The organism is Mesorhizobium sp. M1050, assembly GCF_040318715.1.
In the GTDB taxonomy this organism is placed as follows: Bacteria; Pseudomonadota; Alphaproteobacteria; order Rhizobiales; family Rhizobiaceae; genus Mesorhizobium.
The window spans coordinates 1-55,160 of sequence record NZ_JAMYMV010000023.1 but is presented as its reverse complement, the minus strand read 5'-3'; the positions used below and the strand labels follow the sequence as shown (position 1 = coordinate 55,160).

The 55,160-nt window shown below is 62.5% G+C and carries 54 protein-coding genes; 25 read left to right on the top strand and 29 right to left on the bottom strand.

Features of this window, described 5'->3' with window-relative positions; translation table 11 throughout:
- Positions 1-426 precede the first annotated feature (426 nt).
- From NKH57_RS15215 to NKH57_RS15205, 3 genes are all read left to right on the top strand, one after another.
- A complete protein-coding gene (locus NKH57_RS15215; RefSeq protein ID WP_352945153.1) occupies positions 427-624 on the top strand; it encodes a DUF680 domain-containing protein in 198 nt (65 codons plus the stop codon).
- Positions 625-694: 70 nt separating this feature from the next.
- On the top strand, positions 695-904 hold the full coding sequence (locus tag NKH57_RS15210) for a DUF680 domain-containing protein (protein ID WP_352945151.1): 210 nt from the start codon (positions 695-697) through the stop codon (positions 902-904).
- A gap of 80 nt (positions 905-984) precedes the next feature.
- A complete protein-coding gene (locus NKH57_RS15205) occupies positions 985-1,221 on the top strand; it encodes a DUF680 domain-containing protein (RefSeq protein ID WP_352945149.1) in 237 nt (78 codons plus the stop codon).
- A gap of 83 nt (positions 1,222-1,304) precedes the next feature.
- Here NKH57_RS15205 and NKH57_RS15200 read toward each other — a convergent pair whose 3' ends face one another.
- From NKH57_RS15200 to NKH57_RS15180, 5 genes are all read right to left on the bottom strand, one after another.
- Complete coding sequence (locus NKH57_RS15200; RefSeq protein ID WP_352831401.1) at positions 1,305-2,417, bottom strand: ABC transporter ATP-binding protein; 1,113 nt, start codon at positions 2,415-2,417, stop codon at positions 1,305-1,307.
- A 24-nt stretch (positions 2,418-2,441) separates the two neighbouring features.
- Complete coding sequence (gene bglA / locus NKH57_RS15195; RefSeq protein ID WP_352945147.1) at positions 2,442-4,106, bottom strand: beta-galactosidase BglA; 1,665 nt, start codon at positions 4,104-4,106, stop codon at positions 2,442-2,444.
- A 4-nt stretch (positions 4,107-4,110) separates the two neighbouring features.
- Positions 4,111-5,265 (bottom strand): carbohydrate ABC transporter permease, encoded by a 1,155-nt coding sequence (locus NKH57_RS15190; protein WP_352603226.1) that lies wholly within the window; start codon positions 5,263-5,265, stop codon positions 4,111-4,113.
- A gap of 1 nt (position 5,266) precedes the next feature.
- Complete coding sequence (locus NKH57_RS15185) at positions 5,267-6,280, bottom strand: carbohydrate ABC transporter permease (RefSeq protein ID WP_023761197.1); 1,014 nt, start codon at positions 6,278-6,280, stop codon at positions 5,267-5,269.
- Positions 6,281-6,530: 250 nt separating this feature from the next.
- Positions 6,531-7,886: an ABC transporter substrate-binding protein gene (locus NKH57_RS15180; protein ID WP_352485817.1), complete on the bottom strand. Its 1,356-nt coding sequence runs from the start codon at positions 7,884-7,886 to the stop codon at positions 6,531-6,533.
- Positions 7,887-8,250: 364 nt separating this feature from the next.
- Between NKH57_RS15180 and NKH57_RS15175 the strand changes: the two genes are divergently transcribed.
- The 3 genes from NKH57_RS15175 (at position 8,251) to NKH57_RS15165 (ending at position 11,107) form a co-directional block, all read left to right on the top strand.
- On the top strand, positions 8,251-9,273 hold the full coding sequence (locus tag NKH57_RS15175; protein ID WP_023761199.1) for a LacI family DNA-binding transcriptional regulator: 1,023 nt from the start codon (positions 8,251-8,253) through the stop codon (positions 9,271-9,273).
- A gap of 297 nt (positions 9,274-9,570) precedes the next feature.
- A complete protein-coding gene (locus NKH57_RS15170) occupies positions 9,571-10,140 on the top strand; it encodes a TetR/AcrR family transcriptional regulator (protein WP_352945144.1) in 570 nt (189 codons plus the stop codon).
- Positions 10,141-10,189: 49 nt separating this feature from the next.
- The gene (locus NKH57_RS15165; protein WP_352945142.1) at positions 10,190-11,107 is read left to right on the top strand and encodes an oxidoreductase; all 918 of its coding nucleotides are present in this window, start codon (positions 10,190-10,192) and stop codon (positions 11,105-11,107) included.
- A 168-nt stretch (positions 11,108-11,275) separates the two neighbouring features.
- Here NKH57_RS15165 and NKH57_RS15160 read toward each other — a convergent pair whose 3' ends face one another.
- The 9 genes from NKH57_RS15160 to NKH57_RS15120 all read right to left on the bottom strand — a co-directional run bounded on the left by NKH57_RS15160 (position 11,276) and on the right by NKH57_RS15120 (position 22,251).
- Positions 11,276-12,697, bottom strand: coding sequence for a S8 family serine peptidase (locus tag NKH57_RS15160; RefSeq protein ID WP_352945140.1), 1,422 nt, complete (start codon positions 12,695-12,697; stop codon positions 11,276-11,278).
- A complete protein-coding gene (locus NKH57_RS15155; RefSeq protein ID WP_352485814.1) occupies positions 12,687-13,355 on the bottom strand; it encodes an anti-sigma factor in 669 nt (222 codons plus the stop codon). Before NKH57_RS15155 ends, NKH57_RS15160 begins: the two co-directional genes overlap by 11 nt.
- Positions 13,352-13,918, bottom strand: coding sequence for a sigma-70 family RNA polymerase sigma factor (locus tag NKH57_RS15150; RefSeq protein WP_023761412.1), 567 nt, complete (start codon positions 13,916-13,918; stop codon positions 13,352-13,354). Before NKH57_RS15150 ends, NKH57_RS15155 begins: the two co-directional genes overlap by 4 nt.
- A gap of 241 nt (positions 13,919-14,159) precedes the next feature.
- Positions 14,160-14,999, bottom strand: coding sequence for an alkaline phosphatase family protein (locus NKH57_RS15145; protein ID WP_352945138.1), 840 nt, complete (start codon positions 14,997-14,999; stop codon positions 14,160-14,162).
- A gap of 60 nt (positions 15,000-15,059) precedes the next feature.
- A complete protein-coding gene (locus tag NKH57_RS15140; protein WP_023761414.1) occupies positions 15,060-16,715 on the bottom strand; it encodes an ABC transporter ATP-binding protein in 1,656 nt (551 codons plus the stop codon).
- Positions 16,715-17,539, bottom strand: a complete 825-nt coding sequence (locus NKH57_RS15135) for an ABC transporter permease (RefSeq protein WP_352487669.1) — start codon at positions 17,537-17,539, stop codon at positions 16,715-16,717. Before NKH57_RS15135 ends, NKH57_RS15140 begins: the two co-directional genes overlap by 1 nt.
- A gap of 9 nt (positions 17,540-17,548) precedes the next feature.
- On the bottom strand, positions 17,549-18,508 hold the full coding sequence (locus NKH57_RS15130; RefSeq protein WP_023761416.1) for an ABC transporter permease: 960 nt from the start codon (positions 18,506-18,508) through the stop codon (positions 17,549-17,551).
- 16 nt (positions 18,509-18,524) lie between these two features.
- Positions 18,525-20,111, bottom strand: a complete 1,587-nt coding sequence (locus NKH57_RS15125; RefSeq protein ID WP_023761417.1) for an ABC transporter substrate-binding protein — start codon at positions 20,109-20,111, stop codon at positions 18,525-18,527.
- Between the two features lie 154 nt (positions 20,112-20,265).
- Positions 20,266-22,251: a CocE/NonD family hydrolase gene (locus NKH57_RS15120; protein ID WP_352945136.1), complete on the bottom strand. Its 1,986-nt coding sequence runs from the start codon at positions 22,249-22,251 to the stop codon at positions 20,266-20,268.
- A gap of 180 nt (positions 22,252-22,431) precedes the next feature.
- Here NKH57_RS15120 and NKH57_RS15115 point away from each other — a divergent pair, with 180 nt between their 5' ends.
- Positions 22,432-22,686 carry a BrnT family toxin gene (locus NKH57_RS15115; RefSeq protein WP_023761419.1) on the top strand — a complete coding sequence of 85 codons (255 nt, stop codon included), beginning with the start codon at positions 22,432-22,434 and terminating at the stop codon, positions 22,684-22,686.
- Positions 22,673-22,984, top strand: a complete 312-nt coding sequence (locus tag NKH57_RS15110; protein WP_352945134.1) for a BrnA antitoxin family protein — start codon at positions 22,673-22,675, stop codon at positions 22,982-22,984. The genes NKH57_RS15115 and NKH57_RS15110 overlap by 14 nt, the downstream gene beginning before the upstream one ends.
- A gap of 9 nt (positions 22,985-22,993) precedes the next feature.
- On the opposite strand, the gene NKH57_RS15105 is transcribed toward NKH57_RS15110, so the two are convergent.
- From NKH57_RS15105 to puuE, 4 genes are all read right to left on the bottom strand, one after another.
- A complete protein-coding gene (locus NKH57_RS15105; RefSeq protein WP_352945132.1) occupies positions 22,994-23,587 on the bottom strand; it encodes a nucleoside deaminase in 594 nt (197 codons plus the stop codon).
- A 67-nt stretch (positions 23,588-23,654) separates the two neighbouring features.
- Positions 23,655-24,146, bottom strand: coding sequence for an ureidoglycolate lyase (locus NKH57_RS15100; protein WP_352945130.1), 492 nt, complete (start codon positions 24,144-24,146; stop codon positions 23,655-23,657).
- Positions 24,143-25,006 carry a bifunctional allantoicase/(S)-ureidoglycine aminohydrolase gene (locus tag NKH57_RS15095; RefSeq protein ID WP_352945128.1) on the bottom strand — a complete coding sequence of 288 codons (864 nt, stop codon included), beginning with the start codon at positions 25,004-25,006 and terminating at the stop codon, positions 24,143-24,145. Before NKH57_RS15095 ends, NKH57_RS15100 begins: the two co-directional genes overlap by 4 nt.
- 10 nt (positions 25,007-25,016) lie before the next feature.
- Positions 25,017-26,435, bottom strand: a complete 1,419-nt coding sequence (gene puuE, locus NKH57_RS15090) for an allantoinase PuuE (protein ID WP_352945126.1) — start codon at positions 26,433-26,435, stop codon at positions 25,017-25,019.
- A gap of 204 nt (positions 26,436-26,639) precedes the next feature.
- On the opposite strand from puuE, the gene uraH reads away from it, so the two are divergent.
- The 4 genes from uraH (at position 26,640) to xdhC (ending at position 31,791) form a co-directional block, all read left to right on the top strand.
- Complete coding sequence (gene uraH / locus NKH57_RS15085) at positions 26,640-27,014, top strand: hydroxyisourate hydrolase (RefSeq protein ID WP_352727217.1); 375 nt, start codon at positions 26,640-26,642, stop codon at positions 27,012-27,014.
- Between the two features lie 3 nt (positions 27,015-27,017).
- Positions 27,018-28,493, top strand: a complete 1,476-nt coding sequence (gene xdhA / locus NKH57_RS15080) for a xanthine dehydrogenase small subunit (protein ID WP_352945124.1) — start codon at positions 27,018-27,020, stop codon at positions 28,491-28,493.
- The gene (gene xdhB, locus NKH57_RS15075; protein WP_352945122.1) at positions 28,493-30,838 is read left to right on the top strand and encodes a xanthine dehydrogenase molybdopterin binding subunit; all 2,346 of its coding nucleotides are present in this window, start codon (positions 28,493-28,495) and stop codon (positions 30,836-30,838) included. The genes xdhA and xdhB overlap by 1 nt, the downstream gene beginning before the upstream one ends.
- Before the next feature lie 74 nt (positions 30,839-30,912).
- Entirely contained in the window at positions 30,913-31,791 is an 879-nt protein-coding gene (gene xdhC / locus NKH57_RS15070; RefSeq protein ID WP_352727351.1) for a xanthine dehydrogenase accessory protein XdhC, read from the top strand.
- Between the two features lie 58 nt (positions 31,792-31,849).
- On the opposite strand, the gene NKH57_RS15065 is transcribed toward xdhC, so the two are convergent.
- From NKH57_RS15065 to NKH57_RS15055, 3 genes are all read right to left on the bottom strand, one after another.
- Positions 31,850-33,109, bottom strand: a complete 1,260-nt coding sequence (locus NKH57_RS15065) for an LLM class flavin-dependent oxidoreductase (protein ID WP_352603268.1) — start codon at positions 33,107-33,109, stop codon at positions 31,850-31,852.
- The gene (locus tag NKH57_RS15060) at positions 33,106-34,089 is read right to left on the bottom strand and encodes an LLM class flavin-dependent oxidoreductase (RefSeq protein WP_352945120.1); all 984 of its coding nucleotides are present in this window, start codon (positions 34,087-34,089) and stop codon (positions 33,106-33,108) included. Before NKH57_RS15060 ends, NKH57_RS15065 begins: the two co-directional genes overlap by 4 nt.
- A 102-nt stretch (positions 34,090-34,191) precedes the next feature.
- Positions 34,192-35,112 (bottom strand): LysR family transcriptional regulator, encoded by a 921-nt coding sequence (locus NKH57_RS15055; protein ID WP_023761430.1) that lies wholly within the window; start codon positions 35,110-35,112, stop codon positions 34,192-34,194.
- A gap of 132 nt (positions 35,113-35,244) precedes the next feature.
- Here NKH57_RS15055 and NKH57_RS15050 point away from each other — a divergent pair, with 132 nt between their 5' ends.
- The 4 genes from NKH57_RS15050 to NKH57_RS15035 all read left to right on the top strand — a co-directional run bounded on the left by NKH57_RS15050 (position 35,245) and on the right by NKH57_RS15035 (position 39,621).
- A complete protein-coding gene (locus NKH57_RS15050) occupies positions 35,245-36,462 on the top strand; it encodes a urate hydroxylase PuuD (protein WP_023761431.1) in 1,218 nt (405 codons plus the stop codon).
- A gap of 1 nt (position 36,463) precedes the next feature.
- A complete protein-coding gene (guaD, locus tag NKH57_RS15045) occupies positions 36,464-37,777 on the top strand; it encodes a guanine deaminase (RefSeq protein ID WP_352945117.1) in 1,314 nt (437 codons plus the stop codon).
- Between the two features lie 78 nt (positions 37,778-37,855).
- Entirely contained in the window at positions 37,856-38,359 is a 504-nt protein-coding gene (locus NKH57_RS15040) for a heme-degrading domain-containing protein (RefSeq protein ID WP_023761432.1), read from the top strand.
- Complete coding sequence (locus NKH57_RS15035) at positions 38,356-39,621, top strand: glycerate kinase type-2 family protein (protein ID WP_352945115.1); 1,266 nt, start codon at positions 38,356-38,358, stop codon at positions 39,619-39,621. Before NKH57_RS15040 ends, NKH57_RS15035 begins: the two co-directional genes overlap by 4 nt.
- An 18-nt stretch (positions 39,622-39,639) precedes the next feature.
- On the opposite strand, the gene NKH57_RS15030 is transcribed toward NKH57_RS15035, so the two are convergent.
- From NKH57_RS15030 to NKH57_RS15020, 3 genes are read right to left on the bottom strand one after another with little or no spacing between them, the layout of a single operon-like run.
- Positions 39,640-40,320, bottom strand: coding sequence for a UdgX family uracil-DNA binding protein (locus NKH57_RS15030; RefSeq protein WP_352945113.1), 681 nt, complete (start codon positions 40,318-40,320; stop codon positions 39,640-39,642).
- Between the two features lie 59 nt (positions 40,321-40,379).
- On the bottom strand, positions 40,380-41,765 hold the full coding sequence (locus NKH57_RS15025; RefSeq protein ID WP_502907298.1) for a glutamine synthetase family protein: 1,386 nt from the start codon (positions 41,763-41,765) through the stop codon (positions 40,380-40,382).
- Between the two features lie 32 nt (positions 41,766-41,797).
- A complete protein-coding gene (locus NKH57_RS15020) occupies positions 41,798-43,171 on the bottom strand; it encodes an aspartate aminotransferase family protein (RefSeq protein ID WP_352945109.1) in 1,374 nt (457 codons plus the stop codon).
- A gap of 234 nt (positions 43,172-43,405) precedes the next feature.
- Between NKH57_RS15020 and NKH57_RS15015 the strand changes: the two genes are divergently transcribed.
- Positions 43,406-43,774, top strand: a complete 369-nt coding sequence (locus NKH57_RS15015) for a hypothetical protein (RefSeq protein ID WP_352945107.1) — start codon at positions 43,406-43,408, stop codon at positions 43,772-43,774.
- An 8-nt stretch (positions 43,775-43,782) separates the two neighbouring features.
- Here NKH57_RS15015 and NKH57_RS15010 read toward each other — a convergent pair whose 3' ends face one another.
- Genes NKH57_RS15010 through NKH57_RS15000 form a run of 3 tightly spaced genes read right to left on the bottom strand, consistent with a single transcriptional unit; the run spans position 43,783 to position 46,165 of the window.
- Entirely contained in the window at positions 43,783-44,757 is a 975-nt protein-coding gene (locus NKH57_RS15010) for a WD40 repeat domain-containing protein (protein ID WP_023761438.1), read from the bottom strand.
- Positions 44,735-45,100 carry an Imm45 family immunity protein gene (gene imm45 / locus NKH57_RS15005; RefSeq protein ID WP_352945105.1) on the bottom strand — a complete coding sequence of 122 codons (366 nt, stop codon included), beginning with the start codon at positions 45,098-45,100 and terminating at the stop codon, positions 44,735-44,737. The genes NKH57_RS15010 and imm45 overlap by 23 nt, the downstream gene beginning before the upstream one ends.
- Before the next feature lie 18 nt (positions 45,101-45,118).
- A complete protein-coding gene (locus tag NKH57_RS15000; RefSeq protein ID WP_352945103.1) occupies positions 45,119-46,165 on the bottom strand; it encodes a CobW family GTP-binding protein in 1,047 nt (348 codons plus the stop codon).
- A gap of 199 nt (positions 46,166-46,364) precedes the next feature.
- Between NKH57_RS15000 and NKH57_RS14995 the strand changes: the two genes are divergently transcribed.
- Positions 46,365-47,111, top strand: coding sequence for an intradiol ring-cleavage dioxygenase (locus NKH57_RS14995; RefSeq protein WP_352945101.1), 747 nt, complete (start codon positions 46,365-46,367; stop codon positions 47,109-47,111).
- A gap of 218 nt (positions 47,112-47,329) precedes the next feature.
- Entirely contained in the window at positions 47,330-47,800 is a 471-nt protein-coding gene (locus NKH57_RS14990) for a MarR family winged helix-turn-helix transcriptional regulator (RefSeq protein WP_023761443.1), read from the top strand.
- Positions 47,801-47,925: 125 nt separating this feature from the next.
- On the opposite strand, the gene NKH57_RS14985 is transcribed toward NKH57_RS14990, so the two are convergent.
- Positions 47,926-48,795 carry an AraC family transcriptional regulator gene (locus NKH57_RS14985; protein WP_023761444.1) on the bottom strand — a complete coding sequence of 290 codons (870 nt, stop codon included), beginning with the start codon at positions 48,793-48,795 and terminating at the stop codon, positions 47,926-47,928.
- A gap of 52 nt (positions 48,796-48,847) precedes the next feature.
- On the opposite strand from NKH57_RS14985, the gene NKH57_RS14980 reads away from it, so the two are divergent.
- The 5 genes from NKH57_RS14980 to NKH57_RS14960 all read left to right on the top strand — a co-directional run bounded on the left by NKH57_RS14980 (position 48,848) and on the right by NKH57_RS14960 (position 52,904).
- Complete coding sequence (locus NKH57_RS14980) at positions 48,848-49,255, top strand: DUF2000 family protein (RefSeq protein ID WP_023761445.1); 408 nt, start codon at positions 48,848-48,850, stop codon at positions 49,253-49,255.
- A 194-nt stretch (positions 49,256-49,449) separates the two neighbouring features.
- Positions 49,450-50,334: a DMT family transporter gene (locus NKH57_RS14975; RefSeq protein ID WP_352727244.1), complete on the top strand. Its 885-nt coding sequence runs from the start codon at positions 49,450-49,452 to the stop codon at positions 50,332-50,334.
- Between the two features lie 79 nt (positions 50,335-50,413).
- Positions 50,414-51,436 (top strand): LacI family DNA-binding transcriptional regulator, encoded by a 1,023-nt coding sequence (locus tag NKH57_RS14970; RefSeq protein WP_352603352.1) that lies wholly within the window; start codon positions 50,414-50,416, stop codon positions 51,434-51,436.
- On the top strand, positions 51,433-52,416 hold the full coding sequence (locus NKH57_RS14965; RefSeq protein ID WP_352603293.1) for a 2-hydroxyacid dehydrogenase: 984 nt from the start codon (positions 51,433-51,435) through the stop codon (positions 52,414-52,416). The genes NKH57_RS14970 and NKH57_RS14965 overlap by 4 nt, the downstream gene beginning before the upstream one ends.
- 83 nt (positions 52,417-52,499) lie before the next feature.
- Positions 52,500-52,904: a hypothetical protein gene (locus NKH57_RS14960; RefSeq protein WP_352603354.1), complete on the top strand. Its 405-nt coding sequence runs from the start codon at positions 52,500-52,502 to the stop codon at positions 52,902-52,904.
- Here the strand turns inward: NKH57_RS14960 and NKH57_RS14955 are convergent, their stop codons facing one another.
- Positions 52,905-53,678 (bottom strand): gamma-glutamyl-gamma-aminobutyrate hydrolase family protein, encoded by a 774-nt coding sequence (locus NKH57_RS14955; protein ID WP_023761450.1) that lies wholly within the window; start codon positions 53,676-53,678, stop codon positions 52,905-52,907.
- A 265-nt stretch (positions 53,679-53,943) separates the two neighbouring features.
- Between NKH57_RS14955 and NKH57_RS14950 the strand changes: the two genes are divergently transcribed.
- On the top strand, positions 53,944-55,053 hold the full coding sequence (locus tag NKH57_RS14950; protein ID WP_023761451.1) for a TRAP transporter substrate-binding protein: 1,110 nt from the start codon (positions 53,944-53,946) through the stop codon (positions 55,051-55,053).
- The last annotated feature ends 107 nt before the right edge of the window (positions 55,054-55,160 follow it).

The following is a 55,160-nucleotide window of genomic DNA, read 5'->3' as shown; positions in this document are numbered from 1 at the left end:
ATTGCCGGGCTGAAATCCTATCTCTTCGGCAGCCATCGCCACTTGCAATCTCCTCGAAAGCCGACCCCTTGCCGGCGGCCAAAAAGGCTAACGGTTTCGAAAAGTGACTATTAGCTGATTCTAAAATCGAACCGAACGGTTCGTTTCTGTTGACGGTGCGTGCAGGACATTGTGAACGCCGGGCCTTGGCAACAGTTGGTGATCCAGCGGACGGTTTTGCTTAAACCATTGAAAAAGATAAATAATAAGTAGCGTGTAGAAGCCCTTGGCACAATTTCAAGTAGCGGAATCATGGTCCACACGAAACAACTTCGTGATTGGAAAAGGCGAGGATGCCCTCCCACATCGGGGCTGTCCGAACGACGCGATTTCATTTCCAAGACACGCCGCTAGACGGACGAAAAAGAAGATACTGGAGTACAAAAAATGAAAAAGATCATTCTCACTGCCGCCGCCGTTCTGGCCATTTCCGGCAGCGCCTTCGCTAATGGCAGCGACCACTATGGTTCGAACGCCCCGACAGCCACTGCCGTCGACAGCTCGTACACCGCTTCGGTCAAGAAGTCCGAACCGGCTGCTCAGACACCTGCCCAGGGCAGCGACCGTAACCTCTTCGGCCACTAACAACCAATTCCCAGTTGACGGCGGGTTCGCCCGCCATCCTGGCGAAATCCAGAAATTCAGGAGAGTTGAGATGAAGAAGATCATTCTTGCTACCGCCGCCGTTCTGGCCGTCACTGGCAGTGTCTTCGCCGGCAGCGACAACTTTGGCTCCAACGGCGCCAACCAGCCTGCCACCACCGCCGTCGACAGCTCGTACACGGCTTCCGTCAAGAAGTCGGAGCCGGCCACGCAGGCGCCTGTCAACCATGGCAGCGACCGCAACCTGTTCGGCAACAACTAACATCCGATCAAAACCAACATCCGACAGCGATGCTGCGGGTTAATCGGCAGCATCGAATTCGAGAATACGGAGTGTCAAAAATGAAAAAGATTGTTCTTACTGCCGCCGCTCTTCTGATTGCCGCCGGCAGCGCCTATGCCCGCAACGACAACGTTGGTGGCACCGATATCAACAAGCTGGCGACCTCCAAGGTCGACACCACGCCGACGTCTTCGGTGCGCGACACCGGTTCGCCGGTCTACAAGCTGCTCAATTCGTCGGGCGACGTACCGAAGTCCGCCCCTCAGGGCAGCGACCGGAATCTCTTCGGCCGCTAACAGCCGAAGCTGATCTCCAAACAAGAGCGGCGGGCTGGGCCCGCCGCTCTTGTTTTTGCAACGTGCAGTCTCATCATGGAACCTCAGGCCGCCTTAGCCTCTGCTTCGTGAAGCGCGAAGGACCGCCCATCCGTGTCGAAGATATGCAGGTCTTCGCCATTGGCGCTCAGCCGCAATGTCGAGCCGCGCTTGACCTCGACATTGCCGGGCAGCTTGGTCACCAGCGGCAGATCGGCGCGGCCGATGTCGACATAGACAAGCTGGACCTCGCCGAGCTGCTCGACATAGTCGACCGTCCCTTCGAACAGATAGTCCGCACCGCTGGCAATGATCAGGTCCTCCGGCCGCACGCCAAAGCTCACCGCGGCGCCCTTTGCCGAAGCAGGGGTCGTGATCGGCACGGTTGCCTTGCGCCCGCCGACATGGCTGACGACAGTCGGGTTTCCGGTCCTTTCGATGGTCGCCGGCAGGATGTTCATGGCCGGCGAGCCGATGAACTGGGCAACGAACAGATTGCCGGGCTTCTTGTAGAGATCCATAGGCGTGCCGACCTGTTCGATATGGCCTTCCTTGAGCACAACGATGCGGTCGGCCAGCGTCATCGCCTCGACCTGGTCATGGGTGACGTAGATCATGGTCGTGGCGGGCATCGATTCCTTGAGCTTGGCGATTTCGATGCGGGTGGCGACGCGAAGTGCGGCGTCAAGGTTCGACAGCGGCTCGTCGAACAGGAACACCTTCGGATTGCGCACGATGGCGCGGCCGATGGCGACGCGCTGGCGTTGTCCGCCCGACATCGCCTTGGGCAAGCGGTCGAGATATTTCGTCAACTGCAGGATTTCCGCCGCCTGGCGTACGCGCCGGTCGATCTCGGCCTTGTTCTCCTTCCCGATCTTCATCGAGAACGCCATGTTGTCGTAAACGGTCATGTGCGGGTACAGCGCGTAGGACTGGAACACCATGGCGATGCCCCGCTTCGACGGCGGCACGTCGTTCACGACCTCGCCGGCTATTCTGAGCTCGCCAGAGGTGATTTCCTCGAGCCCGGCGATCGACCTCAGCAATGTCGACTTGCCGCAGCCCGACGGACCGACGAAGACGATGAATTCGCCCGACTTGATATCGAGGTCGATGCCGTGGAGAATGTTCAGATTGCCGTAGGACTTCTTCACTTGTCTTAGCGTGACATCGGCCATTGGGTTCCTCCAGTGATTTGAAATTCAGTCGACGCGCCCGAACCAGGCGCCGTAGCCGCCAAGCTCGATGGAACCGCTGCTTACCTGCCCCGAAAATCCGTGCCCGGGCAAAGGTTGCAGCGATCGGCTGCCAAGGTCAACGTTGGTTGGCCCGGCTCCCAGATTGAAGACGCAGACGATCTGCTCGTTGCCTGCGCGGCGGGTGAAGGCGACGGTGTCGCCCTCGCTTTCGATGAAGGTGATGTCACCCTTGACAAGCGCCGGATGGGCACGCCGGAACGTGAGAAAGCGACGATAGTGCTCAAGCAGCGAATTCTCGTCGCCCTGCTGGACATTGACCGCTTGCGACAGATGCTTGGTCGGCACCGGCAGCCAGGGCTTTGCCGGGGAGAATCCGCCATTCTTGGCGCTGCCGTCCCACACCATCGGCGTGCGGCAGCCATCGCGGCCTTTGAATTCCGGCCAGAAGCGGATGCCGTAGGGGTCCTGCAAGTCCTCGAAGCGCAGTTCCGCTTCGGCGAGCCCAAGCTCTTCGCCCTGGTAGATGCAGACCGAACCGCGCAATGACATCAAGAGCGCCGAGATGACCTTGAGGTAGGCGGTCGGATCGGCTTCGCCAGCCGCCCAGCGCGAGGCCGGGCGCATCACGTCGTGGTTGGAGAAGGCCCAGCACGACCAGCCGTCGCTGGCGACCTTGCCGAAGGATTCCAGCACCGAGCGGACCTTGGCCGCACTGATCTTTTCCGGCGCCAGGAAGTCGAACGAGTAGCACATGTGCACGCGCTTGCCGCCGGCCGTGTAGGCAGCCACAACGTCCAGTCCCCGCTGCGAATCGCCGACCTCGCCGACCGCGGCGGTTGCCGGGTATTCGTCGAGCAGCGCGCGGAAGCGCTCGAGGAAGCCGAGGTTCTCAGGGCGGCTCTTGTCGTAGAGATGGTCCTGATAATTGTAGGGGTTGACCGCGGGTGCGGTCTGGTCGTTGCGCTCTTCCGGCGGCAGCGGCGGATTGTTTTCCAGGCCCTGGCTGTGGAAATAGAAATTGATGGTGTCGAGCCGAAAACCGTCGACGCCACGCTCCAGCCAGAAGCGGGTGACGTCCAGCAACGCATCCTGGACCTGGTGGTTGTGGAAGTTGAGGTCGGGCTGCTCGGCCAGGAAATTATGCAGGTAATATTGCTGGCGGCTGGTGTCCCATTGCCAGGCCGAGCCGCCGAAGATCGATAGCCAGTTGTTGGGTGGCGTGCCGTCCGGGCTGGCGTCCGCCCAGACGTACCAGTCGGCCTTCGGGTTGGTGCGGTTCGACCGGCTTTCCTTGAACCATGGGTGGTTGTCGGCGGTGTGCGACAGCACCTCGTCGATCATCACCTTCAAGCCTAGCCTGTGTGCCTCGGCGGTCAGCGCGTCGAAGTCGGCCAGCGTACCGAACATCGGATCGACGTCGCAATAATCGGTGACATCGTAGCCGAAATCCTTCATCGGCGATTTGAAGAACGGCGAAATCCAGATGGCGTCCGCACCGAGTGCCGCAATGTAGGGGAGGCGGCCGATGATCCCCTTGAGGTCGCCGATACCGTCGCCGTTCGAGTCCTGATAGCTGCGCGGGTAGATCTGGTAGATCACAGCACCCCGCCACCAGTCGCGATCGATGGCGAGGTCAGGTTTCGAGCTGGCCTTCAAAGCGGATCGCATCGTTTCAGCCTCCTTTCACCGAGCCGGCAAGCAGCCCGCGGACAAAATAGCGCTGCAGCGAGAAGAAGACGATCAGCGGCACGATTATGGTCACGAAAGCCGATGTCGTCAGAATCTCCCAGTCGCCACCGCGTGAGCCCAACAACGCATTGAGCTTGGCGGTCAGCACGATCTGGTCTGCCTCTGTACCCAGGAAAACCATCGCCACCAGCAGATCGTTCCATACCCATAGGAACTGGAAGATGGCAAACGAAGCCAGCACTGGGAAGGACAGCGGCAAGACGATCTTGACGAAGATCTCGAAATCGCTGGCGCCATCGATACGCGCCGATTCCATGATTTCGCGCGGCAGGCCGGCAATGTAGCTGCGCAGCAGGTAGATGGCGAAGGGCAAGCCGAAGCCGGTATGCGCCAGCCAGATACCGAGATAGGTTTTCGACGGCATGCCGAAGAAAGCGCCGACGCCGTTGTAGAGTTTCAGGAGCGGGATCAGCGACATCTGCAGCGGCACCACCAGCAGGCCGATGATGACGGCGATCAGCAGCGCCCGGCCGGGAAACCGCATCCAGGCCAGAGCGTAGGCGGCAAAGGCAGCGATCAGGATCGGGATGACGGTCGCCGGGATGGTGACGGTCAGCGAATTCATGAACGACCGTCCGATGCCCTCGGAAAACAAGACTGTCTTGTAGTTCTCGGTGGTGAATTTCGGCGGCGCCGACGAGGCATAGTAGACGCGCTGGCCGCGATCGCCTTCGAATGCCTTGGGCGACTGCATGACGAAGCTGCCGTCTTCATTCAGCTGCAAGATTTCGCCATCGCCGAGATCGGCCGAAGTGCCAGCGGGATATTGCGTTGGCGCCGCCGATTTAACACCGAAGGCGCTGATGTTGCGCTTGGCACCGTCGCCGAAGATGTTGCCCTCGAGAACGAACTTGCCGTCCTTTTCGACTTGCGTCGAGGCGGCCGGCAGTCGGCCGGCTTCGGTCTGAGTGGAACTGGCGAACGAATTCCACCAGCCAGAGGCGATGATCTGGTTCTTGTCGCGCAGCGACGAGACCAGGATGCCGAGCGTCGGTATGGTCCAGATCGCGACGAAGACAAGCACGGCGATATGGACGCCGAAGCGGCTGGCGAAGGAATTTCCGGTCGCAACGGCCATCTCAATGTCCTCCCGTCTCTTTGTTCGCCTGGCGGATGTTCCAGACCATGATCGGAATGACCGCGATCATGATGATGATGGCGATGGTGGCGCCGCGGCCGAAATCGCCGCCGCCACGGAACATCCAGTCGAACATCAAATTGGCCAGGACCTGGCTGTTCCACTGGCCGTTGGTCATGGTCAGCACGATGTCGAACACTTTGAGCACCAGGATGGTGATGGTGGTCCAGACGACGGCGATGGTGCCCCATATCTGCGGCACCATGATCTTCCAGAAGATCTGGAATGGATTGGCGCCGTCGATGACGGCGGCTTCCAGTGTTTCTTCGGGAATGCCGCGCAGGGCGGAAGACAGGATCACCATGGCAAAGCCGGTCTGGATCCAGATCAGGATCACCATCAGGAAGAAATTGTTCCAGAACGGCAGTGATATCCAGACCTGCGGCTGACCGCCGAAATGCTGGATGACGGCGTTGAGGATGCCGATCTGGGTCTGACCCTCGCCGCGATACTCGTAGATGAATTTCCAGATCACGCTGGCGCCGACGAAGGAGATCGCCAGCGGCAGGAAGATCAGGCTCTTGGCGATCGTGCCCCACCAGATCTTGTCGGTGAGCACGGCGATGATCAGCCCGAGGAAGGTGCAGGCGGCCGGTACCACCGCCAGCCAGACGATGTTGTTGAGGATCGAGTTGCGGAACTCGCGATCTCCGAAGGCCCATTCATAATTGGCCAGGCCGACGAAATTGACGCCGCCGCGATCGAGGAACGACAGCCGCAGCGTCTCGACTACCGGATAGATCAGATAGATGGTCAAGATGATCATCGCCGGACCGACGAACAGCCACGGCCGGACCAGCCCTTGCCGGCGCAGATTGTCGATAGCCGCGGCGCCAGCGACGCCACGCGATGGAAATATCAGGTCGACCAGTTTGTTGGCGCCCCAGAAATAGGCGACGCAACCGCCGACCCCGACGATGATGACGAATATGGCCGAGAAAATCTGAGCCGCCATGGGTCCCTCCCCCTGCGCATCACTAGCCAAGGCCGAACGGTCAGGGCGATGAGATGCGCCGATTCAGTTGTTCAGAGCGCTATCGCCAGGCAGACAGGTCTTCCTCTTTGCCGGTCGCGCTTCATGCCGGATGTCCGTGTGCTCATGATAGTCGCCGCGGCACGGGCCGCCGGTTGGATTCGGGCCTCCAGGGCCCGGATCCAGTCAGGATCGATAGGTCAAACGTCCAGCCGAACAATCGGCGCCTTGCCTACTTTATGGCGTCCCAGCTTTTCTGAATGTCGGTGGCGACATCCTGAGCGGACTTGCCGCCGACCAGGTCGATCATGCCGGTCCAGAAGGCGCCGGCGCCGATCTTGCCGGGCATCAGGTCGGAACCGTCGAAGCGGAAGGTCGAGGCGTTGGCGAGGATGTCGCCCTGCTTCCTCAGCGCGTCGCTGGCATAGGCCTCCTTGTTGACCGACTTGAGCGGCGTCACGAAACCGCCTTCGGCCATCCAGATCTCATGGGCGAGTGGCATCTTCAGGAATTCGATGAAAGCGCGGGCGCTCTTGCTGTCTTTCGTGATCATCGCCAGCGTACCGGCACCGAGCACGGGCGTGCCCAGCTCAGGCTTGGAGGCATAGGGCGGGAAGTAGAAGAAGTCCGCGTCCTGGCCAATCTTGGTGCCTTCCGGGAAGAAGGTCGGGATGAACGACGCCTGGTGGTGCAGGTAGCATTTCGGCGGCACTGAGAAGAGGCCCTTCGGGCTGTCGCGGAAATCGGTCGCCGCAACTGCCTTGGCACCGCCATCGACCATCTTGTCGTCGGTCGCGATCTTGCCGAAGATGTCGATGGCGCTGACCACTGCCGGGTCGTTGAACGGGATCTCGTTCTTCACCCATTTGTCGTAGACTTCCGGAGGCTGGGTGCGCAGCATCAGGTCTTCGACCCAGTCGGTCGCCGGCCAGCCGGTGGCGCCGCCGGAGCCGAGGCCGATGCACCACGGCTTGCCGCCGTCGGCGATGATCTTCTTTTCGAGATCGGCGAGCTCTTCCTGCGTCTTCGGCACCTTGTAGCCGGCTTCCTCGAAATTGTCCGGCGAGTACCAGACCAGCGATTTCACGTCGGCCTTGTAGGGGAAGGCGAAGAAGCCCGGCTTGCCGTCCTTGTCCTTGAACGTGCCGAGATCGACCCATGACTGGCCGGCGCCGTAATTGTCCTTGACCCATTTGGCGGTGTCGTCGCCGAGCGGCGTCAACAGGCCCTTCGATGCGAGATCCTGGATCAGGCCCGGCTGCGGCAGCACGGCGATGTTCGGCGGGCTGCCGGCCTGCGTATCGATGACGATTTGCTGTTCGTAATTCTCCGAGGAGGAGTATTTGATCTCGACGCCGGTGGCTTCCGAGAAATAATCGAGAACGCCGCGCACCAGGCCTTCGTCCTCACCGCGCCACGGTCCGAAGATCGACAGCGTCTCACCCTTGAGGTCGACTTTCTTGAGCTCTTCGTAGTTCGCCCAGTTGAAGCGCTTGTCCTCACCCGGCTTGAATTTCAGTTCGGCATGCGCGGGCGCGTTCAGGGCGAGCGTGGCAAACGCGGCACCCAGCAAAAGCATTTTCTTCATCGGTATTCCTCCCAGTGGATCATACACACCGGACGGAACCTCCATTCCGCCCGCCGACGCCGCAGGACTGTGACTCAGTCAGAAAGGAACCGCAACCTTTCGAAGAGTCTTCCAAAGCGCTTTGGCCTTTTTGATCTCGCCATTGAATCGGCCGGAAGTCAAGAGGCAGCTGGGCTAATCGATTTAATCTGACGCGTTTGCGGCCTGAAAAGTGCGCTGCAACATGCTTTTATGGCAGTGCAGCAGCAATTTTTGTTTCAAACACCTCTGAACCACGCTTATGGTCCGTTGTTGAACGGCCCAACCCCGGCGGCACTTGGGTCGATTCAATTTAAAAGCGCTTTGAGGGAGATGGAGAGTTTTCGTGAACCTCAAGCAGCTTGCCCATATGCTGGCATTGTCGCAGACTACGGTAAGCCGCGCGCTGAATGGCTATCCTGAGGTCAACGAGGAAACGCGAAGGCGTGTCATGGACGCCGCCAAGCGCCACGGCTACCGCCCCAATCCCAGCGCGCGCCGGCTGGCGACCGGCAAGACCGGGATGATCGGCTATGTCCTGCCGACCGGTGCATCCGTCGACATCGATCCGCATTTCGTCGAGTTCCTGTCCGGCCTTGGCGATTATGCCCGTTCGCACGAGCTCGATCTGGTGCTGTCGCCGGCCGACGCCGACGATCAGGAGACGACCTACCGGCGCATCGTCGCCAACCGCCAGGTCGACGCTGTCTACATCTCCTCGCCGAGGCCCGCCGACCGGCGCGTGGCGCTGGTCAACACGCTCGGCATACCCTTCATCGTCCATGGCCGCAGTGAAGGCTTCGATTTCGACTATGCCTTTACCGACATCGACAACGAGGGCGCCTTCCGCGAGGCGGCGAGGCTGCTGATCCAGCTCGGCCACCGGCGGTTGGCGCTGATCAATGGCGACAACCGCGAGACCTTTGCCATCCATCGCGAACGCGGCGTGCGCCGGGCGCTGGCCGCGAGCGGACTGGAACTGGACGAACGCCATGTCTGCTCGGTGGTCATGACCGAAGAGAACGGCTATCGCGCCACCAGGCGTTTGCTGGAAGAGGGCGATGCGCCGACGGCGATCGCCTGCTCCAGCCTGATCATGGCGCTGGGCGTCGTGCGTGCGGTGCGCGACCTCGGCTTGAGCATTCCGGGCGACGTGTCACTGATCGCCCATGACGACGTCTTCCCCTGGCTGCGGCCGGAGAATTTTTCGGTGCCGCTGTCGACGACGCGTTCATCCATTCGTCTCGCTGGCGCCCGCGTCGCCGAGCGGCTGGCAGCCCGGATTTCGGGGCTGGAAGAGGGCGCCCGCGGCGAAGTCTGGCCCGTCGACCTGGTGGTCAGGGGATCGGTCGCCGGCGCGCCTGGCTAGAGGTCGAAACGCACACTCCGCGCGACCGAGTTCGCCCCACTCCGGTCGTTCGGTCGAATTTGATGCTTTCGCAAAAGCTGCCGATGAGCTCTGACCGCTCGAGGAAGGCAAGCCATTGCCTGCGACCTTCGCGAAGTACCAAAGCTACCTAATTGATCATCCGCCGTTTCAATATTTCTAGTCTGGCATCGGTACTTCGAAATTTTCAGATGGCTTTAAGATTGCATCCCTTGACCAATCTCACGTCATCCCCTATATAATTGAGTATCCACTTACTCAATATCGTTGGACAGAAATATGGCGCGTCCCCTCAGTGAAGAAAAGCGACAGGCGCTGCTGGATGCAGCGGCCGAGTTCGTCGCGCACCTTGGCACGGGCGCGTCCACGGCCAAGATCGCAAAGGCTGCTGGCGTTTCCGAGGGGACGCTGTTCACCTACTTTCCAACCAAGGACGATCTGCTCAACCAGCTCTTTCTCGAGATCGAGGCCGACCTCACAGAGACGATGCTGGCGCCATATCCGGCGGACGCCTCCGCTAAAGACCTGCTATTCGCGGTTTGGAACTGTCTGATTGACTGGGGGCTGGCTCACGCCACAGCGCGCAAGGCCCTTCGCCAGTTGAAGGTGTCGGATCGCGTCACAGCGGAAAGCCGGAACCGGTGCCACGCCATGCAGCGGGATGCGCGGACGATGGTGGAGGAGTGTCTCGCCGGCCATGCGGCGCCTGACAGGATCGCCTTCTACATCGATACCATTCTTTTCGATCTGGCAGACATCAGCATCAACGCGGTCACGGCCAAACCTTGGGAAAGTGACGCCATCCGGCAGGCCGGGTTCGACCTGTTCTGGAAGGGGTCTGCCGCCTGAATTTTAACCCATAAATGAGTATGTAATTACTCACCTATAAGGAACGAAAATGTCTAATAGCAAGGGTTTCACCGAAGCCGACGTCCCCAAGCAGACGGGAAAGAGCTTCATCGTTACAGGCGCCAACGCGGGCGTCGGGTTCGAAATCGTGCGGGTGCTTGCCGCCAGGGGCGCGCGCGTCCTGCTTGGCTGCCGCGAGCAGACCCGGGCGCAGGATGCCATCGCACGGATCAAGCGGATCACGCCCAACGCCGATCTCGTCTGGTTGCCGCTCGACCTCGGTGACCTGGACAGCGTTCGCACCGCAGCCGAGATCGCCGCGAAGGAGCCACGGATCGATGCGCTCATCAACAATGCCGGGATCATGAACCCGCCGCTGACGCGCACGAAGCAGGGGTTCGAATCGCAGTTCGGCGTCAATCATCTCGGCGTGTTCGCGCTCACCTCGCTGCTCCTGCCTAAGCTGGCGGAGACGCCGGGAGCGCGGGTGGTCGTAACCTCGAGCGTCGCGCATCTGAAGGCCAAGATCGACTGGGACGACCTCAATGCCGACAAGAGCTACATCAAGAACGAACGCTACGGCGCCAGCAAACTGGCGAACGCGCTGTTCTTCTTCGAACTGGATCGTCGCCTGCGCGCCGCGAAGTCGCCCGTCACGGCAATCGGCGTTCACCCTGGCATCGCCGCAACGAGCCTTGGTCGTCACATGGGACTTGCCCAGATCGCAAGCCCGATCGTCGGCCTGCTGCTCAACAGCGCCGACAAGGGCGCCTGGCCGGCGCTTCTGGCCGCGACCGGCAAGGTGAAGCCGGGAGGCTATTACGGTCCCACCGGCTTTGGCGGAACCCGCGGTGCAGCCGGCGAAGCAAAGCGCGCGCCCCATGCCGAAGATCCCGCGCTCGGGAGGCGACTCTGGGACGTCTCGATCGCCATGACCGGCATCGACCCAGGCTTGCCGGCCGCCTGATCTCATCACGACGTGGCAAGAGCGGTTTATCGACCCACGCTGGCGCCCGAGACTGCTTGTGGAAACGCCGAAAAGCAGACCTTCGGCTTTCCACCCATCTCAGCCATTGGGGCAACCATCTGATTGAGTTTCGACATGCATAAAAGCAGAAGCTTTTAAGCGTTAGACCTATTCCTTTGCCGCCGCCGCCTTGATGTCCAGCAGCCCGTAGCCGAAATCATTGTCGCGCCCCTTGGGGCCGAGATCTCTTGCCGTAGCCCCGAGCGCCTTTTCGATGTCGTCGGCCGAGCGATCGGGTGCGGCGTGGATGAGATTGGCGATGGCGCCGCTGACGATCGCCGCCGCGAACGAGGTGCCGGTGACCACATCCGAGCCGGCGCCGCTCGGCGCCACCATCTCGACGCCGGGCGCCGAGATGAAGACGTACGCGCCGCGATTGGCCTGCGGCATCAGCCCGTCCTTGGCGTCGGTGGCGGTCACGGCGATGACGCCGTCGAAAGCGGCCGGATAGCCATAGGGCGCCTTCGGCCCGTTATTGCCGGCGGCGGCGACCAGCACCATGCCGAGCGCGCGGGCATTGCGGCAGGCAACGCCGAGCAGATCGTTCTTCGGCCCGACGAAGCTCATGTTGATGATACGCACGTCCTGGTCCGCCGCCCAGTCGAGCGCCGCCAGGATGACGTCCATGGTCGACTTGCCGCCCTCGAAGGCACGGGCGTGGTAGATCCTGGCGCCAGGCGCCATGCCCTCCAGCGCGCCGACGCCAGCGATCAGGCCATCGATCGACGTGCCGTGATCGCGCTTTTCGATCGGCACGCCCGGCATGGCGTCGAACTGTTCGGCAATGACGCCAGCCAGCGCCGGATTGGTGTCGTCGATGCCGGTGTCGATCACCGCGATGCGGACGTTTTCGCCGCTGGCCTGCTTGGAATCGAGCGCTATGTGCTCGAAGGCATAGTTGACGATGCTGGCGGCCTGCTGCAGCGAATAAACATGGTTAGGCTCGCGCCGCTGGGTGCGGCCGTCGGCGGCCAGTTGCGCCAGCACGACGCCGACGGGCCGTCCGTCGGGAATCCCAAAACGCACCAGCGTGGTGCCAAGCAGCCGCGACTGGCGCTGCGAGCGCACCTGGAGGCCGAAGGAAGCGGCGATCTGCTGCACGGCCCCGGCATCGCCGTCGACCGTCACCAGCACCTCGTCCGGCACGAAATCGCCGACCACCGCGCGCGGCGGCTGAACGGCGACGAGATCGGTCGGAGAGACGATAGGGCCGCCAGGCGGAGGGTCGGCCTGATTACCGGCGGGAGGTGTCGCCGAAGCCGGCCGCGGCATCGGTGCCGGGGGCACCACCGGGTTGGGGAACAGGTCGACGATCAGGGCCGGCAAGAACACCGCGCCGGCCTGCGCTGTATCCGTCCCGCCCTTCGCGTCACCCTTGGCGCAGTCGGCTCCTGCCGCATTGGCCCCGTCGCGGCAGTCGATTTTCGTCCGGTCGGGCTTCGCGCTGGTCTGCGCCGACGCAGGCACGGCGGCGATTGTCATCGCCGCCGCAAGCATGGCCGCAAATCGAATGACCGCCTCAGCCGCCATCAACCGGCTTCCTTCCCTCGATCAAAGTCTCCGTGAAAGGCTGAGCGACAATAAGGCCGATTTGCCTTGTGTAATCGGCAGCGGTCGTCGCGGGAATGCCAAGCCGGAAGACGCCGTCGGCGGTCGGTCCGCCGATGATCTTCAGCCCGTTGCCGCCGAGAAAGCCGGAAATATCCGACATCTTCGCATCCGGCTTGAACTTGACCAGGGCGAACGGCATTTTCGCCAGATCGTCTTGCGCGCCGGCTATCTCGAAATCACTGCCCTTGCCGCCGGGCTCGACAAACGACTGCACCATGACCAGGGCCAGCAGAACCGCGGCCGCGGCCCAGGCGACGCCGACCGGCACCGCCATGAAGCGGCCCCAGGCCTGCGCCAGCCAGGACGATCCTGCGGGCGCTCGCGCCGGTCCGGCCTCGGCATCGAGCGCCCTGGCGAAGCGGCTTAGCGCATCGGCCGGCGGACGGATCGCTTCATTGGCAGCCGCAGTGCCGGAGAATTCGGCTTCCGCCTCGCCAAGGGCGGCAAGTGCCGCCGGGTCGCTGGCCAGCCATTCCTCGACGGCTTCCAGGTCCGAGCCCTCCAGCGAGCCGTTCAGGTAGAACGGCAGCAGCATTTCCATTTCGTCGCGGCGCGACATTTTTTCAGCGGCGCTCATGGCCACCCCCTGTCGTAACCGGCGGCCTTGAGGGCCTCACCGAGTTTCTTGCGGGCGTAAAACATGCGGGTCTTGACGGTCGCGACTGGAATGTCGAGCACCTCGCCGATCTCGCTCACCGACTGTCCGTGATAATAGGCAAGATCGATCACAACGCGATGCTCTTCCGGCAAGGCGTCGACGAAGCGCCGCAAGGCGGCAGCCTTGTCTTCCTTCATGGTGACGACTTCCGGCGTGTCGGCACTGTCGGGCACCGCGGCGGCGGCCTCGTCGTCGATCCAGGCTTCCTTCTTCTTGCGCAGCAAGGACAGCGCCTTGAAACGGGCTATGCCGAGCAGCCATGTCGAGACTTCGGAGCGTCCCTCGAAACCTGGCGCTTGGCGCCATAGCTCGAGGAACACTTCATTGGCGATATCGTCGGCCATCATTTCCGATCCCGTCTGGCGCGCCACGAAGCGGTACACCCGCGCGTGGTGACGCATGAACAGGAGCCGCACGGCGGCACGGTCGCCCTTCGCGACCCGGTCGACAAGCGCGCGATCGGTCTCCGTCGATGCCGTCATGGCCGGTCGAGCCGCCTGGCTCCTGTCTGCTCTGTCGCTGATCGATCCAAAAAGGTTCATCCTCCGCCAAGGAATTTCGGAGGCTAGCCGAAGAGCGAGGCGGTTGCCAGAGCATCCCTTCTGCCCGTCATTTACCGGGGAGGTGAGACGTGGTCCGCGCAGCGGACGAAAAGCCAATTGCTTGGCTTTTGGAACGACGAATGCCGGCAGGTGGGAGGGGGGCGCCGACGTCGCGTCCACATCACCCCAAAAACGATTTCGCCTTCATCGTCGCCGGAACTGGCACGCCGAGACGGCTTAAGATTGTCGGCGCCAGCTGCAGCTGGTCGAGCAATGTGTCGGCCTGCGGTCCCTTGCCGGGTCCAAAATAATACAACGCGAAATCCTGCATCTCGTCGCCATGGCCACCATGATGGCCGCGGTCGGTCTGGCCGTGATCGGCGGTGACCATGACCTCGTAGCCGGCTTCGATCCAGCGCGGCAAGAAGGCAGCCAGCATACCGTCCATCGCATAGACGGCGTGGTCCATCTCGTGGCAGTCATGGCCGAAGCGGTGCCCCATCGAATCCAGCGTGCAGGTGTGCAGGATGCCGTAGTCGATGCCGTGGCGCCTGATCAGCATGGTCAGCGTCGCGAACAGGTCGATGTCGCTCGGCGTCATCTGGTTGCAGCCATTGTAGCCGGTCATGGTGTGGAAGCGGCCATGCGTGATCGGCCCGCCCGGCTCGTCGAATTCCATGTCCTCGACCAGGTCGAAGGGGTAGGCGCGGAAGAATTCCGACCAGTAGGAATGCGTGACGGCACCCGTCTTGCCGCCGGCCTTGCTGACTTCGGAGAAGATGTCGGGCTGCGCGACGCGAAACCGGTTCTCGTTGGACAAGATGCCGTGCACCTGGGGCGAAACTCCGGTATGGATCGAGGCATAGCAGCAGGCCGAGGTCGACGGCAGCACGGAACGCATCTTCCAGACCCGCGCCTCGCCCGATTGCACCCAGCCTTCGAGATTGCCCATCAGCCGGCGCCAGTTCCCGTAGGGAACGCCGTCGAGGATGATCAGCAACAGTTTTGTCGCGAGCGCCATGGGCGACTCCGAAAGGCTTTGTCGTTGAAGGATGGTTTCGCGGCTTATGCCACGAATTCCCTAGTTCCCCGCACTGGCCATGCGCCGCCCCTTGATCGCCTTTTCCAACCAACCGATCTCCATCTCGGGAACCGAGGAAAGCAGCAGGTCGGTATAGGCGTCGAAAGGCGGGGCCAGCACCTTGCTCTTCGGGCCGTAGCGCACCACCTCGCCGCGGTACATCACCGCGATCGAATCGGCGATCGACTTCACCGTGGCCAGGTCATGCGTGATGAAGAGATAGGCGACGTTCTCCTCCTTCTGCAGCTCGAGCAGCAGTTCGAGGATGCCGTGTGCCACCAGCGGATCGAGTGCCGAGGTCACCTCGTCGCAGATGATCAGCTTCGGCTTGGCGGCAAGTGAGCGGGCGATGCAGACGCGCTGTTTCTGGCCGCCGGAAAGCTCGGCCGGATAACGGTCGGAGAAGCCTTTGCCCATCTCGATCTTGTCGAGCAGTTCGGCGACGCGTCTGTCGCGCTCGCGGCCGCGTATGCCGAAATAGAATTCGAGCGGCCGGCCGATGATGGTGCCGACGGTCTGACGCGGGTTCATCGCCACGTCGGCCATCTGATAGATCATCTGCAATTGCCGCAGGTCCTCCTTCGGCCGGTCGGCCAGCCGGTTTGCCAGCGGACGCCCGTCGAAGGTGACGGTCCCTTCTTCGGGTGGCAAGAGCCCGGTGATGGCGCGCGCCAGCGTCGACTTGCCGGAACCCGACTCGCCGACGACGGCCAGCGTCTGGCCCGGATAGATGTCGACCGAGACGTTCTTCAGCACCTTGATATGGCTGCGGCCATAAGCGGCGGTGACGTTCTTCACCGACAGGAACGGCGTCGTGCCGGGCTTCTGTTCGGCGTGTTCGATCTCATGCACCGACACCAGCGCGTTGGTGTACTCCTGGCGCGGCTCCTTGATGATCTGCCTTGTGCCGCCCCATTCGACCAGTCGGCCATGGCGCAACACCATGATCTCGTCGGAGACCTGGGCGACGACGGCAAGGTCGTGCGTGATGTAGAGTGCCGCCACATGGGTGTCGCGAATGGCGTCCTTGATCGCCGCCAGCACGTCGATCTGGGTCGTCACGTCGAGCGCCGTGGTCGGCTCGTCGAAGACGATCAGGTCGGGCTCGGAACACAGCGCCATCGCCGTCATCACGCGCTGCAGCTGGCCGCCCGAGACCTGGTGCGGAAAGCGTTCGCCGATGGTTTCGGGGTTCGGTAGGCTGAGCTTCCTGAACAGCGCGACGGCGCGCTTTTCGGCCTCGGCGCGCGTCGCCGTGCCGTGCAGCAGCGTGGCTTCCACCACCTGGTCCATCAGCCTATGCGCCGGGTTGAAGGCGGCCGCCGCTGACTGAGCGACATAGCAGACCTCGCGGCCGCGCAGCTTGCGAAAACCGTCCTTGCCGCCCTTGAGGATGTCGCGGCCGTTCAGGATGACCTCGCCGCCGGTGATGCGCACACCACCGCGCCCATAGCCCATCGACGACAGGCCGATCGTCGACTTGCCGGCGCCGGATTCGCCGATCAGGCCAAGCACCTTGCCCTTCTCGAGCGTCAACGAGACATCGTGCACCAGCACGATATTCTTCGGCGGTTCGCCGGGTGGGAAGACGGTCGCCTCGATGCGCAGATTGCGGATGTCGAGCAGCACGCCGGGTTTCGCTTTGCTCTCTGCCATCACCCGCGTCCTCCCTTCAGGCTTGTCGTCCGGTTGAGCACCCAGTCCGCAACCAGGTTGACCGAAATCGCGAGCATGGCGATCGCTGCCGCCGGGATCAGCGCTGCCCCGATGCCGAAGACGATGCCGTCCTTGTTTTCCTTGACCATGCCGCCCCAGTCGGCGTCAGGCGGTTGCACGCCAAGACCGAGGAAGGACAGCGTCGACAGGAACAGCACCGCATAGATGAAGCGCAGGCCGAGTTCCGAAACCAGCGGCGACAGTGCGTTGGGCAGGATCTCGCGGAAGATGATCCAGGCGCTGCCTTCGCCGCGCAGCTTCGCCGCCTCGACATAGTCCATGACGTTGATGTCGACGGCGACCGCGCGGGACAGGCGATAGACACGGGTCGAGTCGAGAATGCCCATGACCAGGATCAGTGTCACCAGGTTGGTCGGCAGCACGGATAGCACGACAAGGCCCATGATCAGCGTCGGGATCGACATCAAGAGATCGACAAGGCGCGACAGCAGCGTATCGAACCAGCCGCCGAACACCGCCGCCGAGAAGCCAAGGATGGCGCCGAGCGAGAACGACAGCGCGGTGGCCAGCACTGCGATGAACAGCGTGATGCGCGCGCCGTAGATCATTCGCGACAGCAGATCGCGGCCGAGATTGTCGGTGCCCAGCCAATGCGCCGCCGACATAGGCTCCCAGACATCGCCGACGATCTCGCCATTGTCATGCGGTGAGATCCAGGGCGCGAAGATAGCCGCCAGAACGAACAGTGCGGTTAGTATTATGCCGACCAGCGCGGGAATGGGGATGCGTTTGATATCGAGCATGCCCGCCCCCTATTTCGGATGTCGGAGACGCGGATTGGCGACGATCGCCGCTATGTCCGCAATGATGTTCAGGCTTATGTAGACAGCGGCGAAGATCAGCCCGACCGCCTGCACCACCGGAACGTCGCGTTTGGTGACGTGGTCGACGAGATACTGACCCATACCCGGATAAACGAAGATCACCTCGACAACGACGACGCCGACGATCAGGTAGGCGAGGTTGAGCATGACGACGTTGATGATCGGCGCGATGGCGTTGGGGAAGGCGTGCTTGCGGATGACGTTGAAGGCCGACAGGCCCTTCAGTTCCGCCGTCTCGACATAGGCCGACTGCATGACGTTGAGGATCGCCGCGCGCGTCATACGCATCATGTGGGCGAGCACGACCAGCGTCAACGCCGTCGCCGGCAGCGTGATCGCCTGCATCCGTTCCCCGAAGGGCATGCCGTCATAGACGGTCGAGATGCCGGGGAAGATCTGCCACTTCACCGCGAAGAAGTAGACGAGCACATAGCCGATGAAGAATTCAGGAAAGGAGGTCGAGGCGAGCGCCAATCCGGAGATCAGCTTGTCGACCCAGCCATTGCGGTAGCGGACCGCGATAAGGCCGAGGATGATCGCCAGCGGTACGGCGACAATCGCCGCCCAGAAGGCTAGGAACAGCGTGTTCCAAAGCCGGCCCTTGATAGATGTCGCGATGTCTTGGCCGCTCGACATGGCCGTACCCAGGTCGCCCGTCACCACTCCGCCGAGCCAGTGGAAATACCTGATATAGGCCGGCTCGTTCAGCCCGAGCTGCTCACGCAGATTGGCTAGCGACTCCGGCGTCGCCGACTGCCCGAGAATGGCTTGCGCGACATCGCCGGGCAGAATCTGTGTGCCGGCGAAGATCAGGACCGAAACGGCCAACAAGAGGAGAATGCCCAGCGCAACGCGCTGGGCAATCAGTTTCAGGATGGGTGAAGACATATCCGCAAAGCCGGGCTCAGGCCTGCAGCCAGCACTTCGCCAAAGCGTAACCGTTCATCAGTTCCTGATGCGGATCGTCGATCCAGCCATCGACCTTGGCTCCGGTCGCGTCGATGAACTGGTTGAACATCGGCAAGATCAGGCCGCCTTCGTCGCGCACCATGACAGCCATATCGTGGTACATCTGCTTGCGCTTGGCCTCATCGAGCTCGGCGCGAGCCGCGAGCACCAGCTTGTCGAAATCGGGGCGCAGGAAACGCGTGTCGTTCCAGTCGGCGGTCGACAGATAGGCGGTCGAATACATCTGGTCCTGCGTCGAGCGGCCGCCCCAGTAGGAAGCGCAGAAGGGCTGCTTGTTCCAGACCTCGTTCCAATAGCCGTCACCGGGTTCGCGCTTGAGCTCGATCTTGATGCCGGCCTTGGCCGCGCTCTGCTGGAAGAGCTGGGAGGCGTCGACGGCGCCCGGGAAGGCGACGTCGGAGGTCCTCAGCAACACGGTGCCGTCATGGCCCGATTTCTTGTAATGGAACTTGGCCTTGTCGGGGTCGTACTTGCGCTGCTCGATCTCGGTGAACAGCGGATAGGATGAATTGATCGGGAAGTCGTTGCCCAGCGAGCCGTAGCCGCGCAGCACCTTGTTCAGCATCTCCTCGCGGTCGATCGCCAGCTTCAGCGCCATGCGCAGATCGTTGTTGTCGAACGGCGCCGTGTTGCAATGCATGATGAACACGTAGTGGCCGGGACCGGCGTGATTGCGGATGGTGACGCCCGGCAGACGCTTGATCAGGTCGACGATCTTCGGCTCGACGCGGTTGATCATGTTGACCTGGCCGCCCTGCAGGGCCGCGGTGCGCGCCGTCGCATCGTTGATAACGATGACTTCTATCTGGTCGGCATGGCCCATCTTGTCGCCTTGCCAATAGTTGGCAAAGCGCTCGCCGCCATGGCGCACGCCAGGCTCGTTGGTCTTGACCACGTATGGGCCGGCCGAAATACCGGCATCGGGCTTATCCTTGCCGCCGTTCGGCTGGACGATCAGGTGATAGTCGCTAAGCAAGTAGGGAAGGTCGGCGTTCGCCTCCTTCAGCGTCAGCACCACTTCCTTGCCGCTGGCCTTGATGGTTTCGATGCCCTTCATGTAGCCGAGCGCGCCGGACTTCGACTTTTCGTCCGAATGGCGCTCCAGCGTGGCGGCAACGTCTTCGGCGGTCACGGTCTTGCCGTTGTGGAATTCGACGCCGTCACGGATCTTCAGCGTCCACACCTTGGCGTCGTCCGACGAGCCGATCTCCTCGGCGATGCGGTTCTCGAGCTTGCCCTCCGGCGACAGCTCGACGATCATTTCGCCCCAGCACTTGCCGAAGGCGAACGGCACCTGCGTCATCATCAGCGCCGGATCGAGGCTGTTGGTGGATTCACCGCCGACCAGGCCGGCCTTCAGCGTGCCGCCCTTGACAGGGCCAGCCGCACGCGCGGCACTTGAAAGCAGCGAGTTGGCGAAGGGCGCGGTGACGCCGAGCGCTGCCGCCCGGCCGAGAAAATCACGACGGCTCAGTTTGCCCGACGCAACGCGCCGGCTAAGGTATTCCAGTTCATTCGACATTTTGAGTTCCTCACTCTGTTGGTTCGACTCTGCGGTCGTTTTTCTTGTTTCTTGTGAGGAGAATAATGACCGCAAGGGAAAGCGGTAAGCAAGACCGAATGCGACATGCCGTGGCGTAAATCGTACGTCGCAATTGGATCAACGAACTCGGCGTTCAAACAAGCGCGCGCGGTATCTTCTCGTCGAAATTGCGCTCGAAAACGAGCTTTTCGCCCTCATAGGCCTCGATTCTGGCGTTGATGATGAAGTTTTGCGCGTCCGATCGCATTTCGGCAGACGTTTCGGTGCGCACGGACCATTCATTTCGCGACAGGGTCTGCGTCCAATGCGTTTTCCCCGAGGCCGACAGCGGATCGTCGGGATGGATCGTCCAGGTCTCGCGGGCGATGCTGCCATTGGCAAGGCCGTGATCGAGATCGCGCACCTCGCCGAAATCATCAACGATGGAAAGGGTGACAATTCCGGTCTTCTCGTCGCGATCGACGTGGCGCTCGGAATTGGTTGCGCGGATCGTTTCTGTCTCCCAGGGAGAGGCGCCTTCTGGCTCGGCGAACGTCACTTCGTCGCCCGTCGCCAGCGGCCGCAACGGCAGGGACAGCGTCGCGGTCGACAGGGAGAGTTGGACAGGCTCCGGCGACGGCCAGATCATCGGCCAATAGGCGTTCGAAACGGCAACACGCAGGCGGTGGCCGGCGGGCACGCGGTAGGCGCATTGATCGAGCACGACGCGGGCCGACACCGTTTCACCCGGCACCAGCGCTTCCGGGAATTCGTGCGAATTGCGATGCGCCAGATTGAGTACGCCATAAGAGATCAGCTCGGAGGCACCGTCGGAATGCACGTCGCAAAGCCGCACCGCGATGTTGGCCTGCGGACGATCGGAGGATAGTCGCATCTCGACTTCGGGCGCTCCGACGATGTCGATTGCTTCACCGAGTTCGGGCTGGTCGAAGCACACCGACAGCGCATCATCGGCGCGCTGGTCGCCTGGCAGTTCCGGGCCGAAGGTGAACGGAAAATACTCGCCGCCAGCCAGGCCGCAGCTTTGCGGCGAGGCGACGATCGCGGGGTTGCCGCCCTCGGCGATAAGCTCGATCGATTGCGTCTCGATGTTGGCCGATGGCCATTGCTGTTCGGCAACCCAGCGGCCCGGCCGCTCGGGATGCCAGCGTGCCGGACGGACGCTGTCCATGACATAGGCGCGGTAGGCGGGGTCGGCCTCGACGCCTGTGTCGATATCCTTCAGCCAGCGGTCCCACCAGCGCAACGTCTCCTGCAGGAAGCCGATGGCGGGCTTGGGCCCGGCGTAATGCGGGTATTTGTGGATCCACGGCCCGATGATGCCCTTGACCGGCGCTTCGATGTTGCTGGCCAGATGCGAAACCGTGTTGCGGTAGCCGTCATGCCAGCCGCCGATCGACAGCACCGCGGCCTTGACGGTGGAAAAGTCCTCGCAGATCGAGCCGCGCTTCCAGTAGGCGTCGCGGTGCTGGTGTCTCAGCCACAGCGGCGCCAGGAAGGGCTGGTTCTCCAGCCGGGTCAGCCACAGATCCCGCCACCTGTTGTCGCCGGCCAGCAGCGGATCCGGCGGCCGTGATGAATAGGAGAGCATGGTCGAAGCCCAGCCGAAATTCTCGATCAAAAGGCAGCCGCCCTTGTAATGGATGTCGTCGGCATAGCGATCGACGGTCGAGCACAGGCTGATCACCGCCTTCAGTGCCGGCGGCTGCTTGGCCGCGACCTGCAGGCAGTTGAAGCCGCCCCAGGAAATGCCCATCATGCCGACATTGCCGTTGCACCAGGGTTGGCTTGCAGCCCAGGCGATGACGTCGCATGCATCCTGCAATTCCTGCTCGGAATACTCGTCGTCCATCAGCCCTTCGGAATCGCCATTGCCACGCATGTCGACGCGGATCGAGGCATAGCCGTGGCCGGCGAAATACGGATGCGTCAGCTGATCGCGGAAGATGGTGCCGTCGCGCTTGCGGTAGGGCAGATGCTCAAGGATCGCCGGCACCGGGTCATCATCGGCATCTTCCGGCATCCAGACCCGCGCCGACAGCCGGCAGCCATCCGGCATGACGATGGCCATGTCCGGAAATTCGACGACCTTGCGGGGAAAATCGGTGACGGTTTTCATGCGAGCTCTCCAGGATGTCAGTGACGCATGAAACGCGTACGTCACGAAGTCAAACGGGCGACGGCCCGTGTCGCCGACACGACGTTTGACGGGACCGTTCGACTTTCCATCTTGCGTTATCTCACTAATTTATGTATTACGTTTATTCGCTTAGGCTTGATGCATTGAGGACAATCTCGACTGAAGATCGTTTGGGATGAGCCAAAGCGCGTGACGAACCTCGAAAGCCGAGGTCTGGACTTTGCCGAACTCGATATCGAGTTTTTTGCGACTTCAACCGTCCTCCCGGCCAAGGCCGGCCGACTCAAGGCGATTGGCGAATTCGGAGAGATCATTCTCGCCGTGATCTTTAAGCCGCTTGGTTCCGAAGCGATTTCGGTAATCTCGATGCGTCGTGCCAGCCGAAAGGAAAGGTCAGTATATGAGCAATCCTAAATCGCATGTTCGACCGCTTACCAATGAGGAGGAAGCGGAAATTCAAAGACAAATTGCCGCTGATCCCGATGATGCGGAGGCGACCGACGAAGAGGTGGCGCAAGCCAAGCCTTTCGCGGAAGTGTTTCCAGAACTTTTCGAGAGCATAAGGCGCTCTCCTGGCCGGCCGACCGTGGAGAAGCCGAAGCAAGTTGTGTCCATCCGCCTGGATCAGGATGTCGTCAGAAAATTCAAGGCCACCGGCAAGGGTTGGCAAGCCAGGATAAATGAAGTGCTGAAGAAAGCGAAAGTTGGCTAGGCATCCGCGTCAATTCAGCGGAATGTCGTTCTCATCCTTGCTCGCCTGGTAGGCGCCTGACAACTCGTCATAACGGGCCGAGATATTGCCTATGCGCGTCTCCAGTCGCTGGCGCTCGACCTCGGGCAGCGATCGCACCAGTCGACGGATCGAAAAACTCTTCCAGTAGGCGTTCTCTGCATTGTAGCCGCCGGGATCGAGGGTGAAGACCTCTTTCAGGATCTTCAAATCATGCGGGATGGCGAAGCTGTCGCGCGAATCCTCGTGTGAAAAGAGGTAGTAGAAATTGTCGAAACCGGTCCAGGTGATCGCCGAAAGGCACAGCGAGCATGGCTCGTGGGTGGCGATGAAGATGGCGTCCTTGGTGTCGACGCGCTCTGCCTTCGGCATTTCGTAGAAGCGCTTCAGGCAATGCACCTCGCCATGCCAGAGCGGGTTTTCCATTTCGTTGTTGGTTTCGGCCAGCACCAGCGAACGGTCGTCCTTCCTCAGGATTGCCGCGCCGAATAGCTTGTTGCCATGGGCGACACCTTCGGCCGTCTTCGGCACGATGTCGTGCTCGATGACGTCGAGCAGGCGGTCGATCAGCGAAATATCGGTCATTACGGGGTCTCCTGCTGCACGTCGCCCAATAGTGCCCCCGGTTTTGGGGTAGCGACATGCGCAAAAATCAGGGGAGATGGATCTCGTAGGCGTGCGAGAAATGGAATTCCTCGAGATTGGGGCCGTCGCCACCCCGGTCGACGATCAGGAAATCCTGCGGCTCGCCGAGCGGCGTCAGCACGCCATGCCAGAGATTGCGCCGGTAATTGATCCCTTGTCCGGGGGCAGTGATAAAGGCATGAGGCTCTTCCGGTCCCTCATCTCCATCATGGCAGACAACGACCAGGAACGGGCGTGGCGACAACGGAATGAACGCCTGGCTGCCGAACGGGTGGCGCTCGACCATCGTCAGCTTCAGAGGCAATTCATAGGGCGTGCCGCGCACCATCGAGATCAGCACGCGGGCGTTCGGCCCGGTCGCCTCGGCGGTAGCGAGATCGTGGTAGCGCTCGGCCCTGCCGCCATTGATCGGGTAATGGTTGTCGCCGCCCATGTCGATGACGTCGCCAAATGGGGCAAAGTTCTCGCGGGTCAGCGGCTGCGCGACGATACGGGTCACCGCGCGCGACCGCCAATATCAGCCCCGCCGAGCTTGGCATGGCGGTTGACGTCCTTGTAGAGCAAATAGCGGAATCTGCCTGGACCGCCGGCATAGCAGGCCTGCGGGCAGAAGGCGCGCAGCCACATATAGTCGCCGGCCTCGACCTCAACCCAATCCTGATTGAGGCGATAGACCGCCTTGCCTTCCAGCACATAGAGACCGTGCTCCATGACATGGGTCTCGGCGAAGGGAATGACTGCACCGGGCTCCAGCGTCACGATGGTCATGTGCATGTCGTGGCGCAAATCGGTAGGATCGACGAAACGTGTCGTCGCCCAGCGGCCCTCCGTACCGGGCATCGGCGTTGGCGCGATCTCCTGCTCGTTGGTGAAGAAGGCTTCGGGCGCATCGAGACCGTCGACCACCTCGTAGGCCTTGCGAATCCAATGGAAGCGGACATCGGCCTTGCTGTCGTTGCGAACCGTCCAGCCGCTGGCCGGCGGCAGGAAGGCAAATCCACCGGGCCGCAACACGTGCTTCTTGCCGGCAAGCAGAACCGTCAATTCGCCCTCGACCACGAACAGGGCAGCTTCGGCGCCGGCATCGGGTTCCGGCCGGTCGCTGCCGCCGCCGGGCGCGACCTCGACAATGTACTGCGAGAACGTCTCGGCAAAACCGGACAGCGGTCGCGACAAGATCCAGACGCGGGTCTTGTCCCAGAACGGCAGAGCGCTGGTGACGATGTCCTGCATCACGCCCCTGGGGATGACGGCATAGGCCTCGGTGAAGACGGCGCGGCCCGTCAAAAGCTCGCTCTGGCCGGGGTGGCCGCCATGCGGTGCGTAATAGGTTCGCTCGGGCATCCTGATCGTATCCATGGGTTCAAACCTATTGCGGAAGCATGTCCTTGAGGCGGAGCAGCGCGATGCGCTCGACCTGTTTGCAGGCGGTCTCGAATTCGACGCCGCGGCTGTTGCCGATGCGCGTCTCGAATTCGGCGAGGATTTCCTCCTTGGTCTTGCCCTTCACCGCGATGATGAAGGGGAAGCCGAAGGTGGTGACGTAAGCGGCGTTGAGCTTGGAGAACAGCTCGCGCTCCTTGTCCGTCAACGCGTCCAGCCCTGCAGAGGCCTGTTCCCTGGTCGACTCCGCCGTCAGCCGCTTGGCCTTGGCCAGCTTGCCGGCAAGGTCGGGATGGGCATTGAGCACGGAAAGCCGCTCGGTCTCGCTGGCGGAGCGGAAGATACGGCAGAGCGCATTGTGCAGGCCGCCGGCGGAGTCATGCGCCGGGCCCAGTTCCAGTTCATGGGCGCGTTCTGCGATCCAGGGCGAATGCTCGAACACGCCACCGAACGTATGGACGAAGGTCTCGAATTCCATCTTGGATGGCCTGAGTACCGCCGGCTTGTAGGGATGGTTCTGCTGCCAGTGCCTGGCGATATCGATGCGCCGCGCCAGCCAGACCTTGTCATGCGATTTGACATAATCGACGAAGCGCTTCAGAGCCGCGATGCGACCCGGACGGCCGACGAGGCGGCAATGCAGGCCGATGTTCATCATGCGCGGCCGGCCGGCCTTGCCTTCAGCGTAGAGCGTGTCGAAACTGTCCTTGAGATAGGCAAAGAACTGGTCGCCCGAATTGAATCCTTGCGGCGTCGCGAAGCGCATATCGTTGGCGTCGAGCGTATAGGGGATGATGAGCTGCGTGCCGCCTGCGTGCTCGAACCAGTAGGGCAATTCGTCGTCATAGGTGTCCGACACGTAGTCGAAGCCACCCTCTTCCGCCACAATCCGCACCGTGTTGACCGATGTGCGGCCCGTGTACCAGCCAGTCGGTCGCTGCCCGGTCACCTCATAGTGCAGGCGGATCGCTGCTTCGAGGTCGCGACGCTCATCTTCGGCGCTATGGTCGCGGTAGTCGATCCATTTCAGTCCGTGCGAGGCGATTTCCCAGCCGGCTTCCTGCATGGCCGTGACCTGGTCGGGCGAACGGGCGAGCGCGGTGGCGACCCCGTAGCAGGTGATCGGTACCTCAGCCTCCGTGAACAGTCGGAGCAGCCGCCAGAAGCCGGCGCGAGCGCCATATTCGTAGATTGATTCCATGTTCCAGTGACGCTGGCCCACCCAGGGCGCCGCGCCGACGATTTCCGACAGAAAGGCTTCCGACGCCTTGTCGCCATGCAGCAAGCAGTTCTCGCCACCCTCTTCGTAGTTGACGACGAACTGCACGGCGACATGCGCACCATCAGGCCATTTCGGATCCGGCGGATTGGCTCCGTAGCCGCGCATGTCTCTGGTGTATCGCATCGTCCCTCCTGCCGGGCATGGCCCGAAGTTTGGTGAGAATATCGAAAGGGCTGCCTAGGCATTCCCCCGAAAATTTTTGAAAGTGTTTTTGTCGCACTCCGCTCGACCGGGACTTATGCATCGCCTTTAATTGGCGCACAATTCACTGTTGATACTTGATCGTACCGGGCCAAATTCGCTCGTACCGGAAATGGGAGGCGGCCAATGGCAGAAACGTCGAAAGCCGATGGCGGGCGTCTGACGACCCATGTCCTCGACACGGCGACCGGCAAGCCGGCGGCGGGACTGTCGATCGCGCTCTACCATCTCCATGGCGAAACACGGACACATTTGAAGACTGTCATCACCAATGCTGACGGCCGTTGCGACGCCCCCCTGCTTGCCGGCGCGGAGTTTCGCACCGGCGAATACGAACTGGTCTTTGCCGCGGGCGACTATTTGCGCCAGCAGGGACTGAGCATGCCGAAGCCCGCCTTTCTCGATGTGATCCCGATCCGCTTCGGCATGGCCGAGCCGGTACACTACCATGTACCGCTGCTCGTCTCGCCCTATGGTTATTCGACCTACAGAGGGAGCTGAGGCATGGTCAATATCCGAAACGAAATACGCTTCATCCTCAATGGCAGGGATGTCGTGCTTTCGACGGTGGCGTCCGATGCGATCTTGCTCGACTGGCTGCGGCTCGACCGCTCGCTGCGCGGCACCAAGGAAGGCTGCGCCGAAGGCGATTGTGGGGCCTGCACGGTGTTGGTAGGGAAACTATCGGCTGGCGGATTGGTCTACGAAACCGTCAATGCCTGCATACGCTTCCTCGGCTCGCTGGACGGCACCCATGTCGTGACCGTCGAGCATTTGCGTGGGTCACCCGGGCAGTTGCACCCGGTCCAGCAGGCGATGGTCGATTTCCACGGCTCGCAATGCGGCTTCTGCACGCCGGGTTTCGTCATGTCGCTCTATGGCCTGTGGATGAGATCATCAGATCCGTCGAACGCGGCAATCGAAAAGGCGTTGCAGGGCAACCTCTGCCGTTGCACCGGCTACGAGGCGATCATGCGCGCGGCGCATGCCATCTCCAGCTACGGCAAGGTGGCGAAGGACCCGCTGGCTGCCGAGCGCAAGGCGATCACCGCAAGGCTGGAGGCCATGCACGACGGTGCGAGGGTCGAGATCGGCGCCGGCAAGGCACGGCTTGTCGTGCCGGCCAATGTCGACGATTTCGCCGCTGTGCTGGACGAGGAGCCCGGCGCCACCATCGTTGCCGGCTCGACCGATGTCGGCCTGTGGGTGACCAAGCACATGCGCGAAATTTCGCCGGCCATTTTCATCGGCAATCTCGACGGGCTTTGCACCATCTCGGAAGACAACGGCGTCATTTCGATCGGCGCCGGCGTCACCTACACCGAGGCATTCTCGACGCTCGCCAGACGCATCCCGGCGCTGGGGCCGCTGTTCGACCGCATCGGTGGCGAGCAGGTGCGCAACATGGGCACTATCGGCGGCAACATCGCCAACGGCTCGCCGATCGGCGACACACCACCGCCCTTGATCGCTCTCGGCGCGCGGCTGACGCTGCGCAAGGGCAACAAGCGGCGCACGATCCCGCTGGAAGCCTTCTTCATTGCTTATGGCAAGCAGGACCGGCAGCCGGGCGAGTTCGTCGAGGCCGTACATGTGCCGGTTCCTGCCAAGGGCACAAAATTCGCCGTCCACAAGATCACCAAGCGCCGCGACGAGGACATCACGGCAGCCCTCGGCGCTTTCTTCCTGACGCTGGCCGGGGATGGCACGGTCGCGGATGTGCGCATCGCCTATGGCGGCATGGCGGCGACGCCGAAGCGTGCGTCTTCTGTGGAAAAAGCACTGCTTGGCAAGCCGTGGACCGAACAGACGGTGGAAGTGGCGATGGCCGGATATGCCGAGGATTTCACGCCGCTGACCGACATGCGGGCGAGCGCAGAATACCGGGCGCTGGCGGCGAAGAACCTGCTGTTGCGCTTCTTTGCAGAGACGAGCGGCACCAAGGCGCCGGTCCAGGTTTCGAGGCACGAGGCGGCATGATGAACAAGCACGCAGCGCCCAACCCTAGGGCTGAAAAGATTGCCGGTGGCGTCGCCACCGATCAGCGCCATGATTCCGCGCACAAGCATGTCGCCGGCACCGCCGTCTACATTGACGACATGCCGGAACCGGCCGGTACGCTGCATGGCTGCCTGGGGCTTTCGGCTGCAACACATGCCACCATCACCAGCATAGATCTCTCGGCGGTGCGTACGGCGCCCGGCGTTGTCGACGTGCTGACGGCCAAGGATGTGCCGGGCGAAAACGACATTTCGCCGACCGGCCGCCACGACGAGCCGGTGCTGGCCGATGGCAAGGTGCAATTCTACGGCCAGCCGATCTTTTGCGTCATTGCCGAAACGCGCGAGCAGGCGCGCCGCGCCACCAGGTTGGCCAAGGTCGAATACAAGGAGTTGCCTTTCGTCACCGACATCGGCGCGCTTGATCCGAAGAAGGACAAGCTCGTCACGCCGCCGCTGACCCTGAAGCGCGGCGATGCCGCTAAAGCGATCGAAAAGGCGCCGCGTCGGCTCAAAGGACAGATGCGCATCGGCGGCCAGGAGCATTTCTATCTCGAAGGCCACATAGCGATGGCCATTCCCGGCGAGGACCAGGACGTCACCATCTATTCCTCGACCCAGCATCCGAGCGAAATCCAGCACATGGTCAGCCACGCGCTCGGCGTGCCGAGCAACGCCGTTACGGTGGAAATCCGCCGCATGGGCGGCGGCTTCGGCGGCAAGGAGACGCAAGGCAACCAGTTTGCGGCATTGGCCGCGATCGCCGCGAAGAAGCACCATCGCGCCGTGAAGATCCGGCCCGACCGCGACGACGACATGATCGCCACCGGCAAGCGTCACGATTTCCTGGTCGACTATGAGGTCGGCTTCGACAATGAGGGCAACATCCTCGGTGTCGATTTCATGTTCGCGGCGCGCTGCGGCTTTTCGTCGGACCTTTCCGGCCCGGTGACCGATCGCGCGCTGTTCCACTGCGACAACACCTATTTCTGGCCGGCGGTGCATGCGCAGTCGGCGCCGCTCTACACCAACACCGTGTCGAACACTGCCTTCCGTGGTTTCGGCGGCCCGCAAGGCATGGTTGGCGCCGAGCGCGTCATCGACGAGGTGGCTTTTGCCGTCGGTAAGGACCCGCTCGAAATCCGCAAGAAGAATTTCTACGGCACATCAGACCGCAACGTCACGCCCTACCACCAGACGGTCGAGGACAACATCATCCAGCGCATCGTCGCCGAACTGGAGGAGAGCGCCAGCTATGCGCGGCGGCGGCGCGAAATATCGGCCTTCAACGCCAATAGCCGCTTCATCAAACGCGGCCTGGCGTTGACGCCGGTCAAGTTCGGCATTTCCTTCACTGCCACCCACTACAATCAGGCTGGCGCGCTGGTGCATGTCTACACCGACGGTTCGGTGCATCTGAACCATGGCGGCACTGAGATGGGGCAGGGCCTCTACGTCAAAGTGGCGCAAGTGGTGGCGGAAGAGTTCCAGATCGACCTCGACCAGGTAAAGATCACCGCGACGACGACCGGCAAGGTGCCGAACACCTCGGCCACGGCGGCGTCGTCTGGTTCCGACCTCAACGGCATGGCGGCGCGGAATGGCGCTCGCCAGATCAAGGATCGGCTGACCGATTTCGCCGCCGAAAAATATCAGGTACCGCGCGACCAGGTGTTGTTCCTGCCCAACCGGGTGCGCGTCGGCAACCAGGAGATCGCCTTCGCCGACCTCGTCAAGCAGGCCTATATGGCGCGCATCCAGCTTTCGGCGGCGGGGTTCTACAAGACGCCGAAAATCCACTGGAACCGCGACAAGGGCGAGGGCCGCCCCTTTTACTACTTCGCCTATGGCGCCTCGTGCTCGGAGGTCTCGGTCGACACGCTGACCGGTGAATACGTGGTCGAGCGCACCGACATTCTGCATGACTGTGGCCGGTCGCTGAACCGGGCCATCGACATCGGCCAGATCGAGGGCGGCTTCATCCAGGGCATGGGCTGGCTGACGACGGAAGAACTGTGGTGGGACGACAAAGGCCGGCTGCGCACCCATGCGCCGTCGACCTACAAGATTCCGCTCGCCTCCGATCGGCCGAAGATTTTCAACGTCACCCTGGCCGACTGGCCGGAAGCGGGTGAGCCGACCATCCACCGCTCCAAGGCGGTCGGCGAGCCGCCGTTCCCGCTCGGCATGTCGGTGCTGCACGCCCTGTCGGATGCGGTGGCGAGCGTCGCCGACAACAGGATCTGTCCGCGCCTCGACGCGCCGGCGACCCCGGAGCGGGTTCTAATGGCGATCGAGCGGTTGAAGTCCGCGGCGAAGGCCTGATTCTGGCGCCAGGGCCGGCAATGCGTGCAATTCAGGCCGAAAAACCCTATGTTTCCCGCACGGGAACGCGAATGATGAATTCGAAAGTGCAAAGCCTCAAAGACTTCCTTGCTGGTCAAGGCCGCATCGCTTTGGTCGAGGTCGCCGGCACGAAAGGGTCGACGCCACGCGAGAAGGGCGCGCTCATGCTCGTCTCGCAATCGGCAATCCTGGGCACGATCGGCGGCGGTCAGCTCGAATACATGGCCATCGACAAAGCCAGGCAGATGCTTTTCTCCCCCTCAAGGGGGGAGAGACGCCGCGCCGCGACCCTCGACGTCCCGCTAGGCCCCGAGATCGGCCAATGCTGCGGCGGGCGGGTCGAAGTGCTGATCCGGCTGGTGGATGCGGCGCTCGCCGCCGAATTGGTCGCGGCTGCGGAAGCCGAGGAGGCACAGCTGCCGCATGTCTATATCTTCGGCGGCGGCCATGTCGGCCAGGCGCTGGCGTCGACGATCGCACTTCTTCCCGTGTATGGCGTCGTCATCGAGACGCGGGCCGAGGCGCTGGAAGGCATGCCGGAAACCGTCGAGACCCGGCTGACGCCGATACCGGAAGCTATGGTGCGCGATGCTCCTGCGGGGGCCGCCTTCGCCATCCTCACCCACGACCACGCGCTGGATTTCCTGATCGTGGCCGAAGCGCTGAAACGCGGCGACGCCGCCTATGTCGGCATGATCGGGTCGAAGACCAAGAAAGCGACGTTCAAGAACTGGTTCCTGAAATCGGCGGATGGCAGCGAGGCGGAATTTGCCCGCCTCATTTCGCCGATCGGCGGCGACGCCGTCAAGGACAAGCGGCCGCAAGTCATCGCGGCGCTTGCGGCGGCCGAGATCATGACGGCGCTGGTCATGCACGCCGCGGCGCCGAATGCTGGTCAACAAGTCCCGCACGAGAAGGCGATAGCCGGCTAAGTTTTGCCGGACAGATATTCGGTTTCAATCGCCCGAAAATCCGTTTGCTCGACGCATCTCAACGGGGTCGTTTCAGCCCCAGATGGTCGCGCAGTGTGCGACCCTCATAGTCGATGCGGAACAGGCCGCGCCGCTGCAGTTCCGGCACGACCAGCGTCGCAAAGGCATCGAGCTCTCCGGGGAAATACGAGGGCATGACGTTGAAGCCGTCGGCCGCACCGCCCTCGAACCGCGCCTGCAACTCGTCGGCGATTTGGGCGGCTGTGCCGACAATGCGCCAATGGCCGCGGGCGCCGGCGAAATGGCGGGCAAGCTGGCGGATGGAAAGGTTGTCGCGGCGAGACTGCTCGATCACCAGTGCTTGCCGGCTTTTCATCCCCTCGCTCTCCGGTAATTCCGGCAGCGGCCCCTCGATCGGATAGCGCCACAGATCGGAGATGCTGAGATAGCTGGAAAGCAGCGCCACGCCGACATCGTCGGGGATCAGCTCCTGCAATTCCGCGTATTTCTCCTGGGCCTCTGCCTCGGTCTCCGCCACCACTGGCGCTACGCCGGGCATGATCTTGATGTCGCCCGGCTCACGCTCATAGGCCGCCATGCGTCCCTTGAGATCGTCATAAAAGGCTTTCGCTTCCTCGAACGTCTGCGCGGCCGTGAACACCACGTCTGCGGTGCGGGCGGCGAGGTCGCGGCCGACCTCAGAGGCGCCGGCCTGGACCATGACCGGCGCGCCCTGCGACGAACGCGGCAAGTCGAGCGGATCCCGCACCGAAAAGCTTTGGCTGGCATGACTGGAAGCTTCATCGAGCTTGCCGTGCCAAAGCCCGGCGACCACTTCGGCGAACTCCCGCGCCCGTTCGTAGCGGTCGGCATGGGGCTTGAGGCCCGTCGAGCCGAAATTGGCTGCTTCGATGGGACTGGCCGAGGTGACCAGGTTCCAGCCGGCCCGACCGCCACTTAAATGGTCGAGCGACAGAAAGGCCCTCGCCAGCCCGTAAGGCTCGTTGTAGCTGGTCGACGCGGTCGAGACGAGGCCGATGCGGCTGGTCTGGGCGGCTAGCGCCGAAAGCAGGCTGATCGGCTCGAAACCGATTGAGCGCGACGTTTGGCTGGCGATGTCGATATTTGCTTCGCGCAGGCCGGCAGCGTCCTCGCAGAACACCATGTCGAATTTCGCCGCCTCCGCCGTACGTGCCAGCTGGATGTAATGGTCGATGTCGATTCCGGCGGTCACGTGGGCCTTGGGGTGGCGCCAGGCGGCGATGTGGTGCCCTGTCGCCCATAGGAAGGCGCCGAGCTTCATCTGGCGAGCGGTCATTGGCCACCTCCGCCGGCAAGCCCGAGATGCGAGCGCAAGGTTGCGCCGCGATAGCTCTGTCGAAAAAGGCCGCGCCGCCGCAAAGCCGGCAAGACCAGACCGAAGAAATCGTCGAGCGCGGAAAGCTGTGCCGGCATTTGGATGTTGAACCCGTCGCAGCTTGGTGTGCGGAATTCTTCTTCCAAGCTATCGGTGACGGCAGCCGGCTTACTATCGGCGATAGACGCGACGTTCCTCAGCACCTTCACGGCATCCGGGTCGCGTCCGCAGGCGGCAACACGGCGCCTCAGTTCGTCATAGTTTGCTTTCGCACTCTCGATCGGTCCGTCGCCCAGCAGGATCACATCGGCGGCGCGAGCGACAATATCCAGATCGGGCTCCGACGGATCCGACAAGACAAGCACCGGCGTGTCCTGCGGCGACCGTGCGACGTTCAGCGGTCCGCGCACGGAGAAGAACTCGCCCTGATGGTCAAGAAAGTGCATCTTTTCGGGGTCGTGGAAGCGGCCTCCGCTTTGGTCGAACAGCAGTGCGTCCGCATCCCAGCCCTGCCACAGGCCCTGAACGATGCCGATATATTCCTGCGTGCGACGGCGAAGATCGTCGCCGGAAAAGCCTTCGGGCCGGCTGAAATTGGCGGCCTCGCGTGGCGCCTGCGTCATGGTCGCGTTCCAGCCGGCGCGGCCATGGCTGATGATGTCGAGCGAGGCAAAACGGCGCGCCAGATTGTAGGGCTGGTGGGCAATTGTCGAGGCTGCGGCAACGAGGCCGATCCTGCTCGTCACTGTCGCCAGTGCGGCGATGAGCGTCGTCGCTTCGAAGGGACTGCTGGACGGCTCGCCGCTCGCCAATGAGTCGGAGATAACGACCATGTCGATACCTGCCGCCTCGGCCTTTCGCACGAAGCCGGCTATCTCACTGAATGTCGGGCCGGTCTGCCCTGCGGTGGAAGCGATGTTGAGCGAAACGGCGAGATGCATTCTGCTGTCCATTTGGCTATCAGCGATAGCGTGCAGCCATTCGGCTACCAACCTAGGCTGGCTTTCGCCCAGGGCAACTGCCCCGGATGGGCCATGAGGCCATCACTTGCCGGCCAGGAGATCGTTGATCAGCCGCTGGCAGCGTTCGGCCATGAAGTCGAGCAGCAGCCGCACTTTCGGATCCTGCAGCTTCTTGTGCGGATAAACGGCGGCGAACTGCACCGGCGTCGGCGGAGTGTTGCTCAGGATCACTTTCAGGCGCTGGTCGCGGATAAACGGCTCGACCTCGAAGCGCGGCTTGTTGATAATGCCACGCCCCGACAGCGCCCAGCTGGTCAACACGTCGCCATCGTCGGTGTCGTAGGGGCCGTGCACTTCGAATTTCTGCGGGCCTGCGGGTGTCTGCAGCGTCCACACATATTCGCGCGCGCCGGAGTAGCGCAGCATCAGGCAGTCGTGTTTCTTGCCGATCAGCTCCTGTGGCTCCAACGGTTCGCCGCGCGCCTCTAGGTATTTCGGCGCCGCCACCAGCACGCGCTCGCATTCCATGATGCCACGCATTCTGAGGCTGGAATCCTCGATGATGCCGAGCCGGAAGGCGACGTCGATGCCCTCCTTCATGATGTCGACATTGTGGTCCGAAAGCCTGAGCCGCACCTCGATATCAGGGTATTTGTCGTGGAAATCGGGTATGCCCGAAGCCACCAGCCGGCGGCCGAGACCCAAAGGTGCCGTGACACGGATGGTACCGCGGGGCTGGCCGGAAAGGGCCGAGACAGCCGCTTCGGCCTCGGTGATCGCCTCCAGCACCTGCTTGGCACCTGAATAAAAAACCGTGCCGTGTTCGGTCGGCATCAATTGCCGCGTGGTGCGGTTGAAAAGCCGCACGCCAAGATGTTTCTCCAACTCCTTGATGCGGTTGGAGGCCACCGCCGGCGAAATGCGCATGTCGCGCCCGGCGGCCGACAGATTGCCGAGTTCGACGACGCGGACGAAGACGGCGATGTTGTCGAGATAGGCCATGCGGAGCACTTTCGCCGGTTTGCAGCGATAAGCCTAGTATTTTCCATTTTTTTTTGAAAGTCATCGTGCACCTCGCCCCTTTTCGTTTGCGCTCCAGCCCGTAAAGTCACCCAATCGGCAGGGACGACTTCAATGATGGATTTCGCGATTTTCTGGGACTGGCTGAGCTTCGCCGTGCGCTGGCTGCATGTCATCACCGGCATCGCCTGGATCGGCTCGTCGTTCTACTTCGTCGCGCTCGATCTCGGCCTGCGCCAGCGGCCGGGCATGCCTGCCGGTGCCTTCGGCGAGGAATGGCAGGTGCATGGCGGCGGCTTCTACCACATCCAGAAATACCTTGTGGCGCCGGCCGAGATGCCCGAGCACCTGACCTGGTTCAAATGGGAATCCTACGCCACCTGGCTGTCCGGTTTCGCCATGCTGTGCGTCGTCTATTATGCCGGAGCTGATCTGTTCCTGATCGATCCCAACGTGCTGCCGATGTCAGTGCCGGTCGGTATCCTGCTGTCGCTGGCAACCATCGGCGTCGGCTGGGTGGTCTATGATCTCCTGTGCCGCTCGCCGCTTGGCAAGAGCGACACCGGCCTGATGCTGGTGCTCTACTGCGTGCTGGTGTTCATCGCCTGGGGGCTGACGCATTTGTTCACCGGCCGCGCCGCCTTCCTGCATCTGGGCGCCATCACCGCGACGATCATGTCGGCCAATGTCTTCATGGTCATCATCCCCAACCAGAAGATCGTCGTCGCCGACCTCATCGCAGGCCGCAAGCCCGACCCTAAATACGGCAAGATCGCCAAGCAGCGTTCGCTCCACAACAATTATCTGACGCTGCCGGTGCTGTTCCTGATGCTGTCGAACCACTATCCCCTGGCGTTCGGCACTGAGTTCAACTGGGTCATCGCCTCGCTGGTGTTCATCATCGGCGTGCTGATCCGGCACTATTTCAACAGCGTCCATGCCCGCAAGGGCAACCCGACCTGGACCTGGATGGCAGCACTTGTCCTGTTCATCATCATCATCTGGCTGTCGACCGTGCCGAAGGTGCTGACCGGCGAACCCAGGCAATCGGCCGCCGCGCAGGTCTATGTCGCTTCGGTGCATTTCCCGGCCGTGCGCGACACCGTGCTCGGCCGCTGCTCGATGTGCCATGCGGCGGAGCCGGCCTACGAGGGCATCTATCATGCGCCGAAGGGCGTGATGCTGGATAACGATGCGGATATCGCCAACCACGCCCGTGAGATCTATCTTCAGGCCGGCCGCAGCCACGCCATGCCGCCCGCCAACGTTAGCCAGATCACCGACAAGGAACGCGCGCTGCTGGTGGCCTGGTTCGAAGGCGCAGGGAAATAGCATGATTTCGACACTTCTGCGTGGCCGCACGCTGTCCTTCGAGCGCTGGCCGCAAACCATCGACGACCACTCCGCCTGGCGCTACGAGGAGGATGGCGGTCTGCTGATCCGCGACGGCAGGATCGTTGCCACCGGTGCCTATGCCGAAGTTGAAAAGCAGGCTGGCGAAGCGGTGAAAAAAATAGATCATCGGCCGCATCTGCTGCTGCCGGGCTTCATCGACGCGCATGCGCATTTTCCGCAGATGCAGATCATCGCTTCCTATGGCGCAGAACTGCTCGACTGGCTGAACACCTACACTTTTCCGGAAGAAACGAAGTTCTCCAACGCCCAGCACGGCCGGCGCATAGCGCGGCTATTCCTCGACGAGGTGGTGCGCCACGGCACCACGACGGTCGCCGCCTACTGCTCGGTGCATAAGGCTTCTGCCGAAGCCTTCTTTGCAGAGTCGCATGACCGCAACATGCTCAACATAGCCGGCAAGGTTATGATGGACCGCAATGCGCCAGACGGCGTGCTCGACACTCCGCAATCCGGCTACGACGACACAAAGGCGCTGATCGCCGAGTGGCACGGCAAGGGACGGCAGCTTTATGCCATCACGCCGCGCTTCGCCATCACCTCGTCGCCGGAGCAGATGGAGATGGCCGGCGCGCTGTGCCGGGAATACCCCGACCTGCACATGCAGACGCACCTGTCGGAAAATCATGCCGAGATCGCCTTCACGAAAGAACTCTATCCGTGGTCGCGCGACTACACCGACGTCTACGAGCACTATGGGCTGTTGGGGAAAAAAAGCCTGTTCGGCCATTGCATCCATTTGTCGGAGCGCGAGGCGGACGCGCTTTCGGCCTCGGGTTCGGTGGCGGTGTTCTGTCCGACCTCGAACCTGTTCCTTGGTTCCGGCCTGTTCGACTATCAGCGCTTTCGCCGCCGCGACAGGCCGATCCGTATCGCCGCCGCCACCGATGTCGGCGGGGGCACCAACTATTCCATGCTGCGCACCATGGACGAGGGCTACAAGGTGATCGCGCTGAACGGCGAGAAGCTGAACCCATTCCAATCCTTCTGGCAGCTGACGCGCGGCAATGCCGAAGCGCTGTCGGTGGCGGAAAAGATCGGCACGCTGGACGCAGGCACCGACGCCGACATCGTCGTGCTGGATGCCAGGGCGACACCGGCAATGCGGCTCAGGATGGAAACGGTCGAGACGTTGGCGCAGGAATTGTTCCTGCTGCAGACGCTAAGCGACGACCGCGCCGTACGCGAGGTCTATGTGGCCGGACGGGCCGCCAAGAGCGATATGCCAATTTAGAACGCTCCAGCGTGTTGCTTGCTTGACCCGGCGGCAGCCATCGGTCAAAGCGTGCGGCGAAGTTGACAGGGGAACGACATGGCCGTTGCTGACGACATCGCTCTGATCAAGAGACAGGAAGAGACCCTTGTCTTCTCCGTCTTCGACGAGGCCGTTGCGTTCAAGATCGGCTCGGCCATCCGCAAACGGGCTTTGGCCGAGAACCTGCCTGTTATCGTCGAGATAAGGACCTTCGATCGGCCGCTGTTCTATGCCGCGATGCCCGGCTCGAACGCGTCCAATCCCGATTGGGCACGTCGCAAGATCAATGTCGTCAGGCGATTCCTGAAAAGCACCTACCGCATGGTGCTGGAACAGCAGCGCCCCGACCGCACCTTCAAGATCGGTGAGGGCCTCGACATATCGGACTATGTGCTGGCCGGCGGTGGGTTTCCGGTGACTGTCAAGGGCGCCGGCGTCATCGGTGTGATCGCTGTCTCCGGACTGCCGGAGCGCCAGGATCACGGCGTCGTGGTCGATGCCCTGTGCGATCATTTGGGCGTCGACAAGCGCGGGCTGGCATTGCCTCGGGAAGCCGAATGACCGTGCTCGACCCCAAATCGTTCCTTACCTCGATCTTCAACGCGGCCGTCGCCGCCGCCGATCCGGAACGAACCATCCGGGATCATTTGCCGGCCAGGCCTAAGGGCCGCACCGTCGTCATTGGCGCGGGAAAAGGCTCGGCGCAGATGGCGGCGGCGTTCGAGAAGGTGTGGGACGGTCCGATCGAAGGGCTGGTCGTCACCCGCTACGGCTACGGCGCGAAATGCGAGCGTATCGAGATCATCGAGGCCGCGCATCCGGTGCCGGATGCAGCCGGGCTTGAAGCCTCGCGCCGCCTGCTCGCCAAAGTCCAGGGGTTGACGGCGGACGACCTGGTCGTGGCGCTGATTTCGGGCGGCGGCTCGGCGCTCCTGCCGTCGCCGGCCGCCACCCTGACGCTGGCCGACGAGATCGCCGTCAACGAGGCGCTGCTCGCCTCCGGCGCGCCGATCGCAGCGATGAACACCATCCGCAAGCACCTTTCGACCATCAAGGGTGGCAGGCTGGCCGCCGCGGCGTATCCGGCCAAGGTGGTGTCGCTGGTCGTTTCCGATATTCCCGGCGACGACCCGGCGCTGGTCGCCTCCGGCCCGACGGTTCCGGATAAAGGCAGCCGCGCAGACGCTCTGGCATCGATATCAGCCTATGGCATGAAACTGCCGGCCTCGGTGATGGCGCATATCAATTCGCCGGCCGCCGATGCGCCAAGTCCTGAGGATGAACGTTTTTCGCGCAACGAGGTACATCTGATCGCCTCTGCCGGCGTATCGCTCGAGGCAGCGGCCGCGGAAGCGAAACGGCAAGGCGTCGAGGCCGTCATCCTCTCCGACTCGATCGAAGGCGAAGCGCGCGAGGTCGGCGGCGTCCACGCGGCGATCGCCCGCGAAGTGGCGACGCGCAACCGCCCATTTCCAAAGCCGGTGCTGATCCTATCGGGTGGCGAAACCACGGTGACACTTCGTGCTAAGGGCAAGGGCGGCCGCAATTCGGAATTCCTGCTCGCCTTCGCCATCGGCATCAGCGGCGTCGAAGCCATTCACGCACTGGCCGCCGACACCGACGGTATCGACGGTTCGGAAGACAATGCCGGCGCCTTTGCCGACGGTTCGACCGTATCGCGCATGCGGGCAGCCGGGGTCGATGCCAAGGCTATGCTGGTCGGCAACAATGCCTGGACGGCCTTCAACGCGGTTGGCGATCTTTTCGTGCCGGGCCCGACCGGCACGAATGTCAACGATCTCAGGGCAATCCTCGTCGGATAATCCCAGCACCAGGTGATCTCAGGCGGCCATCAGCCGCTTCACCTTTCTCATATCGTCCAGGAACCGGCCTCGTTCGGCTTGCTTGTCCGCAGGCTCACGAATGCGCAGGATGAGGGAGGGATGGATAGTGACAAAGACGCGCAAACCGTCCTCGCGTTCGATCACCTGGCCACGCATCTTCATCACCGGAATCGGCTTGCCCAGCAGCGACGTCGCCGCTGTCGCGCCGAGTGCCACGGCGATGTTCGGCTTGATCAGGTCGAACTCCTGGTCGAGCCACCAGCGGCAGGCCTGAATCTCGCCGGCATTCGGCTTGGAATGAATGCGCCGCTTGCCTCGGGGTTCGAATTTGAAGTGCTTGACTGCGTTGGTGACGTAGACTTTCTGACGGTCAACCCCAGCGTCATCAAGGATGGCGTCGAACACCCTGCCTGCGGGCCCGACGAAAGGCTTGCCGGCGAGGTCCTCCTGATCACCAGGCTGTTCGCCGACGAAGATCACCTTGGCATCGTCCGGCCCTTCGCCGAAGACGGTCTGCGTCGCATGACGCCAAAGCGGGCAGCGACGGCAGCCCTCTGCTGCCTCGCGCAGGTTCGTGATCGAGCTGGCTTTGGCTTCGTCCGCTATCGGCTCCGCACGTGCAATAGAAACACGCCGGGCAGGGATCTTCGCTTCATGCGGAAGGCCCGTGGTCGCCATCATCTTGCCTCGTCCCATTTCGATATTGAAATGAACGAGATCGGCGATGGTTCCTTTCCTTACACCTCGTGCAGATAGAGGTGGTAATCCAGTTCGCTGACCGTGCGCGCCACCCGCAGATACTCCGACTGCTTGATCGCCACGAAGGTCCGGTGCAGGTCCTCGCCGAGCGCGCCTTTCAGGAAGCTGGATGCCCTCGCCGCTTCGATTGCGGCGCGCCAATCGACCGGCATGGTCGTGCGCGTGACTGCCGCCTCGTAGCCGTTGCCAGTGGTTTCGGGGCCGGGGTCGAGACCTTCGTCGAGCCCCTTGACTATAGCGGCCAGCACGGTCGCGGCTATCAAATAGGGGTTGGCGTCGACGCCGGACGGCCTGTGCTCGATGCGCCGGTTCTTGGCGTCGCCCGCCGGCACGCGCAGCGCCACCGAGCGGTTGTTCACACCCCAGGTCGGCGCCACCGGCGCATAGGATTGCGAGACGAATCGCCGCCAGGAATTGGCGTGCGGCGCAAACACCAGCATCGATTCCGCCATCGTCTGGATCAGGCCGCCGAGCCCTTGCAGCAACGGCAGCGACCAGCTCTCGCCGCCGGCTTCGGCAAAGACGTTTCGGCCAGCCTTGTCCTGCAGCGAGACATGAAAATGCATACCGGAGCCGGCATATTTCTCGATCGGCTTGGCCATGAAACAGGCGGTGACGCCGTGGCGACGCGCCTGCGCGCGGACCAGCCGCTTCAGCATGACGAGGTCGTCGGCTGCTCGCATCACGTCCTTGCGGTAGTTCAGCGTCAGTTCGTATTGGCCCGGCGCATATTCGGAAATCACCGTCTCGGCCGGAATTCCTTGCGCCTTGGCCGCGGCATAGATGTCGGAAAACAGCGGCTCCATGCCGTGCAGGTGATCGACGGAATAGACCTCGGTCTTGCTCGAGACACGGCCGTCGAGCACGGCGCGCGCCGGCTGCACCTTGCCGTCGGCATCGCGCTCATTGGCAAGAAGAAAAAATTCGAGTTCGAAGGCGCCGGCCGGATAGAGACCCTTGGCTGCCAATATGTCGACCTGCCGTGCCAGCGCGAGGCGCGGATCCGATGACATGGGCTGGCCGTCGAGCTGGTACATGGCCATCAGCAACTGGCCGCGCGGCGGGTTCGTGCCGTAGAGCGGCACCAGCGTGCCGGGGATCGGCCATGCCCTGAGGTCGCCGTCGCCGGTCGTCCAGATCAGCCCGGTCTCGTGCACATCCTCGCCGGTGATGTCGAGGCCGAGGATCGAGATCGGCATATGGCGGCCGCCCTCGAAGATGCTTTTCAGCTCGTGCCGGCGCACGATCTTGCCGCGACCGACGCCATTGGCGGCGGTCAGCACGATATCGAAAGCCTCGATCTCGGGATGGGCGTCGAGAAAGGCTTGCGCCTCGGTGGGCGTCGAGCCCGAGGGTGAGGTCATCATGGCATTGGGGTGGTCCATCGCCGCTTGTCTCATGCCGCAAGCTTTGCCGCAACCGCGCCGAAGGCGGCGATCAGCCGGTTGACCTGGGCCCCCGACGTCGCCGGCGAGATCAGCATCATGTTGTGGAAGGGTGCGATCAGCACGCCGCGATTGACCAGCGCGACATGGATTGCTGCCTCCAGTTCCGGCGCATGCGCTGTCTCTGCCTCGGCGCCATTCCTCAAGGGGCCGGGCGCGCAGATGAACTCGACGCGCGCGCCGACGCGGGAAACATGCCAGGGCAGGCGGTAGCGGTCGATCACGCCGGTCAGCCCGGCATCCAGCCGCCGTGCCAGATCGTCCATGCGGTCATAATTTTCCTGCGTCATCACCTCTTCGAGTGTGGCGCGCATCGCCGCGAACTGCAGCGGGTTGGCCGAGAGCGTCGTGCCCATGCCGGAATAGCCCGGCTCCTTGGTCCTGTTGTAATCGGCGTAGCGCGATGCGACGTCGTCGCTCATGCCCCACACACTGGCCGGCACGCCGCCGGCAATCGGCTTGCCCAGAACGAAGAAATCCGGCTCCAGCCCGTATTTCCTGGTGTAGCCGCCCGGGCCGGTCGAGATCGTATGCGTCTCGTCGATCAAGAGCAGCGTGCCGGCTTCGCGCGTCAGTCTGCGCAGCGCATTGTGGAAACCGGCATCGGCCAGCACCATGCAGGAATTGGTCAGCACCGGTTCGGCGATGACGCAGGCGACATCCTTGTCCTTGAGCGCGGCTTCGAGTGCTGAAACATCGTTGAACTCGATGACCTTGGCGGTGCGGGTCAGGTCGCGGAATTCGCCCGCCAGCCCCGGCCGATTGACCGCGATACCATCGACAAGCCGCACCATCGTCTCGTCGACCGAGCCGTGATAGCAGCCGTTGAAGACGAGGATCTTTTCTCGCCCGGTGACGGCGCGGGCGACGCGCAATGCAAAGCGGTTGGCGTCGGTCGCCGTCGTCGCGATCTGCCAAAACGGCAGGCCGAAATGCTGTTGTAGCAACGGCCCGATAGCGATCGCGTCTTCCGAAGGCAGCATATAGGTCAGGCCGCGCCCGGCCTGCCGGCGGATGGTACGCGCCACCGGCGGCGGCGAATGGCCGAACATCGAGCCGGTGTCGCCAAGGCAGAAATCGTCGAGCCTGATACCGTCGATGTCGGTGATGGTCGCGCCCTTGGCGCTGTCGACCAGGATCGGAAACGGCGTCGGCCAGTCATTCATCCAGTGCATCGGCACGCCGCCGAAGAAGCCGGGCAGGCCATTGCCGGCCTTGGCTTGCGACTTCGGCCGGGCCTTGCGGAAGGCCGCGCCTTCGGTCTCGCGCAATTCGGCAATGCGGTCGCGGCTGATGCCGCCGATGGACGTCTTTGACGTGTGCATGAAACCCCTCTGGTCCGCCACTCTTAGCCAATCCGTGTCCGCAAGCGCAATTGGCCGCGCATCTGTCCTGCATTGGCTCAGCCGGCATGGGCACCGCTTGACCCCGTTGACGAAGTCAGCGCCAATACAAGCGGCCATGGGGGACAGAAATGCGGACGATCATCGGTGTGGCAACGCTGTTGTTATCGGCCAGCGCGGCCTTCGCCTCAGGTGGCATCTGGTGCAACGTTGACGATGATGCTGTGGCATTCGACGTCGGTGCCGGCGTCACCAGAGGCATGGGCGACCCGACCTTCAACTTTCGCGGCGATCTCGAAATCAAGACGAGGCCAGGTCGGCGATGACCTGCGCAAGACCGTGTTCGAGGATTCCAATCTGACCCAGTACTGGCTGGACGGCAAGGAATTGCGGCTGAACATCTACCGCGAGCATCAGCTCGCAGATACCTACAACTATGTCGAGCTGACGATCCTGACCAAGACCAGCGACGAGGGCGTCTATGACGGTCAGTACACGCTCGCCGTCTATGACAAATCCGCTGACACGGACAAGGACGGCAAGACTGTTGAGTTGACGGGCAAGGTGTCGTGCGGGGCTGAGTAAATCCGAAACTACGCCGTGATGTCGATGACGCCGCAGTCGCCTGCGGCACTGCCGAAGGCAACGCGGCGCTCTTCCCTGTCCCACATCATCGAGGTGATGGCGCCCTTGCCCGGTCGACGCAACAGCACTTCCTTGGCGTCTGCAAAGCGCACCGCCATCACCATGCCGTCATCATAGCCGACGGCGACGACGTCCTGGCTCGGGTGGCAGGCGACTGATGTCACCATGGCGTTGCCGCGCGTGCCGAGCTCCAGCGGGGCCTTGCCCATGGGACCATCCTTGCTTGAAAATGGCCAGATGATCGCCGCCGGCGCGCCGGAACTCGCCAGCCACTTGCCCTTCACGCTCCACGACAGGCTTTTGACCTTGCCGGGATAACCGCTCATGCGCATGTGCTTGCCGTCGGCGAGCTTCCAGCCATGCAATGCATTTTCCTGCATGGTGGTGACCAGGAACGCGCCATCGGGCGAGAAGGTGATGCCGGTGTGGGCGCCGGCCCATTCGAGCTCCACCGGCTTTCCCTCGGCGGCCGGGAAATGCAGCGTCGCGCCATTGTAGCGAGCAACGCCGAAACGCATGCCCTTGGGCGAAAAGGCCAGTCCCTCGACCGAGCGCGGATGGACGAATTCCCGGGTCTTGCCGTCGGCAAAGCGCACGAAGGCGGTCTTGCCCGTCGCATAGGCGATGGCGCCTTGCGGCCCAGCAGCAACGCTGGTGATCCATTTCTTTCCGGCATTGGTCAGTTCGGTGGCCTCGCCGCCCGCCTTCACGGCAAACACCTTGCCGTCCTCGCCGCCGGTGATCAGCCGGTCGTTGGCCACATCATGGAAGGCGGCAAGCAGCCCGTCATTGGCCTGTACCGTCTTGTGGCCAAGGTCGAGCCGATGGACGGCGCCGTCGGCCATCGCGAAATGCGGCACGTCGCCGAGAAAGACGGCGGCGACGCAATGTCCATCGAGATCAAGCGGGGCGACGGTCGGCATGGCAAGTCTCAACGGTCATTCGTTCGTTCCAGCGCAGGATCACGGTTTCCTCGATCGGAACCGGGCCGCCTTGATAGGTGAACACGAACCATTTGTCCCAGTTTTCGATCAACCAGGCTTTCGAAAGTCCAGGTTTTTTCTCGAACCGGCTTTCCTCCGGCAGCACTGAGAAGACCAGACCCGCCTTGTAGCCGGACGTCACCATGAGTCCAAGCCCGGCCTCATCCTCCTGAGGATCGAACACCATAAGATCGACGGTCCCAGAGCCGGGGCCGACATCGTAATTATCGGAAAGTTGAATGATGTCGCCGATGATCAGGAAATCATCGGCCAGATCGAACAAACGCGCCATTGGTAACGGTCAGGCCGCCTGGCAGGCGTCAAAACTCTTCTTCAGCCGCTCGGCGTCGAGTTCGCGGCCGATGAAAACAAGCCGGCTCTCATGCTTTTCGCCATCCTTCCAGGCACGCTGGTGGTCGCCCTCGATGATCATGTGCACACCCTGGATGACATAGCGTTCATCGTCGCCCTTGAGCGCAATAATGCCCTTCAGCCGCAGGATGTTGGGGCCTTCCATCTGGGTGATCTTCTCGATCCATGGGAAGAATTTCTTCGGGTCCATCTCGCCGCCGCGCAGCGAAACTGACTGCACGGTCACGTCATGGATGTCGGAAGCATGCGCGTGATGATGGTGCCCGTCATGATCATGGTCGTGATGATCATGGTCGTGGTCATGATGATCGTGGTCATCATGCGCCTCGAGGAAATGCGGATCGTTTTCCAGCGCCCTGGACAGGTCGAAGGCGCCGCGGTCGAGCACTTCGGATAGGTCGACGCTGGCTCGCGCCGTGCGGTGGATCTTCGCCGCCGGATTGATGGCGCGGATCGTCGCCTCGACCTTGGCAAGCTCTTCGGGGGTGACGAGATCGGTCTTGTTGAGCACGACGACGTCGGCGAAGGCGATCTGGTCCTCGGCCTCCCTGGAATCCTTGAGCCGCAGCGGCAGATGCTTTGCGTCGACCAGCGCCACCACCGCGTCGAGCCTGGTCTTGGAACGCACGTCGTCGTCCATGAAGAACGTCTGCGCCACCGGCACCGGATCGGCGAGCCCGGTGGTCTCGACGACGATGGCGTCGAAACGGCCGGGCCGGCGCATCAGGCCCTCGACGACGCGAATCAGATCGCCGCGCACCGTGCAGCAGACGCAGCCATTGTTCATCTCGTAGATCTCCTCGTCGGATTCCACGATCAGGTCGTTGTCGATGCCGATTTCGCCGAACTCGTTGACGATGACGGCGTAGCGCTTGCCGTGGTTTTCCGACAGGATGCGATTGAGCAGCGTCGTCTTGCCGGCGCCGAGATAGCCGGTGAGAACGGTTACGGGAATCTGCGTCTGTGCGTCGCTCATGGGTTGCCTCGAACTATCTGGGCCGCAAAGTCCGGCCATCGAAATGAGATTGTCGGCTCCATATAGGATGTGCGCCGGGCTTTTGCACGAGGCAAACCGATGGGCCAAACCGGCTTGCCGACATTACCGAACTTCCATTGGCGAGAGCCGCTATGACCGCCTAGATCAGGATGGGGGAGGCCAATTCGAGAGGCACGATATGTCCAGCAAGCCATCCTCCTTCTCATTGAACAGGCGCAAGGCGCTCGGCTTGATCGCGGTTACCGCCGGCGGTGGTGTCTTCCTACCGGCCGCGGCAATGGCCGCCCAATCTTCGGTTACCCAGGCCTCGCCCTATGCCGGACTGGCCCTTTTCGAGACCGGCGCCGGTGTCTGCGCCATTACACCTGAAGTGACCGAGGGACCGTTCTATTTCGACCCGAAGCTCGAACGTGCCGATGTCACCGAAGGCAAGAAGGGCATAGCCCTTGATGTCCGGTTGCAGGTCGTCGACGCGGCCTGCCGGCCGCTTGCCGGCGCACGTGTCGACATCTGGCATTGCGACGCGCAAGGTGCCTATTCCGGCTATCCGGGGCAAGGTGACGGCAGGGACGTCGACACGTCGGGCCAGACCTTCCTGCGCGGCTGGCAGAAGACCGATGCAAGCGGCATCGTTTCTTTCGCCACCATCTATCCCGGCTGGTATCGCGGCCGCACCACCCATATCCATTTCAAGGTCTTCCCCGACGACAGTTCGGTAATGACCGGCCAGTTGTTTTTCCCCGACAGTCTCAGCGAGCAGATATTCACCACGGTCGCGCCCTACAATGACCGGCCCGGCAAGCGCGACACCTCGAACGCCAGTGACGGCATCGCCAGGCAGGCCGGACCGCTGTCGCAGGCGGCACTGCGCGAGGTGGAGGATGCCTACCAGGCGCTGATGATCGTCGCGGTGAAGCCTGGCTGAGCGCCATTCGCTCACGCGCCGTGCCCGCGACGAAAACTCCGGCCGCGAAAACTCGTTTGTCATCTAACTGAAATAAACATCTGGCATTAGCCACCTCGGACACCACAATGCTTGCCGGCAAAGATGTTTGAAGCGCCGGAAATCTTTTTGATCGTCATTGCCAACCGGCCGGCTGCCTCTATGCTGCCCGCACCCGGTACGGCCGAAGAGGGATGACCATGGCCAAGGCGGACAAGACTGCGACAATGAGCCGGCTGCATTCGGCGGCAAGGCTTGCAAGAACTGCGCTGGCGGCACGGCTTCTAGCGCACGGCTTTTATGCCGGCCAGGACCAGATCATGCTGGCGCTCGACCGCGAGGATGGCCAGACGCCCGGCAATCTTGCAGGGCGTCTCGGCGTACGGCCGCCGACCATCACGAAGACCATCAACCGCTTGCAGGCCCAAGGTTTCCTGGATAAACGCGCCTCCGAGGCCGATGCCCGCCAGGCGCATATCTTCCTCACCGATACCGGGCGCGAGATCATTCACGCCATCGAGAAGTCGGTGAAGAAGACGGAAAAGCAGGCGCTGAAAGGCCTCGACAAGAAGGACCAGAAGACGCTGTTCAAGCTGCTCGCCCGCATCGAGGCCAACCTCTCGAACGAAGAACTGGCTTTGATCGACGACGACGCCGAGTCGGACGACTGATTGTGCGTTAGAGCATTCCACCTTTCCACGGAAAACGGCGAACCGCTCCAACTCTTTGTTTTGACGCAATTCCGGACGGAAAACCGCGTCACACTTTTCCTGGAATTGCTCCAGGCGGCAGGCGTTCAAGCCGCCGCTGCAGAGCCTTGTATAAGCGACGACCAGCGTCCCGGCGTCATGCCGAACGCCTTCTTGAATTGCCTGATGAAATGGCTTTGGTCGCTGAAGCCGGCGTCGATGGCGATTTGCGCCAATGGCTCGCCGGCGGCGATCATCCTCCGCGCGCGCTGGAGCCGGCGCATCACCAGGAAACGATGCGGGCTGGTCGAGAAGGCGGCTCGGAAATGCCGTGACAGGGCATAGCGGTCGAGCCCCGTTACCGCTTCCAACTCGCCGGAACGCACTGGGCGGGTCAGGTTTTCCGTGAGATAGTCGCGAGCCAGTGCAGCCGCCCGCCACGCCGTCCTGGCCATCGGCTTTGCCGGCTGGCCGGCATGCCGCGTCAGGCTTTGCATCAACTGCGCGAGGAAGTCGTCGACGAACAACTCGTCGAGTTCCCGCTCCATCGGGCCCAGCGCCGAAAGCAGCGTGGCGCAGAAGGCCGCGTCCGTCACCACGCCATCCCTGACAAACGGCAGCGACGCGCCGCCAAGGCACTCCAGCATCAAAGACGGCTCCAAATAGAGCATCCGGTAGCGCAGGCCGGCCTCCGTACCGGCGCCGCCGTCATGCAACTCGTCGGGATGCAGCACGATGATCTGGCCGGGCAGGCTGTGGCGCGTCGCGCCGAGATAGCGGAACGTCTGCACCCCGTGCAGCGTCACGCCGATCGCGTAGGTATCGTGGCGATGCAGGTCGAAGGCATTGCCGTGGAAGCGCGCCTCGATCCGCTCCATGCCGGCGGGGTCGGGGGCGGAGATAATGCAGTTTTCCGCCGCATCGACGCACAAACGTCCAAGACCTCTAAAGGCCTGGCTGTCTAGATCGTGCGACATCGTTTCCTTCAGTCCCAAAACCGGGGCGCAACCTCGAATGGTCTATTTTCTCATGTTCGATACGAAATTTGCAATCGTGCTCAGGCAGGATTTGCCGGTTTGGCAGAAACTCAACGTCACCGCCTTCCTGACCAGCGGCATCGCCGCCCAGTTTCCCGACATCATCGGCGAGCCCTATTGCGATCGCGCCGGCAATCTCTACAACCCGCTGTCGATCCAGCCGGTCATCGTGCTGTCCGCCGACCAGGCAACGCTTGGCACGATACACATGCGCACACTGGAGCGCGGCGTGACGACCTCGCTCTATGTCGAGGAGATGTTTTCGACCGGCTTTGACGCGGCCAACCGCGCCGTCTTCGCCGAATTCGCGCCTGAAGACGCCAAGGTGGTCGGCATAGCGCTTCGCGCCGACAAGAAGCTGGTCGACAAGATCACCAAGGGCGCCCGCATGCATCCGTAGCCCTTCAGACACTACGCCTGCCGGCGGCTCTTGTTGTGCCAGCCGGCTTTCGTGTCGCGACGCCGACAATTGGCTTGCCGGGAGCCGGCAATTCCCGCAAAGGAGAGCTCCAGTCCAGCTTCCGATCCGGCCTGCAATTGAGTGCTCCCCAAAGACATCTAGAAAGCGCGACGCCACCGGTGGCGATCCTGTGCATGCTTTCCACCTATGTCTGTTTCACCTTCCTCGACACCAGCAGCAAGTACCTCGTCCTTGCCGGCGTTTCGGTGCTGATCGTTGCTTGGGTGCGCTTTGCCGTGCATGTGGTGCTGGTCGGCACGCTGCTTCGCGGCTGGCGCGAGCCGGCGCGCTTTCGCCCGGACAATCTGCCGGCGCATGTCCTGCGCGGCCTGTTCTTGTTCGGCTCGACCATCTTCAACGTCCTGGCGCTACGGTCCCTGCAACTGGCCGAGACCACCTCGATCTATTTTTTCGGGCCGATGGTGATCACGGCTCTGGCCGGTCCGCTGCTCGGCGAATGGGCGGGCTGGCGCCGCTGGCTGGCAATCCTGGCGGCCTTTGCCGGTGTTCTCATCATCACCCGGCCGGGCGTCGGGATTTTCGGCATCGGGCATCTCTTCGCGCTCGGCTCGACGCTGTCGAACTGCTTCTACGTCATCATGACGCGCCGCATGTCGGCGACCGAGACGCCGGAGAGCCTGATCCTGTTCTCGGCGCTGGCGCCGGCGCTGCTGCTATTGCCCTTGCTGCCGTTTTCATTTTCGCTGCCGCATGATGGCTGGCACTGGTTCGTCCTGCTCATGCTCGGCGTGTTCGGCGGTGTTGGTCACTGGCTGCTGGTCCAGGCCTACCGGCTGGCGACCACCACGGCATTGGCGCCCTATCCCTATTCGCAGATGGTATGGATGATCATTTCCGGCTGGATCGTCTTCAAGCAGTTTCCCGACCGCTGGACGCTGGACGGCGCCGCCATCATCGTTGCCAGCGGCCTCTACATCGTTCATCGCGAGCACCGGCTTCGGCTGCAGAGCCGCGCGGGTTCGGATGTCGAGGCGGAAGCGCTGGCAAAAAAACTTTGATTTGCCTTCGATCGGTGGCATAACGCCGCCTTTAAACTGTTTAGGTCAAGAACTCAGGTCGGTCGGGGAGCGCAGAGCGCTGGCACAAAAAATCAAGCTTTCGACGATCGCGGATGCGCTCGGCGTGTCCACGGCCACGGTCTCGCTGGCGCTGCGCGACAGCCCTCTGGTTGCCGGAATCACGCGCGACCGCATCAAGGAACACGCTCGCGCCATCGGCTACATCTACAACCGCCGCGCCGCCAGCCTGCGCACCTCGCGTTCGGGCATTGTCGGCGTCGTGGTCCACGACATCATGAACCCGTTCTTCGCCGAAATCCTGCGCTCGATCGAAAGCGAGCTCGACCGCAGCCGGCAGACCTTCATCCTGTCTAACCACTACGATCAGCTTGAAAAGCAGCGCACTTTCATCGACACGCTTTTGCAGCTCGGCGCCGACGGCGTCATCATGTCGCCGGCCATCGGCACACCCGCTTCCGATATCGTGATGGCCGAGGAGAACGGTCTGCCGGCGGTGCTGATCGCGCGCACCGTCGAGGGCGCCGACGTGCCGGTCTTCCGCGGCGACGATGCTTATGGCACCGGGCTCGCCACCAACCATCTGATCTCGCTCGGACACAAGCGCATCGCCATGATCGGCGGCACCGACCAGACCTCGACCGGCCGCGATCGCTACCAGGGCTATGTCAACGCCATGGAGGCGGCCGGGCTTGAAGTCAGGCCGTCCTGGCGCATCGCCGGCCCGCGCACCAAGCAGGCCGGTTTCGAGGCCGCCGGGCAATTCCTGGCGCTGAAGGATAGACCGACGGCGGCCTGCTGCTGGAACGACCTTGTCGCCATCGGGCTCATGAACGGCATCGCGCGAGCCGGCCTCGTGCCTGGCCTGGACATTTCCGTCACCGGCTATGACGATCTCGAAGAGGCGGCGATTGCGACGCCGGCACTCACCACCGTCTGGAATGGGCAGCGCGAGGTGGGCCGCCGTGCCGCCAGCGCCCTGCTCGACAAGCTCAACGGGCAGATGGTGCGGCCCTCGCAGGAATTGATCAAGCCGGAACTGCATGTACGTCAGTCGACCGGCAAGCCGGTGGAGCGTGGATGACCAAGGCCGAACAACTGCAAACCGTCACCATCCTGGTGCCGGGCGATTTCAACGATCATGCGGTCGACCGCATCGACCGCACATTCAGGCGTGTCACAATCGAACGTGCCGATCCGTCCCTGGTCACCGACGAGATGCGCAGCAACGTGCGTGGCATCGCTTCGTTCGCCGGCATCAACGCGGCGATGATGGATGCACTGCCCAATCTCGAACTCATCGCTTCCTTCGGCGTCGGCTATGATTCGGTCGATGTCGGCCATGCGGCGGCGAAGAACGTCATGGTCACCAACACGCCCGACGTGCTGACCGAGGAAGTTGCCGACACTGCCATCGGGCTGCTGATCAACACTGTCCGCGACCTGCCGCGAGCCGAAACCTGGCTGCGCGATGGCAGTTGGGTGCGCAACGGCAACTATCCGCTGAGCCGGCTGACCTTGCGCGGGCGCCGTGTGGGTATTTTCGGCATGGGCCGCATCGGACAAGCTATCGCCCGGCGGCTCGAAGCTTTCGGCCTGCCGGTCTCCTACCACAATCGGCGTCGCGTCGAAGGGCTTTCCTACCAGTACCATCCGACGCTGAAAGGCCTTGCCGAATCCGTCGACACACTGATTTCGGTAGCGCCTGGCGGAGCCTCGACGGAGAAGGCGGTCAATGCCGAAATCCTGTCGGCGCTTGGCGCCGATGGCGTCTTCGTCAACATCGGCCGCGGCAGCACGGTCGATGAGCCCGCGCTTGCGGCAGCACTCGCCAACGGCATCATCGCCGCTGCCGGCCTCGATGTCTTTGCCGACGAACCGAACGTGCCCAAGGCGTTGCTCGACGCGCCAAACACCTCGCTGTTGCCGCATGTCGGCTCGGCCTCGGATCACACCCGCCGTGCCATGGCGGACCTGTGCGTAGACAATCTGGTGTCCTGGTTCATCGAGCGCCGCCCGCTGACGCCGGTGCCGGAGACGGTCGGAGTCAGGGCTCGTGGCTGAGCTGCGGCTGCCGCGTTTATTAACGTCGGCTTAACCCTCAGGAATCATTCTTTATCCTGTCCGGTGTGCGTGGATGAAGAATGATGAAAGCAATTTCCGCATTGATCGCTGCCGCAGCCCTGTTTGGCAGCATTCAGCTGTTTCACGGTGGCAGCAGTGAAAGTGCCGCCGACGAAGTCGTGCCGTCCAACAGCTACAGGTTGGTCGCCAATGGCGACGAGGCGGCGTGTGCGGTCAGTCGCGGGACCGAAATCTCGGATGGCTTGTCCCTGCTTGCCGTCGCCCCGATCTGCCGCAAACTCTTGCCGGGCATAGAGCAGGCGAAGTTCTGGCGAGAGCAAGACGACGGCACGGTCGCCTTCAGCGCCAACGGTGTCGATCCGATCGTCACATTCGCGGCTGCCGACGGCAATGGCTACGAATCTTACGCCCCGGCGCTGCCGCTGCTGTCGCTGGCGGCCACCAGTGACTCTAAATCTGGCGACTGATTATTCTGCCGCAGCGCGCGCTCCGGCTTTCGCCGCGGCGTGCAGGCGAACAGCATCGCCGAAGGCGCGGAATATTTTCGCCGAGTTGCTGTCCGACTTGACCCAATATTCAGGGTGCCATTGGACGCCGACGGCGAAGGCGCGAGCATCCCTGACCGACACCGCTTCGACCGTGCCGTCGTTGGCGACGGCCTCGATCTGCAGCTTCGAGCCGAGCCGGTCGACCGCTTGGCGGTGTACGGAATTGACCATGATGTCGCCCTCGCCGAACACACCGGCCAGGCAGCTTCCGGGCTTGATCGTCACCGTCTGCCGGATACCGAAGCGTTCGTCCTGATTGTCGCTCACCGGGGCGCGGTGGTCGAGCGAACCCTCGCGCTCCTGGATCTCGGTGCCGAGCGTGCCGCCGAGCGCCACATTCAATTCCTGGATGCCGCGGCAGATCGCGAGCAGCGGCACGCCGCGCTCGATCGCCCGGCGAATCAGCGGCAGCGTCGTGGCGTCGCGCGCCGGGTCATAGGGCCCGTTGGCTTCGCTGGCGTCGCCGCCATAAAGCGAAGGATGCACATTGGATTTCGAGCCGGTGACCATCACGCCATCGACCGACGACAGAAGTTCGTCGAAGTCGAGCCGGTCACCAAACGACGGCACAAGCACCGGGAACACGCCGGCGCCGGTGATCGCCGCTTCCAGATATTGCTGCGGGACGGCATGCCAGGTGTAGTTGTCGAACTGACGGACGTCGGTTGATATGGCGACGAGCGGCTGATGCATTTTGGCTCTGTGTTCCATCTGAGCAAGGGATTCCTGCCTCCAAAATAGGCGATCCCTGGGGATTTTTCCATGCCAAGTTTCAACGTGTCACATAGGCCAGGAAACGGCCCGTTAGACTATAGTTGCAGGGCGGCTGGGCTTCGCCGTCAAATCGGGCCGCCGTGCTGGACTCGACTTCTTGCCCGTGTATTGTCTCGAACGAACCGACACTGAAATCGAGGATATCCCCGAACGTCGGTCTTTTGATCCAAAAGGGAGGAACTGCATGGATCGTCGTTCATTCATTCGCAAGGCTGGTGTCACAGGCGTCGGCGCCGCGGCGGCGGCGGCCACTCTGGCGGCGCCCGCAATAGCTCAGTCCAATCCCAAGGTGACGTGGCGGCTGGCGTCGTCCTTCCCGAAGTCCCTCGACACCATCTATGGCGGCGCCGAGGTGTTCTCGAAGATGCTGTCGGAAGCCACCGACGGCAATTTCCAGGTCCAGGTCTTCGCCGCCGGCGAACTGGTGCCGGGCCTCCAGGCCGCCGACGCCACCACCGCCGGCACGGTCGAAGCCTGCCACACGGTGGCATATTATTACTGGGGCAAGGACCCGACATGGGCACTCGGTGCGGCGGTTCCCTTCTCGCTCAACGCACGCGGCATGAATGCCTGGCATTACCATGGCGGCGGCATCGACCTGTTCAACGAGTTTCTCGCCACGCAGGGCCTTTTCGGCCTGCCGGGCGGCAACACCGGCGTGCAGATGGGCGGCTGGTTCCGCAAGGAAATCAAAACGGTGGCCGACCTTTCCGGCCTCAAGATGCGCATCGGCGGTTTTGCCGGCAAGGTGGTGCAGAGGCTCGGCGTCGTGCCGCAGCAGATCGCCGGCGGCGATATCTATCCTGCGCTGGAAAAAGGCACCATCGACGCCGCCGAATGGGTTGGGCCCTATGACGACGAGAAGCTCGGCTTCTACAAGGTCGCGCCCTATTACTACTATCCCGGCTGGTGGGAAGGCGGCCCGACCGTCCACCTGATGTTCAACAAGGCGAAATACGACGAGCTTTCGCCGACTTACAAGTCGCTTCTGCGCACCGCGGCACAGGCCGCGGACGCCAACATGCTGCAGAAGTACGATTATTTGAACCCTGCGGCGGTGAAGCGGCTGGTGGCCGGCGGCGCGAAACTGCGCCCGTTCAGCCAGGAGATCATGGCGGCCTGTTTCGAAAAAGCCAACGAGGTCTATGCCGAAATGGAAGCCTCCAACGCCCCGTTCAAGAAGATCTGGGAATCGATCAAGGGCTTCCGCAAAGAGCACTATCTCTGGGCGCAGGTGGCCGAATACAATTACGACACCTTCATGATGGTCCAGCAGCGCAACGGCAAGCTGTAGCCCCATCAGAGAGACCTAGGGCTGTCGATAGCGAATTAAGTTGTCCGGTTTAGGTAGCACACGAGTTGTCCGCTGCTTCTGGTTTTGTTCTGCTGGCCGCCGAGCGG

Bases quoted from the DNA above. Each gene is read 5' to 3' on its own strand.
- NKH57_RS15215 (WP_352945153.1), top strand. From the start codon at position 427: ATGAAAAAGATCATTCTCACTGCCGCCGCCGTTCTGGCCATTTCCGGC.
- NKH57_RS15210 (WP_352945151.1), top strand. From the start codon at position 695: ATGAAGAAGATCATTCTTGCTACCGCCGCCGTTCTGGCCGTCACTGGC.
- NKH57_RS15205 (WP_352945149.1), top strand. From the start codon at position 985: ATGAAAAAGATTGTTCTTACTGCCGCCGCTCTTCTGATTGCCGCCGGC.
- NKH57_RS15200 (WP_352831401.1), bottom strand. From the start codon at position 2,417: ATGGCCGATGTCACGCTAAGACAAGTGAAGAAGTCCTACGGCAATCTG.
- bglA (WP_352945147.1), bottom strand. From the start codon at position 4,106: ATGCGATCCGCTTTGAAGGCCAGCTCGAAACCTGACCTCGCCATCGAT.
- NKH57_RS15190 (WP_352603226.1), bottom strand. From the start codon at position 5,265: ATGGCCGTTGCGACCGGAAATTCCTTCGCCAGCCGCTTCGGCGTCCAT.
- NKH57_RS15185 (WP_023761197.1), bottom strand. From the start codon at position 6,280: ATGGCGGCTCAGATTTTCTCGGCCATATTCGTCATCATCGTCGGGGTC.
- NKH57_RS15180 (WP_352485817.1), bottom strand. From the start codon at position 7,886: ATGAAGAAAATGCTTTTGCTGGGTGCCGCGTTTGCCACGCTCGCCCTG.
- NKH57_RS15170 (WP_352945144.1), top strand. From the start codon at position 9,571: ATGGCGCGTCCCCTCAGTGAAGAAAAGCGACAGGCGCTGCTGGATGCA.
- NKH57_RS15165 (WP_352945142.1), top strand. From the start codon at position 10,190: ATGTCTAATAGCAAGGGTTTCACCGAAGCCGACGTCCCCAAGCAGACG.
- NKH57_RS15160 (WP_352945140.1), bottom strand. From the start codon at position 12,697: ATGGCGGCTGAGGCGGTCATTCGATTTGCGGCCATGCTTGCGGCGGCG.
- NKH57_RS15155 (WP_352485814.1), bottom strand. From the start codon at position 13,355: ATGAGCGCCGCTGAAAAAATGTCGCGCCGCGACGAAATGGAAATGCTG.
- NKH57_RS15150 (WP_023761412.1), bottom strand. From the start codon at position 13,918: ATGACGGCATCGACGGAGACCGATCGCGCGCTTGTCGACCGGGTCGCG.
- NKH57_RS15145 (WP_352945138.1), bottom strand. From the start codon at position 14,999: ATGGCGCTCGCGACAAAACTGTTGCTGATCATCCTCGACGGCGTTCCC.
- NKH57_RS15140 (WP_023761414.1), bottom strand. From the start codon at position 16,715: ATGGCAGAGAGCAAAGCGAAACCCGGCGTGCTGCTCGACATCCGCAAT.
- NKH57_RS15135 (WP_352487669.1), bottom strand. From the start codon at position 17,539: ATGCTCGATATCAAACGCATCCCCATTCCCGCGCTGGTCGGCATAATA.
- NKH57_RS15130 (WP_023761416.1), bottom strand. From the start codon at position 18,508: ATGTCTTCACCCATCCTGAAACTGATTGCCCAGCGCGTTGCGCTGGGC.
- NKH57_RS15125 (WP_023761417.1), bottom strand. From the start codon at position 20,111: ATGTCGAATGAACTGGAATACCTTAGCCGGCGCGTTGCGTCGGGCAAA.
- NKH57_RS15120 (WP_352945136.1), bottom strand. From the start codon at position 22,251: ATGAAAACCGTCACCGATTTTCCCCGCAAGGTCGTCGAATTTCCGGAC.
- NKH57_RS15110 (WP_352945134.1), top strand. From the start codon at position 22,673: ATGAGCAATCCTAAATCGCATGTTCGACCGCTTACCAATGAGGAGGAA.
- NKH57_RS15105 (WP_352945132.1), bottom strand. From the start codon at position 23,587: ATGACCGATATTTCGCTGATCGACCGCCTGCTCGACGTCATCGAGCAC.
- NKH57_RS15095 (WP_352945128.1), bottom strand. From the start codon at position 25,006: ATGGATACGATCAGGATGCCCGAGCGAACCTATTACGCACCGCATGGC.
- puuE (WP_352945126.1), bottom strand. From the start codon at position 26,435: ATGCGATACACCAGAGACATGCGCGGCTACGGAGCCAATCCGCCGGAT.
- uraH (WP_352727217.1), top strand. From the start codon at position 26,640: ATGGCAGAAACGTCGAAAGCCGATGGCGGGCGTCTGACGACCCATGTC.
- xdhA (WP_352945124.1), top strand. From the start codon at position 27,018: ATGGTCAATATCCGAAACGAAATACGCTTCATCCTCAATGGCAGGGAT.
- xdhB (WP_352945122.1), top strand. From the start codon at position 28,493: ATGAACAAGCACGCAGCGCCCAACCCTAGGGCTGAAAAGATTGCCGGT.
- xdhC (WP_352727351.1), top strand. From the start codon at position 30,913: ATGAATTCGAAAGTGCAAAGCCTCAAAGACTTCCTTGCTGGTCAAGGC.
- NKH57_RS15065 (WP_352603268.1), bottom strand. From the start codon at position 33,109: ATGACCGCTCGCCAGATGAAGCTCGGCGCCTTCCTATGGGCGACAGGG.
- NKH57_RS15060 (WP_352945120.1), bottom strand. From the start codon at position 34,089: ATGCATCTCGCCGTTTCGCTCAACATCGCTTCCACCGCAGGGCAGACC.
- NKH57_RS15055 (WP_023761430.1), bottom strand. From the start codon at position 35,112: ATGGCCTATCTCGACAACATCGCCGTCTTCGTCCGCGTCGTCGAACTC.
- NKH57_RS15050 (WP_023761431.1), top strand. From the start codon at position 35,245: ATGATGGATTTCGCGATTTTCTGGGACTGGCTGAGCTTCGCCGTGCGC.
- guaD (WP_352945117.1), top strand. From the start codon at position 36,464: ATGATTTCGACACTTCTGCGTGGCCGCACGCTGTCCTTCGAGCGCTGG.
- NKH57_RS15040 (WP_023761432.1), top strand. From the start codon at position 37,856: ATGGCCGTTGCTGACGACATCGCTCTGATCAAGAGACAGGAAGAGACC.
- NKH57_RS15035 (WP_352945115.1), top strand. From the start codon at position 38,356: ATGACCGTGCTCGACCCCAAATCGTTCCTTACCTCGATCTTCAACGCG.
- NKH57_RS15030 (WP_352945113.1), bottom strand. From the start codon at position 40,320: ATGGCGACCACGGGCCTTCCGCATGAAGCGAAGATCCCTGCCCGGCGT.
- NKH57_RS15025 (WP_502907298.1), bottom strand. From the start codon at position 41,765: ATGACCTCACCCTCGGGCTCGACGCCCACCGAGGCGCAAGCCTTTCTC.
- NKH57_RS15020 (WP_352945109.1), bottom strand. From the start codon at position 43,171: ATGCACACGTCAAAGACGTCCATCGGCGGCATCAGCCGCGACCGCATT.
- NKH57_RS15015 (WP_352945107.1), top strand. From the start codon at position 43,406: ATGATGCTGTGGCATTCGACGTCGGTGCCGGCGTCACCAGAGGCATGG.
- NKH57_RS15010 (WP_023761438.1), bottom strand. From the start codon at position 44,757: ATGCCGACCGTCGCCCCGCTTGATCTCGATGGACATTGCGTCGCCGCC.
- NKH57_RS15000 (WP_352945103.1), bottom strand. From the start codon at position 46,165: ATGAGCGACGCACAGACGCAGATTCCCGTAACCGTTCTCACCGGCTAT.
- NKH57_RS14995 (WP_352945101.1), top strand. From the start codon at position 46,365: ATGTCCAGCAAGCCATCCTCCTTCTCATTGAACAGGCGCAAGGCGCTC.
- NKH57_RS14990 (WP_023761443.1), top strand. From the start codon at position 47,330: ATGGCCAAGGCGGACAAGACTGCGACAATGAGCCGGCTGCATTCGGCG.
- NKH57_RS14985 (WP_023761444.1), bottom strand. From the start codon at position 48,795: ATGTCGCACGATCTAGACAGCCAGGCCTTTAGAGGTCTTGGACGTTTG.
- NKH57_RS14980 (WP_023761445.1), top strand. From the start codon at position 48,848: ATGTTCGATACGAAATTTGCAATCGTGCTCAGGCAGGATTTGCCGGTT.
- NKH57_RS14975 (WP_352727244.1), top strand. From the start codon at position 49,450: ATGCTTTCCACCTATGTCTGTTTCACCTTCCTCGACACCAGCAGCAAG.
- NKH57_RS14965 (WP_352603293.1), top strand. From the start codon at position 51,433: ATGACCAAGGCCGAACAACTGCAAACCGTCACCATCCTGGTGCCGGGC.
- NKH57_RS14960 (WP_352603354.1), top strand. From the start codon at position 52,500: ATGAAAGCAATTTCCGCATTGATCGCTGCCGCAGCCCTGTTTGGCAGC.
- NKH57_RS14955 (WP_023761450.1), bottom strand. From the start codon at position 53,678: ATGCATCAGCCGCTCGTCGCCATATCAACCGACGTCCGTCAGTTCGAC.
- NKH57_RS14950 (WP_023761451.1), top strand. From the start codon at position 53,944: ATGGATCGTCGTTCATTCATTCGCAAGGCTGGTGTCACAGGCGTCGGC.